The sequence below is a fragment of the Cellulomonas sp. PhB143 genome (assembly GCF_003752595.1).
Taxonomy (GTDB): Bacteria; Actinomycetota; Actinomycetes; order Actinomycetales; family Cellulomonadaceae; genus Paraoerskovia.
The window spans coordinates 56,099-112,512 of the sequence record NZ_RKIJ01000013.1 but is presented as its reverse complement, the minus strand read 5'-3'; the positions used below and the strand labels follow the sequence as shown (position 1 = coordinate 112,512).

General features: G+C 74.9%; 51 protein-coding genes, 1 tRNA gene and 1 pseudogene (2 of these 53 running past the window's edge). 13 read left to right on the top strand and 40 right to left on the bottom strand.

Going from position 1 to position 56,414, the window contains the following annotated elements; all coding sequences use genetic code 11:
• The 14 genes from EDF32_RS10670 to EDF32_RS10605 form a co-directional block, all read right to left on the bottom strand.
• Window positions 1-1,240, bottom strand: the 5' portion of a protein-coding gene (locus tag EDF32_RS10670; RefSeq protein ID WP_123308533.1) for a glutamate synthase subunit beta. Its footprint begins 227 nt before the window's first position; only the first 1,240 of its 1,467 coding nucleotides appear in the window; the start codon lies at window positions 1,238-1,240; its stop codon lies off the left edge, out of view.
• On the bottom strand, window positions 1,233-5,792 hold the full coding sequence (gltB, locus tag EDF32_RS10665) for a glutamate synthase large subunit (RefSeq protein WP_123308532.1): 4,560 nt from the start codon (window positions 5,790-5,792) through the stop codon (window positions 1,233-1,235). The genes EDF32_RS10670 and gltB overlap by 8 nt, the downstream gene beginning before the upstream one ends.
• A gap of 138 nt (window positions 5,793-5,930) precedes the next feature.
• Window positions 5,931-6,926: a prolipoprotein diacylglyceryl transferase gene (gene lgt / locus EDF32_RS10660; protein WP_123308531.1), complete on the bottom strand. Its 996-nt coding sequence runs from the start codon at window positions 6,924-6,926 to the stop codon at window positions 5,931-5,933.
• On the bottom strand, window positions 6,923-7,801 hold the full coding sequence (gene trpA / locus EDF32_RS10655; protein WP_370449967.1) for a tryptophan synthase subunit alpha: 879 nt from the start codon (window positions 7,799-7,801) through the stop codon (window positions 6,923-6,925). The genes lgt and trpA overlap by 4 nt, the downstream gene beginning before the upstream one ends.
• Window positions 7,798-9,105, bottom strand: a complete 1,308-nt coding sequence (trpB, locus tag EDF32_RS10650; protein ID WP_123308530.1) for a tryptophan synthase subunit beta — start codon at window positions 9,103-9,105, stop codon at window positions 7,798-7,800. The genes trpA and trpB overlap by 4 nt, the downstream gene beginning before the upstream one ends.
• A gap of 5 nt (window positions 9,106-9,110) precedes the next feature.
• The gene (trpC, locus tag EDF32_RS10645; protein WP_123308529.1) at window positions 9,111-9,926 is read right to left on the bottom strand and encodes an indole-3-glycerol phosphate synthase TrpC; all 816 of its coding nucleotides are present in this window, start codon (window positions 9,924-9,926) and stop codon (window positions 9,111-9,113) included.
• Window positions 9,927-10,133: 207 nt separating this feature from the next.
• On the bottom strand, window positions 10,134-10,583 hold the full coding sequence (locus tag EDF32_RS10640; RefSeq protein WP_123308528.1) for a DUF2752 domain-containing protein: 450 nt from the start codon (window positions 10,581-10,583) through the stop codon (window positions 10,134-10,136).
• Entirely contained in the window at window positions 10,580-10,843 is a 264-nt protein-coding gene (locus EDF32_RS10635; RefSeq protein ID WP_123308527.1) for an HGxxPAAW family protein, read from the bottom strand. The genes EDF32_RS10640 and EDF32_RS10635 overlap by 4 nt, the downstream gene beginning before the upstream one ends.
• A 28-nt stretch (window positions 10,844-10,871) precedes the next feature.
• On the bottom strand, window positions 10,872-11,606 hold the full coding sequence (locus EDF32_RS10630) for a Trp biosynthesis-associated membrane protein (protein WP_123308526.1): 735 nt from the start codon (window positions 11,604-11,606) through the stop codon (window positions 10,872-10,874).
• The gene (locus tag EDF32_RS10625) at window positions 11,603-13,180 is read right to left on the bottom strand and encodes an anthranilate synthase component I (protein WP_123308525.1); all 1,578 of its coding nucleotides are present in this window, start codon (window positions 13,178-13,180) and stop codon (window positions 11,603-11,605) included. Before EDF32_RS10625 ends, EDF32_RS10630 begins: the two co-directional genes overlap by 4 nt.
• Entirely contained in the window at window positions 13,177-13,572 is a 396-nt protein-coding gene (hisI, locus tag EDF32_RS10620; RefSeq protein WP_123308524.1) for a phosphoribosyl-AMP cyclohydrolase, read from the bottom strand. Before hisI ends, EDF32_RS10625 begins: the two co-directional genes overlap by 4 nt.
• A 45-nt stretch (window positions 13,573-13,617) precedes the next feature.
• Window positions 13,618-15,435 (bottom strand): ABC transporter ATP-binding protein, encoded by a 1,818-nt coding sequence (locus EDF32_RS10615; RefSeq protein WP_233565861.1) that lies wholly within the window; start codon window positions 15,433-15,435, stop codon window positions 13,618-13,620.
• The gene (locus EDF32_RS10610) at window positions 15,432-17,288 is read right to left on the bottom strand and encodes an ABC transporter ATP-binding protein (RefSeq protein WP_123308721.1); all 1,857 of its coding nucleotides are present in this window, start codon (window positions 17,286-17,288) and stop codon (window positions 15,432-15,434) included. The genes EDF32_RS10615 and EDF32_RS10610 overlap by 4 nt, the downstream gene beginning before the upstream one ends.
• Window positions 17,289-17,418: 130 nt before the next feature.
• Window positions 17,419-18,267, bottom strand: coding sequence for an alpha/beta fold hydrolase (locus EDF32_RS10605; RefSeq protein WP_123308523.1), 849 nt, complete (start codon window positions 18,265-18,267; stop codon window positions 17,419-17,421).
• A gap of 81 nt (window positions 18,268-18,348) precedes the next feature.
• Between EDF32_RS10605 and EDF32_RS10600 the strand changes: the two genes are divergently transcribed.
• On the top strand, window positions 18,349-18,960 hold the full coding sequence (locus EDF32_RS10600) for a TIGR03085 family metal-binding protein (protein WP_123308522.1): 612 nt from the start codon (window positions 18,349-18,351) through the stop codon (window positions 18,958-18,960).
• Between the two features lie 7 nt (window positions 18,961-18,967).
• On the opposite strand, the gene hisF is transcribed toward EDF32_RS10600, so the two are convergent.
• The 10 genes from hisF to EDF32_RS10545 form a co-directional block, all read right to left on the bottom strand.
• Window positions 18,968-19,738, bottom strand: coding sequence for an imidazole glycerol phosphate synthase subunit HisF (gene hisF / locus EDF32_RS10595; protein ID WP_123308521.1), 771 nt, complete (start codon window positions 19,736-19,738; stop codon window positions 18,968-18,970).
• Window positions 19,735-20,682 (bottom strand): FKBP-type peptidyl-prolyl cis-trans isomerase, encoded by a 948-nt coding sequence (locus EDF32_RS10590; RefSeq protein WP_123308520.1) that lies wholly within the window; start codon window positions 20,680-20,682, stop codon window positions 19,735-19,737. Before EDF32_RS10590 ends, hisF begins: the two co-directional genes overlap by 4 nt.
• A 44-nt stretch (window positions 20,683-20,726) precedes the next feature.
• Window positions 20,727-22,088 carry a Pup--protein ligase gene (gene pafA, locus EDF32_RS10585; protein ID WP_123308519.1) on the bottom strand — a complete coding sequence of 454 codons (1,362 nt, stop codon included), beginning with the start codon at window positions 22,086-22,088 and terminating at the stop codon, window positions 20,727-20,729.
• Window positions 22,088-22,837 (bottom strand): proteasome subunit alpha, encoded by a 750-nt coding sequence (gene prcA / locus EDF32_RS10580; protein ID WP_123308518.1) that lies wholly within the window; start codon window positions 22,835-22,837, stop codon window positions 22,088-22,090. Before prcA ends, pafA begins: the two co-directional genes overlap by 1 nt.
• Window positions 22,834-23,658, bottom strand: coding sequence for a proteasome subunit beta (prcB, locus tag EDF32_RS10575; RefSeq protein ID WP_123308517.1), 825 nt, complete (start codon window positions 23,656-23,658; stop codon window positions 22,834-22,836). The genes prcA and prcB overlap by 4 nt, the downstream gene beginning before the upstream one ends.
• A 6-nt stretch (window positions 23,659-23,664) precedes the next feature.
• Window positions 23,665-23,856 carry a ubiquitin-like protein Pup gene (locus tag EDF32_RS10570; protein ID WP_123308516.1) on the bottom strand — a complete coding sequence of 64 codons (192 nt, stop codon included), beginning with the start codon at window positions 23,854-23,856 and terminating at the stop codon, window positions 23,665-23,667.
• A gap of 64 nt (window positions 23,857-23,920) precedes the next feature.
• Window positions 23,921-25,540 carry a depupylase/deamidase Dop gene (gene dop, locus EDF32_RS10565; RefSeq protein WP_123308515.1) on the bottom strand — a complete coding sequence of 540 codons (1,620 nt, stop codon included), beginning with the start codon at window positions 25,538-25,540 and terminating at the stop codon, window positions 23,921-23,923.
• Window positions 25,541-25,696: 156 nt separating this feature from the next.
• Window positions 25,697-27,325, bottom strand: coding sequence for a proteasome ATPase (gene arc / locus EDF32_RS10555; RefSeq protein ID WP_123308514.1), 1,629 nt, complete (start codon window positions 27,323-27,325; stop codon window positions 25,697-25,699).
• Window positions 27,326-27,476: 151 nt separating this feature from the next.
• Window positions 27,477-28,487, bottom strand: coding sequence for a tRNA (adenine-N1)-methyltransferase (locus EDF32_RS10550; RefSeq protein WP_233565860.1), 1,011 nt, complete (start codon window positions 28,485-28,487; stop codon window positions 27,477-27,479).
• Window positions 28,488-28,498: 11 nt separating this feature from the next.
• Window positions 28,499-29,695, bottom strand: coding sequence for a site-2 protease family protein (locus EDF32_RS10545; RefSeq protein WP_233565859.1), 1,197 nt, complete (start codon window positions 29,693-29,695; stop codon window positions 28,499-28,501).
• Between the two features lie 95 nt (window positions 29,696-29,790).
• Here EDF32_RS10545 and EDF32_RS10540 point away from each other — a divergent pair, with 95 nt between their 5' ends.
• A complete protein-coding gene (locus EDF32_RS10540; RefSeq protein ID WP_123308512.1) occupies window positions 29,791-30,648 on the top strand; it encodes a PD-(D/E)XK nuclease family protein in 858 nt (285 codons plus the stop codon).
• 32 nt (window positions 30,649-30,680) lie between these two features.
• On the opposite strand, the gene EDF32_RS10535 is transcribed toward EDF32_RS10540, so the two are convergent.
• Window positions 30,681-31,448, bottom strand: a complete 768-nt coding sequence (locus EDF32_RS10535) for an HAD family phosphatase (protein WP_123308511.1) — start codon at window positions 31,446-31,448, stop codon at window positions 30,681-30,683.
• A gap of 115 nt (window positions 31,449-31,563) precedes the next feature.
• Between EDF32_RS10535 and EDF32_RS10530 the strand changes: the two genes are divergently transcribed.
• Complete coding sequence (locus tag EDF32_RS10530; protein ID WP_123308510.1) at window positions 31,564-32,451, top strand: PAC2 family protein; 888 nt, start codon at window positions 31,564-31,566, stop codon at window positions 32,449-32,451.
• 4 nt (window positions 32,452-32,455) lie between these two features.
• Here EDF32_RS10530 and mshC read toward each other — a convergent pair whose 3' ends face one another.
• The gene (mshC, locus tag EDF32_RS10525; protein ID WP_123308509.1) at window positions 32,456-33,730 is read right to left on the bottom strand and encodes a cysteine--1-D-myo-inosityl 2-amino-2-deoxy-alpha-D-glucopyranoside ligase; all 1,275 of its coding nucleotides are present in this window, start codon (window positions 33,728-33,730) and stop codon (window positions 32,456-32,458) included.
• Window positions 33,731-33,749: 19 nt separating this feature from the next.
• Entirely contained in the window at window positions 33,750-34,604 is an 855-nt protein-coding gene (locus EDF32_RS10520; RefSeq protein ID WP_123308508.1) for an undecaprenyl-diphosphate phosphatase, read from the bottom strand.
• 50 nt (window positions 34,605-34,654) lie between these two features.
• Here EDF32_RS10520 and EDF32_RS10515 point away from each other — a divergent pair, with 50 nt between their 5' ends.
• Window positions 34,655-35,620: an aldo/keto reductase gene (locus tag EDF32_RS10515; protein ID WP_123308507.1), complete on the top strand. Its 966-nt coding sequence runs from the start codon at window positions 34,655-34,657 to the stop codon at window positions 35,618-35,620.
• 138 nt (window positions 35,621-35,758) lie between these two features.
• Here the strand turns inward: EDF32_RS10515 and EDF32_RS10510 are convergent, their stop codons facing one another.
• Window positions 35,759-36,127, bottom strand: a complete 369-nt coding sequence (locus EDF32_RS10510) for a primosomal protein (protein ID WP_123308506.1) — start codon at window positions 36,125-36,127, stop codon at window positions 35,759-35,761.
• 105 nt (window positions 36,128-36,232) lie between these two features.
• Between EDF32_RS10510 and EDF32_RS10505 the strand changes: the two genes are divergently transcribed.
• Window positions 36,233-36,478, top strand: a complete 246-nt coding sequence (locus EDF32_RS10505) for a DUF5703 family protein (RefSeq protein ID WP_148061595.1) — start codon at window positions 36,233-36,235, stop codon at window positions 36,476-36,478.
• Between the two features lie 13 nt (window positions 36,479-36,491).
• Entirely contained in the window at window positions 36,492-37,271 is a 780-nt protein-coding gene (locus EDF32_RS10500) for a fructosamine kinase family protein (protein ID WP_123308504.1), read from the top strand.
• 20 nt (window positions 37,272-37,291) lie between these two features.
• Here the strand turns inward: EDF32_RS10500 and EDF32_RS10495 are convergent, their stop codons facing one another.
• The 4 genes and pseudogenes from EDF32_RS10495 to EDF32_RS10480 all read right to left on the bottom strand — a co-directional run bounded on the left by EDF32_RS10495 (window position 37,292) and on the right by EDF32_RS10480 (window position 41,646).
• A complete protein-coding gene (locus EDF32_RS10495; protein WP_123308503.1) occupies window positions 37,292-38,629 on the bottom strand; it encodes a M20/M25/M40 family metallo-hydrolase in 1,338 nt (445 codons plus the stop codon).
• 34 nt (window positions 38,630-38,663) lie between these two features.
• Entirely contained in the window at window positions 38,664-39,269 is a 606-nt protein-coding gene (locus EDF32_RS10490) for a GNAT family N-acetyltransferase (protein WP_123308502.1), read from the bottom strand.
• A 32-nt stretch (window positions 39,270-39,301) separates the two neighbouring features.
• A pseudogene (gene ald, locus EDF32_RS10485) lies at window positions 39,302-40,414 on the bottom strand (alanine dehydrogenase).
• Window positions 40,411-41,646, bottom strand: a complete 1,236-nt coding sequence (locus tag EDF32_RS10480; protein WP_123308501.1) for an AI-2E family transporter — start codon at window positions 41,644-41,646, stop codon at window positions 40,411-40,413. The pseudogene ald and the gene EDF32_RS10480 overlap by 4 nt, the downstream one beginning before the upstream one ends.
• Window positions 41,647-41,806: 160 nt before the next feature.
• On the opposite strand from EDF32_RS10480, the gene EDF32_RS10475 reads away from it, so the two are divergent.
• Window positions 41,807-41,891: transfer RNA gene (locus EDF32_RS10475), tRNA-Leu, on the top strand.
• Here EDF32_RS10475 and EDF32_RS10470 read toward each other — a convergent pair.
• A complete protein-coding gene (locus EDF32_RS10470) occupies window positions 41,873-42,862 on the bottom strand; it encodes a glycoside hydrolase family 88 protein (RefSeq protein ID WP_199734909.1) in 990 nt (329 codons plus the stop codon). The two genes, EDF32_RS10475 and EDF32_RS10470, sit on opposite strands and share 19 nt — an antisense overlap.
• Before the next feature lie 285 nt (window positions 42,863-43,147).
• On the opposite strand from EDF32_RS10470, the gene EDF32_RS10465 reads away from it, so the two are divergent.
• Window positions 43,148-43,951 (top strand): metal-dependent hydrolase, encoded by an 804-nt coding sequence (locus EDF32_RS10465; protein ID WP_123308500.1) that lies wholly within the window; start codon window positions 43,148-43,150, stop codon window positions 43,949-43,951.
• A 13-nt stretch (window positions 43,952-43,964) separates the two neighbouring features.
• Here EDF32_RS10465 and EDF32_RS10460 read toward each other — a convergent pair whose 3' ends face one another.
• The 4 genes from EDF32_RS10460 to EDF32_RS10445 all read right to left on the bottom strand — a co-directional run bounded on the left by EDF32_RS10460 (window position 43,965) and on the right by EDF32_RS10445 (window position 46,887).
• Window positions 43,965-44,264 carry a DUF3349 domain-containing protein gene (locus tag EDF32_RS10460; protein ID WP_123308499.1) on the bottom strand — a complete coding sequence of 100 codons (300 nt, stop codon included), beginning with the start codon at window positions 44,262-44,264 and terminating at the stop codon, window positions 43,965-43,967.
• 3 nt (window positions 44,265-44,267) lie between these two features.
• Window positions 44,268-44,537: a hypothetical protein gene (locus tag EDF32_RS10455; RefSeq protein ID WP_123308498.1), complete on the bottom strand. Its 270-nt coding sequence runs from the start codon at window positions 44,535-44,537 to the stop codon at window positions 44,268-44,270.
• A gap of 10 nt (window positions 44,538-44,547) precedes the next feature.
• Window positions 44,548-45,684: an inorganic phosphate transporter gene (locus EDF32_RS10450; protein ID WP_123308497.1), complete on the bottom strand. Its 1,137-nt coding sequence runs from the start codon at window positions 45,682-45,684 to the stop codon at window positions 44,548-44,550.
• A gap of 102 nt (window positions 45,685-45,786) precedes the next feature.
• The gene (locus tag EDF32_RS10445) at window positions 45,787-46,887 is read right to left on the bottom strand and encodes an aromatic acid exporter family protein (protein ID WP_123308496.1); all 1,101 of its coding nucleotides are present in this window, start codon (window positions 46,885-46,887) and stop codon (window positions 45,787-45,789) included.
• 156 nt (window positions 46,888-47,043) lie between these two features.
• Between EDF32_RS10445 and EDF32_RS10440 the strand changes: the two genes are divergently transcribed.
• The 4 genes from EDF32_RS10440 (at window position 47,044) to EDF32_RS10425 (ending at window position 49,183) form a co-directional block, all read left to right on the top strand.
• Entirely contained in the window at window positions 47,044-47,226 is a 183-nt protein-coding gene (locus EDF32_RS10440) for a hypothetical protein (protein WP_148061594.1), read from the top strand.
• Window positions 47,226-48,092 (top strand): SDR family oxidoreductase, encoded by an 867-nt coding sequence (locus tag EDF32_RS10435; RefSeq protein WP_123308494.1) that lies wholly within the window; start codon window positions 47,226-47,228, stop codon window positions 48,090-48,092. Before EDF32_RS10440 ends, EDF32_RS10435 begins: the two co-directional genes overlap by 1 nt.
• Before the next feature lie 44 nt (window positions 48,093-48,136).
• Window positions 48,137-48,421, top strand: a complete 285-nt coding sequence (locus EDF32_RS10430) for a DUF6480 family protein (RefSeq protein WP_123308493.1) — start codon at window positions 48,137-48,139, stop codon at window positions 48,419-48,421.
• A 129-nt stretch (window positions 48,422-48,550) separates the two neighbouring features.
• The gene (locus EDF32_RS10425; protein ID WP_123308492.1) at window positions 48,551-49,183 is read left to right on the top strand and encodes a PAS and ANTAR domain-containing protein; all 633 of its coding nucleotides are present in this window, start codon (window positions 48,551-48,553) and stop codon (window positions 49,181-49,183) included.
• A 319-nt stretch (window positions 49,184-49,502) separates the two neighbouring features.
• On the opposite strand, the gene EDF32_RS10415 is transcribed toward EDF32_RS10425, so the two are convergent.
• The 3 genes from EDF32_RS10415 to EDF32_RS10405 are packed head-to-tail and all read right to left on the bottom strand — an operon-like array spanning window position 49,503 to window position 55,550.
• Window positions 49,503-53,003 carry an error-prone DNA polymerase gene (locus EDF32_RS10415; RefSeq protein ID WP_123308491.1) on the bottom strand — a complete coding sequence of 1,167 codons (3,501 nt, stop codon included), beginning with the start codon at window positions 53,001-53,003 and terminating at the stop codon, window positions 49,503-49,505.
• Window positions 52,996-54,663, bottom strand: a complete 1,668-nt coding sequence (locus tag EDF32_RS10410; protein ID WP_123308490.1) for a DNA polymerase Y family protein — start codon at window positions 54,661-54,663, stop codon at window positions 52,996-52,998. The genes EDF32_RS10415 and EDF32_RS10410 overlap by 8 nt, the downstream gene beginning before the upstream one ends.
• Entirely contained in the window at window positions 54,660-55,550 is an 891-nt protein-coding gene (locus tag EDF32_RS10405; RefSeq protein WP_123308489.1) for a hypothetical protein, read from the bottom strand. Before EDF32_RS10405 ends, EDF32_RS10410 begins: the two co-directional genes overlap by 4 nt.
• 349 nt (window positions 55,551-55,899) lie before the next feature.
• Here EDF32_RS10405 and EDF32_RS10400 point away from each other — a divergent pair, with 349 nt between their 5' ends.
• On the top strand, window positions 55,900-56,414 hold the 5' portion of the coding sequence (locus tag EDF32_RS10400; protein ID WP_123308488.1) for a hypothetical protein. Its footprint extends 22 nt past the window's final position; the window shows 515 of its 537 coding nt (coding positions 1-515); it begins with the start codon at window positions 55,900-55,902; its stop codon lies beyond the right edge, outside the window.

The following is a 56,414-nucleotide window of genomic DNA, read 5'->3' as shown; positions in this document are numbered from 1 at the left end:
GGGCCGTGAGCGTCTCGGTCTCCGGTCCGGTGAAGCCCATCGCGACGAGCACGAGGTCCGCCGGGATGTCCCGCTCGGTGCCCGCGCGGGGCACGCGCCGCCCGCCCGGCAGGTACTCGGTCTCGGCGACCCGCAGCGCGCGCACGTGGCCCGCGTCGTCGGCGAGGAACTCGACCGTCGAGGCGAGGTACTCGCGCTCGCCGCCCTCCTGGTGCGAGCTCGAGACCTCGAACAGGATCGGGTCGGTCGGCCAGGGCTGGTTCTCCTGGCGCTCGAGCGGCGGCTGCTTGCCGATCGCCAGCGTGGTGACGCTCGTGGCGCCGTGGCGCAGGGAGGTGCCGAGGCAGTCCGACCCGGTGTCGCCGCCGCCGATGATGACGACGTCCTTGCCCGTCGCGCGGATCTGGTCCGGGACCTCGCCGCCCGCGACGACGGTGTTCGACTGGTGCAGGAACTCCATCGCGTAGTGGATCCCCGCGAGGTCGGCACCGGGCACCGGCAGGGGTCGCGGCACGGTCGCGCCCGTCGCGACCACGACCGCGTCGAACCGCGTGTGCAGCGCGTCCCAGGTGAGGTCGGCGCCGATCTCCACGCCCGTGCGGAACCGGGTCCCCTCCGCGCGCATCTGCTCCACGCGGCGGTCGATGGTCACCTTCTCCAGCTTGAAGTCGGGGATGCCGAACCGCAGGAGACCGCCGATCGCGGCGTCACGCTCGTAGACGACGACGGTGTGCCCGGCGCGCGTCAGCTGCTGCGCGGCCGCGAGGCCCGCGGGACCCGAGCCGACGACGGCCACGGTCTTGCCCGTCAGCCGCTGCGGCACCTGCGGGTGGATCTCCCCGCGCTCCCAGGCGTGCTCGACGATCTCGTACTCGAAGTTCTTGATCGTCACCGCGGGCTGGTTGATGCCCAGCACGCAGCTCGTCTCGCACGGCGCGGGGCAGACGCGCCCCGTCCACTCGGGGAAGTTGTTCGTCGCGTGCAGCCGTTCCATCGCGTCGGTCCACTGCCCCTGGCGCACCAGGTCGTTCCACTCCGGGATCAGGTTGCCGAGCGGGCAGCCCAGGTGGCAGAACGGCACGCCACAGTCCATGCAGCGCGCGGCCTGCACGCGCAGGTACGGCTCGTCCGCGACGCGGTGGTCGACGACGTCGCGCCAGTCCGTGAGCCGCACCTCCACGGGCCGGTACGGCGGGGTCTGGCGCTCGCGCGTCTTCAGGAACCCACGGGGATCAGCCACGTGCCACCTCCAGGATGTTCTGCCAGGCGCCGGGCGCCTCGAGGTCGACGCCGTCGACCTCGGCCTGCGCGAGCAGGTCTCGGACTCGGGCGAACTCGACCGGGAGGACCCGGGTGAAGCGCGCCATGGTCGCCCCCACGTCGGCGAGGAGAGACTCGGCCAGCGGCGAGCCCGTCTCCTCGAGGTGGGTGCGCAGCAGCCGCTCGACGAGGTCCCGGTCCCGCTCGTCGAGCGCGGAGAGCGAGAGCTCGCCGGCGGCGAGCGCGGCGGTGTTCATCGAGGCGCGCCGCAGGTCCAGGACGTAGGCCGTCCCGCCGGACATGCCGGCGCCGAAGTTGCGCCCCGTGCGGCCCAGGACGAGGACCGTGCCGCCGGTCATGTACTCGCAGCCGTGGTCGCCCACGCCCTCGACGACGAGCGTCGCGCCGGAGTTGCGCACGCCGAACCGCTCCCCCACGAGCCCGCGCAGGAACACCTCGCCCGACGTCGCGCCGTAGCCGATGACGTTGCCGGCGATCACGTCGTCGGCCCCCGTCAGCTGCGCGGCCCGGTCCGGGCGCGCGACGATCCGCCCGCCGGAGAGCCCCTTGCCGACGTAGTCGTTCGCGTCGCCGAACAGCCGCAGCGTGATGCCCCGCGGGAGGAAGGCGCCGAACGACTGGCCGGCGGACCCGGTCAGCGTCACGTCGATCGTCCCGTCGGGCAGCCCGGCACCGCGGTAGCGCTTGGTGACCTCGTGCCCGAGCATCGTCCCGACCGTGCGGTTGACGTTGCGCACCGGCAGGTCGATGCGCACGGGCTCGCCGCGCTCGAGCGCGTCCGCGGACAGCGCCACGAGCCGCTGGTCGAGCGCCTTGTCGAGGCCGTGGTCCTGCGTCGCGGTGTTGCGCAGCGACGAGCCCTCGACGGGCTGCGGACGCTCGAGGACCGGCCCGAGGTCGAGCCCCTGCGCCTTCCAGTGGTCCACGGCCTGGCGCGTGTCGAGGAGCTGGACCTGGCCGACGGCCTCCTCGATGCTGCGGAAGCCGAGCCCGGCGAGCAGCTCGCGGACCTCCTGGCCGATGAACTCGAAGAAGTTCACGACGTGGTCCGCCTGACCCGTGAACCGCTCGCGCAGCTCGGGGTTCTGCGTGGCCACGCCCACGGGGCAGGTGTCCAGGTGGCACTTGCGCATCATGATGCAGCCGCTGACCACCATCGGCGCCGTCGCGAAGCCGAACTCCTCGGCGCCGATGAGCGCGGCGACGACGACGTCGCGCCCCGTCTTCATCTGCCCGTCGACCTGGACGACGATCCGGTCGCGGAGGTTGTTCAGGACGAGCGTCTGCTGCGTCTCGGCGAGGCCGAGCTCCCACGGCGTGCCGGCGTGCTTGAGCGACGTCAGCGGGCTCGCGCCCGTACCGCCGTCGTGCCCGGAGATCAGGACGACGTCCGCGTGCGCCTTGGACACGCCCGTCGCGACGGTCCCCACGCCGAACTCGGAGACGAGCTTGACGTGGATCCGCGCCGAGGGGTTGGCGTTCTTCGCGTCGTGGATCAGCTGCGCGAGGTCCTCGATCGAGTAGATGTCGTGGTGCGGCGGCGGGGAGATGAGCCCGACGCCGGGGGTCGAGTGCCGCGTCCGGGCCACCCACGGGTAGACCTTGTGCCCGGGCAGCTGACCGCCCTCGCCCGGCTTGGCGCCCTGGGCGAGCTTGATCTGGATGTCGCTCGCGTTCGTCAGGTACTCGGAGGTGACCCCGAAGCGCCCGGAGGCGATCTGCTTGACCGCGGAGCGCCGCTCCGGGTCGTACAGCCGCTCCGGGTCCTCGCCGCCCTCGCCGGTGTTGGAGCGCGCGCCCAGCCGGTTCATGGCGATCGCCAGCGTCTGGTGCATCTCCATGGAGATGGACCCGTAGGACATCGCGCCCGTGTTGAACCGCTTGACGATCTCGCTGACGGGCTCGACCTCCTCGAGGGGCAGCGGCGTGCGCTCGCCCGTGCGGAGCTCGAGCAGCCCGCGCAGCGTCATCAGCCGCCGCGACTGGTCGTTCACCCGGTCCGTGTACTCGCGGAAGATGTCCATCCGCCGCTCGCGGGTCGAGTGCTGCAGCCGGAAGATCGTCTCCGGGTCGAACAGGTGCTCCTCGCCGTCGCGGCGCCACATGTACTCGCCGCCGGACGTGAGCCGCTGGTGGGCCTGGTGGTTGCCCGACGCCGGGTACGCCTCGGCGTGCCGGGCCGCGGTCTCCGCGGCGAGGACGTCGAGGCCCACGCCGCCGAGGCGGCTGGTCGTGCCCGTGAAGTAGTCGCCCACCAAATCGTGGGAGAGGCCGATCGCCTCGAAGACCTGCGCGCCCCGGTAGGAGGAGATGGTCGAGATGCCCATCTTGCTCATGACCTTCAGGACGCCCTTGCCGAGCGCCTTGATGAGGTTCTTGACCGCCTGCTCCGGCTCCACGCCGAGGAAGCCGCGGACGGCGAGGTCCTCGACCGTCTCCATCGCGAGGTAGGGGTTCACGGCTGCGGCGCCGTAGCCGACGAGCAGCGCCACGTGGTGCGTCTCGCGCACGTCACCGGCCTCGACCACCAAGGACACCTGGGTGCGGGTGTGCCGGCGAAGCAGGTGGTGGTGCACGGCGCTGGTGAGCAGCAACGACGGGATCGGCGCGAGCTCGGCGTTCGAGTCGCGGTCGGAGAGCACGATGAAGCTCGCCCCGGCCTCGACGTGCGCGTCGACCTCCGCGAAGATCTGCTGCAGCCGCTCGAGCAGGCCCTCGCCCCCGCGCCCGACCGGGTACAGCCCCTCCACCCGCACGGAGCGGAAGATGCCGTAGAGGTTCGGGTCGCGGTGGATGCGGGTGATCTTCGCGAGCTGGTCGTTGTCCAGGACGGGGAACGGCAGCACGAGCTTGCGCGCGTGCAGCGGGGTGTCCTCGAGCAGGTTCGGCTCCGGGCCGATGGCACCGCCGATCGAGGTGACCAGCTCCTCGCGGATGGCGTCCAGCGGCGGGTTGGTGACCTGGGCGAACATCTGCGTGAAGTAGTCGAACAGCAGGCGGGGACGGCTCGAGAGCACCGCGACGGGCGTGTCCGTGCCCATCGCGCCGATCGGCTCCGTGCCCGTGTCGGCCATCGGCGTGAGGATCTCCTTGAGCTCCTCCTCCGTGTAGCCGAAGGCGCGCTGGCGCCGCTCCACCGACGCCGCCGAGTGGGCGACGTGCTCGCGCTCGGGCAGCTGGTCGAGGAAGACGGAGTTCTCCTCGATCCACTGCGCGTACGGGCGCTGGGCCGCGAGCTGGGCCTTGACCTCGGCATCGGGCACGATGCGGCCGCGGCCCGTGTCGACGAGGAACATCTTGCCGGGCTCGAGGCGGCCCTTGTTGACGATCGTGGCCGGGTCGAGGTCCAGCACGCCCGCCTCGGAGGCGAGGACGACGAGCCCGTCCTGCGTGACCCAGTAGCGCCCCGGCCGCAGGCCGTTGCGGTCGAGCACGGCGCCGATGAGCGTGCCGTCGGTGAAGTTCAGGCACGCGGGCCCGTCCCACGGCTCCATGAGGTTCGCGTGGTACTCGTAGAACGCCCGGCGGGCCGGGTCCATCTCGGCGTGGTTCTCCCACGCCTCGGGGATCATCATCAGCACCGCGTGCGGCAGCGAGCGCCCGGACAGGTGCAGCAGCTCGAGCACCTCGTCGAAGCTCGCGGAGTCGCTGGAGCCCTCGGAGCACACGGGCAGCAGCGGCGCGAGGTCGCCGACGGCGTCGCTCGCGAGCGTGCCCTCGCGGGCCGCCATCCAGTTGCGGTTGCCACGGACGGTGTTGATCTCGCCGTTGTGCGCGATCATCCGGAACGGCTGGGCCAGCGGCCACGACGGGAACGTGTTGGTGGAGAAGCGCGAGTGCACGAGCGCGAGCTCGCTCGCGTAGCGCGGGTCGGACAGGTCCGGGAAGAACGGCTCGAGCTGGGCCGTCGTGAGCATGCCCTTGTAGGTCAGGGTGCGCGCCGACAGGGACGCGAAGAACAGGGAGAGCTCCTTCTCGGCCCGCTTGCGCACGCGGAACGCCCGCCGGTCGAGGTCGACGCCCTCGAGCTCGCCGGCCGGGTCCACGAGGACGGCCTGGCGGAAGGTGGGCATGGTCGCCCTCGCGGTGGGGCCGACGAGGTCGGCGGTGACCGGCACGTCGCGCCACGCGAGCACCGTCAGCTTCTCCTCGGTCGCGATGGCCTCGAAGCCCCGCGCCGCCACGTCCGCCGCGGCGGCGTCGGTGGGCAGGAAGGCGGTCCCGATGGCGTAGCGGCCGACGGGGGGCAGGTCGGCGTCGACGACGTCGCGCAGGAACGCGTCGGGGATCTGCGTGAGGATCCCCGCGCCGTCGCCGCTGTTCTCCTCGGCGCCCACGGCGCCGCGGTGGTCGAGGTTGAGCAGCGCCGTCAGCCCGGCGTCGACGATGTCGCGCCCCGGCGTCCCACGAAGCGTCGCGACGAACGCGACGCCGCAGGCGTCGTGCTCGGCGGCTGGGTCGTAGAGGCCCTGCGCTCCGGGAGCGCTCGGCCGATGCAGCGGCGTGGTCATCAACACCGTCCTTTGGACGGCGCCCGCGTGCTCCGGGCGCCGAAGTAGTTCCAGGGGGTTCGGGGCGCCATCGGCCCGGTGGACACGACCATGCGGCCGGACGGTCGTCCGGTCGCACGTCGACGTGCGGTGCGAGACTCAGCGGCCGGGGTCTGGCGCCTCGTCATCGACCTGTGGTGCGAGCGCGTCGGCACGCTCCTGGTGATCCTCGTGATCCTCGGGACCGCCGGACCCGCGGTCGTCCTCGGGACCGACCTGCCCGGCCTCGGGGCTCCGCGCCGCCGGCCGGTCACCGGGCTCGCGCGGACCGTACCGACGACCCACGAGGACGAACGCTATCAACGCGGCGAGGCCCACCAGCACCGACGTCCAGACGTTGAGCCGGACGCCGAGGATCGTCTCGGCCGTGTCGATGCGCAGCATCTCGATCCACACCCGTCCCAGCGTGTAGACCATCACGTACAGCCAGAATACCCGACCATGACCGAGCCGGAACCGTCGGTCCAGGTAGATCAAGAGGAAGGCACCGGCGACGTTCCAGATCATCTCGTACAGGAACGTGGGCTGGAAGAGCGTCCCCGGCGCGTACCCGGGCGGAAGGTGCTGCGCGTCCACCGCGAGGCCCCACGGCGCCGTGGTCGCCGCGCCGAACAGCTCCTGGTTGAACCAGTTCCCCAGCCGCCCGAGGGCCTGCGCGACCAGCAGCCCGGGCGCGAGCGCGTCCGCGAACGCGGAGAAGCTCACGCCCTGGCGGCGGCAGCCGATGTATGCGCCCAGCGCGCCGAGCGCCACCGCGCCCCAGATGCCCAGGCCGCCGTCCCAGATCCGGACGGCCTTCCAGGGGTCGCCACCCGCGCCCCAGTAGGGCTCGGGCGTCGTGATCACGTGGTAGATCCGGCCGCCGACGATGCCGAACGGCACCGCCCAGAACGCGACCTCCAGGACGTCGTCGGCCACTCCCCCGCGCGCCGCCCACCGGCGCGACGTCATCCACAGCGCGACGGCGATGCCGACGAGGATCGCGAACGCGTAGGCGCGCAGGGGCAGCGGCCCGAGGTGCCACACGCCCTGGGCGGGGCTGGGCAGGCACGACGCCCCGTCGGGGCACGGCACCCAGACGGCGGTCGCGCTCACTCGCCGCCGCCGGGGCCGGCGGCCTGCGCGGCGTGCGGGGCGGCGGCGCGCGCCGTCCGCACGCCCTCCGCGAGCTGACCGACCACGCCGCGCAGCGAGTCGAGGCGCTGCGCCCAGGGGGCGTCCCCGAGCAGGGGCCGCACGAGGGCGGAGCCCACGATCACGCCGTCGGCGAAGCGGCCCACCTGCGCAGCCTGCTCCCCGGTGGAGACCCCCAGCCCGACGCAGACGAAGCCGGCGCCGGCCGCGCGGGTGGCCTCGACCAGTCCCTGGGCCCCCGCCCCGACCCGGGTCCGCTCGCCCGTGACGCCCATCGTGGACGCCGCGTACACGAAGCCGCGCGACGCCGCTGCCGTGGTCGCCAAGCGCGCGGGGGTCGAGGACGGCGCGACGAGGAAGACCCGGTCGAGGTCGTGCGCGTCCGAGGCGGCGAGCCACGGCGCTCCCTCGTCGGGGATCAGGTCGGGAGTGATCAGTCCGGCGCCGCCCGCCGCGGCGAGGTCGCGCGCGAAGGCGTCCACGCCGTAGCGCAGCACGGGGTTCCAGTACGTCATCACCAGCGCCGGCACGCCGAGCTCCGCGACGGCCTCCACGACGCGGAGGGAGTCCCGCACCCGGGCGCCCCGCTCGAGCGAGGCCTCCACGGCCTGCTGGATCGTCGGCCCGTCCATCACCGGGTCGGAGTACGGCACTCCGATCTCGACGACGTCCGCACCCGCCTCGACGAGCGCGCGCGCCGCCTCGACCGACCTCTCGACCGACGGGAAGCCGACCGGCAGGTAGCCGACGAGCGCCGCGCGCCCCTCCTCGCGGAGCGCGGCGAGCCGCTCCCCCGTCCGGCCGGACGAGAAGCCCGGCACCGGTGCGCCGTTCACAGGCTGCTCCCCTCGGTCGTCGCGGCCTTCGCGATGTCCTGCTCGTCCACGACGTCGAACCAGCGGGCCGCCGTCGCCACGTCCTTGTCGCCGCGCCCCGAGAGGCTGACGAGCACGATCGCGTCCGTCCGACCCGCGGCCGCGAGCTCGCGGCCGACGACGAGCGCCCCGGCGAGCGCGTGCGCCGACTCGATCGCGGGGATGATCCCCTCGGTGCGGCACAGGAGCCGGAACGCCTCCATGGCCTCCGTGTCCGTCACCGGGCGGTACTCCGCCCGGCCCGTGTCGTGCAGCCACGCGTGGATCGGGCTGACGCTCGGGTAGTCGAGCCCCGCGGAGATCGAGTGGCTCGGCAGCGTCTGCCCGTCCTCGTCCTGCAGCAGGTACGAGCGCGCACCGTGCAGCACGCCCGGGGCGCCGCCACTGAACCGCGCCGCGTGCCGGCCCGACGCCACACCCTCGCCGCCGGCCTCGAGGCCGAGCAGCCGCACGTCGTCGTCCAGAAAGGCGTTGAAGATGCCCATCGCGTTCGAGCCGCCGCCCACGCAGGCCGCGACGACGTCCGGCAGGCGGCCCGTCCGCTCCAGGACCTGCGCCCGTGCCTCGGTGCCGATGACCTTGTGGAACTCCCGGACCATCTCCGGGAACGGGTGGGGGCCGGTGACGGTGCCGAGCAGGTAGTGGGTGTCCTCGACGTTCGCGACCCAGTCGCGCAGCGCCTCGTTGATCGCGTCCTTGAGCGTGCGCGAGCCCTGCGTCACCGGCACCACCGTCGCGCCGAGCAGCCGCATCCGGGCGACGTTGAGCGCCTGACGCTCCGTGTCCTCCTCGCCCATGTACACGACGCACTCGAGGTCCAGCAGCGCCGCCGCCGTCGCCGTGGCCACGCCGTGCTGCCCCGCCCCGGTCTCGGCGATCACGCGGTGCTTGCCCATGCGCTTGACGAGCAGCGCCTGGCCGAGCACGTTGTTGATCTTGTGCGAGCCCGTGTGGTTGAGGTCCTCCCGCTTGAGGAAGACGCGGATGCCGCCGGCGTGCTCGGCGAACCTCTCGACCTCTGTCAGCGGGCTCGGGCGTCCCGTGTACTCACGCTGCAGCCGCTCCAGCTCGGCGACGAAGCCCGGGTCGGCGAGGGCGGAGCGGTACTCCACCTCGAGCTCGTCCAGCGCCGCGACGAGCGCCTCGGGGACGAACCTCCCGCCGAACTCCCCGTAGTACGGGCCTCGGGTGTCCTGCAGGGACGAGGTGGCGTCGGCCACGGGCCGGTCCTCCGGTTCGCTGGGGTTCTGGTGGGGCGTGGGCATCGGCGTCACCCGTGGCGCAGCGCGCGCAGCGAGGGGTGCTGGCCCGCCGCCACGAGGTCGGCCACCGAGGCACGCGGCGCGTCGTCGGTCACGAGGGCCTCGCCCACGAGGACCGCGTCGGCGCCCGAGCGGGCGAAGTCGACGACGTCGTGCGGGCCGCGCACGCCGGACTCGGCGATGCGCACGTACTCGTCCGGGATGGCGGGGGCGAGCCGCGCGAACGTCGTGCGGTCGACCTCGAGGGTCTTGAGGTTGCGGGCGTTGACCCCGATCACGCGCGCGCCCGCGTCGATCGCCCGGGCGACCTCGTCGACGTCGTGCACCTCGACGAGGGCCGTCATGCCCAGGGAGTGCACGCGCTCGATCAGCGAGATCAGGACCGTCTGCTCGAGCGCCGCGACGATGAGCAGGACGACGTCCGCGCCGTGCGCCCGCGCCTCCCAGACCTGGTAGGACGTGACGACGAAGTCCTTGCGCAGCACCGGGACGTCGACCCTCGCCCGCACGGCGTCCAGGTCGGCCAGGCTGCCCTTGAAGCGACGCTGCTCGGTGAGCACCGAGATGACGCTCGCCCCGCCGTGCTCGTACTCGCGGGCCAGCGCGGCCGGGTCGGAGATGGTCGACAGCTCCCCGCGGCTCGGGCTCGACCGCTTGACCTCGGCGATCACCGCGACGGCGTCCTCCACCTTGAGGCGGCTGACGCACTCGATCGCGCCCGGGGCGCGCCCGGCGCGCTCCTTGAGCTCGTCGAGCGACGTCCGCTCCTGGCGCTCCGCGAGGTCCTCCCGGACTCCCGCGACGATGTCGTCGAGAACGGTCATCGTTCATCAGCTCCTTCTCGTGCGTGTCCCCCGGCCGCCGCGTCGCACCCGGGCCGCCGCCGTGACCGGGCGGCCCTCCGCCCGCGCTCACGCGTCCTGCCAGCCATGGTAGGGGCGTCCCGGAGCCCCGCGGACCACGGACCGTCCCGCGAGACGTGCGGCCCGGGGAGCCGGGGCGCCCGTTGGGCAGGCGGGCGCACGTGCCGGTCAGGGACCGAGCGTCGGCGCGAGGACCGGGACGTTGCGCAGCACCCCGAACGCGACGACCACGCCGAGCACGACCAGCGCCCGGGCGGGGACGCGCGTCCCGGCCCGGGCGCCGGGCGGCCGGGGCTGCCCGCGCAGGGCCCGGACCAGCCACGCCGCCCACGCGGCCACCAGGACGGGCGCGAGCATCACCCAGAGCGGGTTGGCCGACCATGCGGCCGCGAGGTCGAGCCGCGTCAGGTCGTGCGTGGCACGCAGGCCCCCGCACGCCGGGCAGGACCAGCCGGTCAGGGCCAGCACGGGGCAGACGAGGTAGTGCCCCGGGCGGTTCGGGTCGACGACGGCCACGTAGGCCAGGGCCGACGCCGCTGCGGCACCGACCGCGAGCGGCCCGAGCGCCGGACGCGGCGCGCACGCGGCCCGCCCGCCGGCGGCCGCCGGGACGGTCACTTCCCGTCGGCGCCGATCTCCCGCTGGCCGTAGCCCATGTTCCGCAGCAGGAGGCCGACCACGAGGGCGACGACGACGATCCCCATGCCGACCCAGAACAGCCACACGGCCGGGATCACGAACGCGACGGCGGCGACCAGCGAGCCCAGCATGATGCCGATCATCGTGGCCCAGGCGGCGGTGGTGTGGCCGTGGTTCGTGGGCGGCGCGGAGAGCGGGAGGTAGGCGACCTCGGTGGTCTCGGTCGTCGTGTCAGCCATGGTGTGTGCCTCTCGTGAAGATGTGTTCTCAGCCTACCGGGCGCTCGCCCGTGCGCCCGTCGTCCGAGGCGCCGCCGGGCGCCTCGCCGCCGGCCTCGCCCTCCCGGGACATCGAGTCCCACAGCGCCGCGAGGTCCACCTCACCGTCCTCCTCGGGGACGTCCGTCCCCGGACCCGCAGGCCCGTCCCCGGGCGCCGCCCCGGCCGAGGTCGAGGTCGGGCTCGAGGCAGGGCCCGCCGCGGCCGCCGGTGCGGACCCGGCCCTCTCGTGCCGCGACGAGCCCGCCGACCAGCGGGGGGCGGCGACGCCCGCGAGCACGGCGAGCACCGTGGCCAGGGCACCGACCAGCGCGACCACCCAGGGCAGGGGGGAGACGCTCACCGCGGAGGTCAGCGTCGTCACCCCGGTCGTCGCGGCAGCCGCCGACCGGGCGGCAGGCTCGGGGTCGAGAGCGATCGCGAGCGCGCCGGTGAGGACGACGACGCCGGCCGCCGCGGCGACGACGAGGACGACCCAGCGCCCGATGCGCCCCACCAGCCCGAGGGCGAGCGCGGCCGCGAGCAGCACCAGGGCCCCCGCGCCGACCGCGGGAGCGGCCGTGGTGCCCGTGACCGTCACGTCGACCGTGTCCTGGATCGCGGTGGTCCCGGTCGTCGTCAGCCACGTGGGCATCGCGAGCAGGAGCGCGAGCACCCCGAGCAGGAGCATCCCGAGGATCGCCCCGCGCCGCGCGGGCAGGATCCCCCGGCGCCGCGCGCTCACCGAGGGCTCCGTAGCCGGGCGGCGAGCTGGACGGCCCGCACCGCTGCAGCCGCCTTGTTGCGCGACTCGGCGTACTCGAGCGCCGGGACCGAGTCGGCGACGATCCCGCCGCCCGCCTGCACGCTCGCGCGCCCGTCCTGGATCAGCGCGGTGCGGATCGCGATCGCCATGTCCATGTCCCCGGCGAAGTCGAGGTACCCGACGGTGCCGCCGTAGACGCCCCGCGACGCCGGCTCGAGCTCGTCGACGAGGGCGATCGCCCGGGGCTTCGGGGCGCCGGAGAGCGTGCCCGCCGGGAACGTCGCCCGGAACGCGCCGAGCGCCGTCGCCCCCTCGCGCAGCCGCCCCACGACCGTGGAGCACAGGTGCATGATGTGGCTGAAGCGCTTGGTCGCCATGAACTCCACGACCTCGACGGAGGTCGGCTCGCAGACCTTGACGAGGTCGTTGCGCGAGAGGTCCACGAGCATCAGGTGCTCGGCCCGCTCCTTGGGGTCGGCGAGCAGCTCCTCGCCCAGGGCGACGTCCTCCTCCGGGGTCGCACCGCGGGGCCTCGACCCGGCGATCGGGAACGTCACGACCCGGCCGTCGGTGACCTTGACCAGGGTCTCCGGGCTCGAGCCCACCACGGCGAAGTCGTGGCCCGCGGCGTCCTGCAGCTGGAAGTAGTACATGTACGGGCTCGGGTTGATCGTCCGCAGTGCGCGGTAGACGTCGAGCGGCGAGGCCGGGCAGTCGAGGTCCAGGCGCTGGGACAGGACGACCTGGAAGACCTCGCCCTCGCGGATCGCCTCCTTGCCCGCCCGCACGGACGCCTCGAACTCCTCGCGCGTCGAGCGGAACTCGAGCTCCGGCTCGCTCGCCGACGGGTCGACGACGGCGGGCACGCTCGCCTCCCGCGCGCCCGCGACCAGCGCCTGCTGCATCGCGTCGAGCCGTGCGACGGCGTCGGCCCGCGCCTCGTCGACGCGCGCGTCCGTGTCGTCGAAGTTGATCGCGTTGGCGACGAGCCACACCGTCCCCCCGCGGTGGTCGACCACCGCGAGGTCCGTCGCGAGGCAGAGCGTCACCTCGGGCACCCCGAGCTCGTCCGGCACCGTGGCGGGCAGCGTGGGCTCCCAGTGCCGCACGACGTCCCAGCCCAGCGCGCCCGCCATGCCCCCGGTGAACGGCGGCAGCCCCGGGATCGCGGGCGCCCGCAGCAGCGCGAGGGTGCTCTCCAGGACGTCCATGACGTCGCCCGTGGTCGGCACGCCCGACGGCACGTCGCCGACCCAGCGCGCCCCGTCGTCGTCCACCGTCAGCGTGGCGCGCGACGCCACGCCGACGAACGACCAGCGCGACCAGGCGCCGTCCGCCTCCGCGGACTCCATGATGAAGGTGCCCGGGCGCCCCTGCGCGAGGGTGCGGTACAGGCCCACGGGCGTGACGTCGTCGGCGAGCAGGCGGCGGACGACGGGGATGACGCGGCGCGTGGCGGCGAGCGCGCGGAACGTCTGCTCCGGCGGCCAGGTCTCGCCCCACACGAGCCCTTCCGCGCTCACGTCGGCCGGCGCCGCCGGCGGGACGCTCACGCCGCCACCTCCGGTCCCGCGCCGGGACCGTCGCCGACGACGGCGCCCAGGTCTCCCCCGGCCTCGAAGCAGGTGCGCGTCCCGGTGTGGCACGCCGCACCGACCTGCTCCACGCGCACGAGCAGGGCGTCACCGTCGCAGTCGATCGCCGTTGAGCGCACGTACTGCGCATGGCCCGACGTGTCGCCCTTGCGCCAGTACTCCTGCCGGGACCGGGACCAGAAGGTCACCCGTCCCGTCGTCAGGGTGCGGTGCAGCGCCTCGTCGTCCATCCAGCCGAGCATGAGCACCTCTCCGGTGTCGTGCTGCTGGACGATCGCGGCGACGAGTCCGTCCGAGTCGCGCTTGAGGCGCGACGCGACGGCGGGGTCGAGGGCGGTGGTGTCAGGCACCCCAGAATCCTGCCACGGGTGGGCGGCCCGCGCGGACGCCCACCGTCAGCGGGTCTGGGTGAGCCACGACGCGTGCATCGCCGCGTACACGGCGCCGCGGGCGAGGAGCTCGCCGTGCGACCCCACCTCGACCACGCGGCCCTCGTCGACCACGACGACGAGGTCGGCCGCCTCGGCCGTCGAGAGCCGGTGCGCCACCGTCACGGTGCTGCGGCCCGCGGTGAGCTGCTCCAGCGCCCGGGCGATGCGCACCTCCGTCCCGGGGTCGACGGCGGAGGTCGCCTCGTCGAGCACGAGCAGGTCCGCGTCCGCGAGGTAGGCGCGGGCGAGGGCGACCAGCTGGCGCTCGCCTGCCGAGAGCGACTCGCCCCGCTGCCCGACCTCCGTGCCCAGGCCCGCCGGCAGGGCGTCGACCCAGCCGGCCAGGCCGAGGTCCTGGACGGCGCGCCGCACGGCGTCCGGCCCCGCCGCCGCGGTGCGGATCCCGTAGGCGATGTTCTCGCCCAGCGTCCCGTCGAAGAGGAAGCCCTCCTGCGGGACGAGCACGACGCGCTCGCGCAGCCGGGACAGCGCGACCTCGCGCAGGTCGACGCCGTCGAGCAGCACCGCCCCCGCGGTCGGGTCCATCAGCCGCACGGCCAGCTTCGCGATCGTCGTCTTGCCGGAGCCGGTGCGCCCGACCACCGCGACGCGCGTGCGGGCCGGCAGGTCCAGGTCGACGCCGTGCAGCACCTCGGGACCCCCGGGATACGCGAACCGCACCCCGCGCAACGAGACGGCCGCGGGGCCGCGCGGGCTCGCGGCGCCGTCGTCCCCGCGGTCCGGGACGTCGAGGGGCGTCTCGAGGATCGCGATCACCCGGCGCCACCCGGCGACGGCGTTCTGCAGGTCGTTGAGCACCTCGGTCGCCTGCTGGACGGGGCCGGTGAAGATCTGGACCAGGAACAGGAACGCGAGGAGCTGGCCGGTGGTCACCTCCCCCGCCACCCCGAGCCACGTCCCGACGACCACGACGACGGCCAGGACCAGGTTCGCGACGAGCACGCCCGAGGAGAAGACGACCGCGACGAGCTTCTGCGACCGGACCGTCGCGGCGCGGGTCGCCTCGACGGTCGCGTCGACGCGCCGCGCGGTGCGCCCCTGCGCCCCGTACGCCCGGATCGTCTCGGCCCCGACCACCGACTCGGAGATCGCGCCGAGCATCGCCCCCGTGCGCGCCCGTACCGCCGTGTAGGCGACCGAGACGCGCCGCTGCGCGGGGCGCAGCCCGAAGAAGAGCGGGACGAACACCGCCCACACGACGAGCGTGAGCGGCCACGAGTACACCGCCATCAGCACCGTGGCCACGGCGATCTGCAGCGTCGAGACCAGGAGCATGATCCCGCCGCGCTGGACGAACAGCGAGATCGTGTCGACGTCGCTCGTCACGCGCGAGACCAGGCCGCCGCGCCGCTCGGTGCCCTGCGCCAGGGTCGAGAGGTCGTGCACGTGCCGGAACGCCCGCGTCCGGAGCGTCGCGAGCCCCGCCTCCGTGGACCGGAAGAGCCGCACGTTGACGACGGAGGTGCACACCCCGGCCAGCACGAGCAGCACCGCCGACACCAGGACGAGCACCGTGACGCGCGACGCGTCGGGGCCGCCGGCCGCGCCGATCCCCGAGTCCACCGTCTGCTGCACCGTCACCGGCACCACGACGCGGCCCGCGGCGGCCAGGACGGCGAGCAGCAGGGTGAGCCGCAGGCCCGCGAGCATCTCGGGCGAGAGCGCCAGGCCGCGGCGCAGCGTGGCGAGCACCCCCAGGTCGCTGGTCTCCGCGATGCCCGCTCCGCCGGTCTGCGCGCGGACCTCGGGCCGGGCGCTCACGCGCGCTCCCCCGCCCGGCGCGCGGCGTCGCGCTCGTAGGCCGTGGCCAGCGCCCGGTAGCCCGGGTCCCGGTCCAGGAGCTCCGCGTGCGTCCCGACGTCGACGACGCGCCCGCGCTCGACGTGCACGACGACGTCCGCGAGCGCCACGCTCGACATCCGGTGGGCGACCATCACGACGGTCGGGCGCGGCGCGCCCGCCCCCGGACCGGCCCCGAGGCCGTGCAGGATCTCCTGCTCGACCCGCGGGTCGACGGCGGACGTCGCGTCGTCCAGGACGAGCAGCCGCGGGCGCCGGACGAGGGCGCGGGCGATCGCGACCCGCTGTCGCTGGCCGCCGGAGAGGTTGGCGCCCCGCTCCCCCAGGCGCGCGTCCAGGCCGCCGGGCAGCGCCCGCACGACGTCGTCGACCCGCGCGGCCCGCAGCGCGGCCCAGACCTCGTCGTCGGGCGTCGCACCGTCGTCGGACAGCACGACGTTGCCGCGCACGGTGTCCTCGAACACGAACGTCGACTGCGGGACGAGCGCGACCGCCCCGGTGAGCGCCGACGGCGACAGCCGGGCGGCGTCGACGCCGTCGAGGCGGACCGTGCCCCGCGTCGGGTCGCCGAGGCGTGCCAGGAGGGAGACGAGGGTCGTCTTGCCAGACCCGGTCGGGCCGACGACCGCCACCGTGCTGCCCGGGTCGACCGCCAGGTCGACCCCGTCGAGGAGCGTCAGCGTCCGGCCGCGGACGTGCACGTCCACGCCGACGCCGGACATCCGCACGGCGAGGCCGGACGGCCGCACGGCGGAGCCGGACGGCCGCACGGCGGAGCCGGACGGCCGCACGGCGGAGCCGGGGCCGGGGCCGGGGGCGGGGCCGTCGTCGGGGCCGGGCAGCGGCAGCGTGCCGGGGACCATCGCGCCCTGGGCGTCCAGCACCCGCGCGATCCGTTCCTGACCGACGTCGGCGCGGGGCAGCTCCCCGAGGACCCAGCCGAAGGCGCGCACGGGGACGGCCATGACGGTCAGCAGGTACGCCGCGGTGACGACGTCGCCGGTGTCCACCGCGCCCGCCGCGACACGCGCCGCGCCGACCGCGAGGACGAGCAGGGTGCCCAGGGACGGCAGCAGCTCGATCACCGGGTCGAAGACCGCCCGGACCGTGCCGGCCTGCACGTTGGCGTCCCGCAGCGCGTCGGTGCGCTCCGCGAACCGGCGCTCCTCGCGGTCCGCGGTGCCGAGGGACTTCACGAGGACGGCGCCGTCGAAGCTCTCGTGCGCGACGTCCGCGACCGCGCCGCGCAGCTGCTGGGCACGGGTCGCGGCCGGCGCCATGCGGCGCTGGAAGACGACGTTCGCGACGACGGCCAGCGGCAGGACCACCAGGGCGGCGAGCGCGAGCCACACGTCCACGGCCAGCAGCATCGCGACCGCGACCGCGACCATGACCACCACGCCCAGGGCGAACGGCAAGGGGTTGAAGACGCCGGTCGCCGCCTCCACGTCGGCGCTGGCCGTGGCCAGCAGCTGGCCCGTGGGGTGCGCGCGGTGCCAGGAGACCGGCAGGCGCAGATACTGGCGCGTCACCGACGCCCGGTGCCCGGCCTGGAGGTCCGAGACCCCGACGCCGGCCCAGACCCGGCGCCCGGCGACGCTCGCGGCGAGCGTCACCGCCACCGCCGCCAGCACCGCGCCGGCGAGCCACACGCGCCCCTGCGCGACGTCGTCGCCCGCGACCGCCGGCACCACGACCGTGTCCGTGGCCCAGCCGACGGCCTTGCTCACCGCGACCGTGACCGCGCCGAACACGGCCGACGACCCGATCGCGAGCGTGTAGACCCACGGTTCCGAACGGATGCCGCGCGCCATCACCTGCACCGACCGCCGCGTGCGCGACCCGGTCAGCGCGTAGCCGGCGTGCGGCCGGTACGTCGCGCGCGGGGGCGCGGGCACGCCGTAGGCGTCGGGCGGACCGTCGGTCCCCGGGGCGGTCACCGGCTCAGAACCGCACGCGCAGCCAGCGCACGAGGTCGCCGACGACCTCGTCGGCGTTGGTCTCGTTGTAGACCTCGTGCCGGGCCTGCGGGTACACGAGGCAGGTGACGTCGCTCAGCCGGGACCAGCGCCGGTACGCGGCGGCGAGCAGCCGCAGCCCGCGCTCGCCGCCGACCGGGTCGAGCGAGCCGCCCTGGACCAGGACCGGCAGGTCGTGCAGCCGGCGCGACGGCAGGCCCGACAGCGCCACGGACTCGCGCAGGGTGAAGGCCGGCCGCGCGCCGACGTCGAAGCACCAGGGGTCCGCCGCGAAGGCCCGCGCCACCTCGGGGTCCCGGCTGAGCCACTCGAGCCCGGACGAGCCGGGGCCGGCCCAGCGGGCGTTGAACCGCGCGTTGCGGGTCAGGCCGGGCAGCGGGAGGGAGGACCCGCTGAGCACCAGGCCCGCGTAGTGCGCGCTCGATCGGTCGACGATCCGCTGCGCCAGGAACGAGCCCCAGCTGTGCCCGAGGAGGACGATCGGCAGGTCCGGCGCGTCGGCGTGCACGGCGCGGCTGACGGTCTCCGCCGCGTCGATCGCGGCGCGGTTGACCCCGGGGCCGAGGACGCCGACCCCGAGGTGGCCCTCGCCGGTGCGCCCGTGACCGCGGTGGTCGTCGGCCACGACGGTGTACCCCGCTGCGGTCAACGACGCCGCCAGCCTCGCGTAGCGCCCGGAGTGCTCCCCGACCCCGTGCAGCACGTGCACCACCGCGCGGGGCTCGGGCGCGTCCCAGGTGGCGGTGTGGATCGCCACGCCGTCCGCGTCGCGCACCACGCGCCGGCGCGGCGTCGTCCCCGTCGTCCCGGTCATGCGCGCCAGCCTAGACGGCGCCGCGCCGGGGACGGGACGGGTGTCCTTTGCGTGCCCTGCGTGCCGCTGCGAGCATGTGGCATGCCTTGGCACCCGTGGCTGCGCGAGCAGCTCGCCCAGACCCTGCGCGAGAGCGCCCCGACGTCCCCGACGGCCTGCGAGGGCTGGGAGGCCCGCCACCTGGTCGCGCACCTGGTGCTGCGCGAGCACGCGCCGTGGCGGGTCCTGGGCGGTGCGACCGACCGGCTCGCCGACGAGGCGCTGGACCCGGCGGCCTACGCCCGGCTGGTGGACCGGTTCGCGACGCCCCCGCCCCGCTGGAGCCCGTACTCGTGGGCGGGCGAGGCCATGAACCGCACCGAGCTCGTCATCCACACGGAGGACCTGCGCCGCGGCGCGGGCGACCTCACGCCGCGCGAGCTGCCGCCGGGCCTCGTGGCCACGCTCGACGGTTCGGTCGCCATGACGGCGCTGGCGGGCTACCGCGCCAGCCCCGTGGGCGTCGAGCTGGTCGAGCCGGACGGCACCGCGCACCGCGGCCGCAGGGCGCGCCGCGGGCGCGGCAGCGTCCGGGTCGAGGGACCGCCGCTCGAGCTGCTGCTGCACGCCTCGGGCCGCCGCCGCTTCGCCGCCGTCGAGCTCACGGGCGACCCGGACGACGTCGCGGCCTTCCGCGCCGCGCTGCCCGCCTGAGCGCCGCTCATCGGACCTGGAGCCCGGCGGCCCGCATCGCGTCCTTGACGTCGCCGACGCTCAGCGCGCCGAAGTGGAAGACGCTGGCGGCCAGGACGGCGTCCGCCCCGGCGCGGGCGGCCTCGACGAAGTGCCCGGTGGTGCCCGCGCCGCCGCTCGCGATCAGCGGTACCCGGACGCGGTCGCGCACGGCGCGGAGCATCTCGAGGTCGAACCCCCCGGTCGTGCCGTCCGCGTCCATCGAGTTCAGCAGGATCTCGCCGGCGCCGAGCCCGGCGGCGCGCTCGGCCCAGGCGACGGCGTCGATCCCCGTGCCCCGCCGTCCGCCGTGCGTCGTGACCTCGTAGCCGGACTCGGTCCGGGTCTCGCCGGTCACCCGGCGCGCGTCGACGGACAGCACGAGCACCTGGCTGCCGAAGCGGTCGGCGATCTCCGCGACGACGTCGGGCCGGGCGACCGCGGCCGTGTTCACGCCGACCTTGTCGGCGCCGGCGCGCAGGAGCCGGTCCACGTCGTCGGCGGAGCGGACCCCGCCCCCGACGGTCAGCGGGACGAAGACCTCCTCGGCCGTGCGGCGCACCACGTCGAACGTCGTCTCCCGGTCGTCCGAGGACGCCGAGACGTCGAGGAAGGTCACCTCGTCGGCGCCCTCCCCGTCGTACCGCGACGCGAGCTCGACGGGGTCGCCCGCGTCGCGCAGGTTCTCGAACCTGACGCCCTTGACGACCCGCCCGGCGTTCACGTCCAGGCACGGGATCACGCGCACCGCCACGGTCACTTCTGCGTCTCCTGAGGTTCGGGGGCGGCTCCGTCGCCCGTGTCGTCGTCGTGCGGGGTCGTGTGCGTGTCGAGGATGTCGACCACGTACACGAGCGTGTCGTCGGCGAGCGGCGAGTCGGTCCCGCCGTACGCCGCCGACGGTGGTGCGACGATCATCACACGGCTGCCGACCGACTGTTCGAGGAGGCCCTGCTCCCACGCGTCGACCATCGTCCCGAGACCGAACACGGTGGTGAACACCGAGCCCGTGTCCCAGTTCGAGTCGACAACCTTCCCGTCCTTCCACCGCACGCCCACGTACCGGACGGTGATCGTGCTGCCGGGCTCGACCTGGCGCCCGTCCCCGCGCACGAGGGTCCGCACCACCAGGTCGTCGGGCGGGTCGGCGGCCGGGACCGTGACCTTCGGCGCGCGGCCCGGGGGCACCGTGACCTTCGGCACCCCCGGCCCGGGCGCGACGTCGTCGCCCGAGGCCGTCACGGGCAGGACGTCCACCACGAGCACGAGCGGGATCCGGTCCCCCTCGGCCCGGTCGTCCTCGTCGCTGACGAGCAGCACGCGCGCACCGGCGCGCTGACCCTGCAGCGCGTCGTACAGCCGGCGCCCCAGGTCCGCCGGGTCCATGCGGAGCATGCGCGGGCTGCCGCCGTAGGTGTCCTGCACGACGGCGTGGGTGCGCCCGTCCTCCGCGTACATGTTGAGCAGGACGTCGCCCCCGTCGGCGAGCCGGTCGCCCGTGCCGACGAGCACCGTGCGGCTCCAGGGCTCCGACGCCTTCACCGGGGAGCGGTAGGCGAGCGTCGGGCGGTCGTCGCTGCTGCCCGAGACGGACACGTCGGTGTCCTTCGCGGCCGCCGGGCCCTGGTCGCGGAAGTCGAGGCCGCACCCGCCGAGCACCGCCGCCAGGACGAGGGTGAGGAGCAGGACGAGAAGGCGGCGCACAGGCGGACACCCTACCCGCGCGGCGCGGCGCGCCCCGCCGGCGTTCACATGGCCGCGATGAGCCGTTCCACCCGCTCGTCCACGCTGGCGAAGGGGTCCTTGCACAGCACGGTCCGCTGCGCCTGGTCGTTGAGCTTGAGGTGCACCCAGTCGACCGTGTAGTCGCGCCGGGCCTCCTGGGCCGCCCGCACGAAGTCTCCCCGCAGCCGCGCGCGCGTGGTCTGCGGCGGCACCGCCGTCGACTCGAAGATCTCCAGGTCCGTGGTCACCCGGTCGACCATCCCCCGGGCGGCGAGGAGGTTGTACAGCCCCTCCGTGCGGGAGATGTCGTGGTAGGCGAGGTCGAGGCGCGCGATCCGCGGGTCGTCGAGCTCCAGGCCGTGCTTCTCCTGGTAGCGCCGGATGAGCTTGAGCTTGATCACCCAGTCGAGCTCGCGGTCGACCAGCGACAGGTCGTCGGTGCGCAGCGCCGTCAGCCCGCGCTCCCACAGGTCGAGCACCCGCTTGACCATGGGGGTCGCGTCGCCCTGGGCGTCGACGTGGTCGCGCACCCGCTGCAGGTACTCGCCCTGCAGGTCGACGGCGGTCACCGTCCGGCCGCTGGCCAGGCGGACCGGGTGCAGGCCGGTCGCGTCGTGGCTGATCTCGCGGATCGAGCGGATGGGGTTCTCGAGCGCCAGGTCGCGCACCGGGACGCCGGCCTCGACGGTGCGCAGCACGAGGTCGGTCATCCCGGTCTTGAGCATCGTCGTGGTCTCGGCCATCGACGAGTCCCCGACGATGACGTGCAGGCGGCGGTACCGCTCGGCGTCCGCGTGGGGCTCGTCGCGCGTGTTGATGATGGGCCGCGAGCGCGTGGTCGCGCTGGAGACCGCCTCCCAGATGTGGTCGGCGCGCTGCGAGAGGCAGTACGCGGCACCGCGCGGCGTCGCGAGCACCTTGCCCGCGCCCGTCAGCACCTGACGCGTGATGAAGAACGGCACGAGCACGTCCGAGAGCCGGGCGAAGTCGCCCTGGCGTCGCACGAGGTAGTTCTCGTGGCAGCCGTAGGAGTTCCCGGCCGAGTCGGTGTTGTTCTTGAACAGGTGGATCCGGCCCGACAGCCCCTCGTGCTCGAGGCGCTGCTGCGCGTCGGCCACCAGGCCCTCGAGGATGCGCTCGCCGCCGCGGTCGTAGGCGACCAGCTGGGCGATGTCGTCGCACTCCGCGGTCGCGTACTCCGGGTGCGAGCCGACGTCGAGGTACAGCCGCGACCCGTTGCGCAGGAACACGTTGGACGAGCGCCCCCACGCGACGACCTTGCGGAACAGGTACCGGGCGACCTCGTCCGCCGAGAGGCCCGGGCCGTCGTCGGAGGCGCACGTGACGCCGTACTCGGTCTCCAGCCCGAAGATCCTGCGGTCCATCAGATCCCCTCCTCGCCGTCCGCCGGGACCTCGCCCAGCAGGCGGGCCAGCGTCGGGCCCGCCAGGCGCCGGAACGCCCGGCGCTCGCGCGTGCGGTCCAGCACCGCGACCTCGAGCTCGGCCGCGGGGATCGGCGGGCCGTCGGGCGCCGTCCCGCCCGGCGGCTCCGTCTCCCCGGGGGCCGGCGTGCCGAGCGCGGCGACCGCCAGGCGCAGCACCTGCGCGAGCGTCATGCCGGGCGACCAGCCGTCGGCGACGACGCCGCCGAGCTGCTCGGCGCGCCCGCCCATGACCACGAACCCGTGCTCGTCGGCCACCGTCCCGTCGTAGGAGAGCCGGTAGACCTGGTCCTCCGCGGCGCTCGCCCCGACCTCCGCGACGACGAGCTCCACCTCGAGCGGCTTCGACTCGGTCGTGAACACCGTGCCCAGCGTCTGCGCGTAAGCGTTGGCCAGCCCGCGCGCGTTCACGTCCGAGCGGTCGTAGGAGTAGCCGCGCAGGTCCGCGTAGCGCACGCCCGCGACCCGCAGGTTCTCGAACTCGTTGTACTTGCCGACCGCGGCGAAGGCGATCCGGTCGTAGATCTCCGAGATCTTGTGCAGCGCCCGCGACCGGTTCTGGGTCGCGAACGCGATCCCGTCGTCGTACGCGACGACGACGACGGAGCGCCCCCGCGCGATGCCCTTGCGGGCGTAGTCGGCCCGGTCGCGCATCAGCTGCTCGGGCGAGACGTAGAACGGCATGCTCACGGGCGGTGCCCTCCCTCGGTCGTGCGCTGGGCGACGATCCGCTCGACGACCGGCCCGAGCACGTCGTCCGCGACCCGCGCGTACCCGCCGCCGCCCACCGTGGCGACCACCGGCCAGATCTTGCGCACCGTGTCCGGCCCCGCGGTCGCGGAGTCGTCGTCGGCGGCGTCGAACAGGACCTCGACGGCGACCTCGACGCCCTGCGCGGGGGTGAGCCCCGGGCGCCAGAGCTTCTTCAGCGCGCCGCGCGCGAACACCGAGCCGGAGCCGACGCTGTGGTGGTCGCGCTCCTCGTAGCGCCCGCCCGTGACGTCGTAGGAGAAGATCCGTCCCCGCCCGCGCCCCAGGTCGTGGCCCGCGAACAGCGGCACGACGGCCAGCCCCTGCAGCGCGAGGCCGAGGTTGGCCCGGATCATCGTCGAGAGCCGGTTAGCCTTGCCGTCGAGCGAGAGCAGCGTCCCCTCGATCTTCTCGTAGTGCTCGAGCTCGAGCTGGAACAGCCGCACCAGGTCGATGGCGATCCCCGCCGTGCCCGCGATGCCGATCGCCGAGTACTCGTCCGCCGGGAAGACCTTCTCGATCTCCCGGTGGGCGATCATCGAGCCCGCCGTCGCCCGGCGGTCGCCCGCCATGACGATCCCCCCATCGACGACGAGGGCCACGATGGTGGTCGCGTGCGGGACCACGGGCGCGGTCGACCCGTCCGTGTCCCGGCGGCCGGGCAGCAGGTGCGGTGCGTGGTCCGAGACGAAGTCGAGGAACGACGAGGACCCCGGCGTCGTGAAGGCGCTCGGCAGCCGCCCGCTGTGCTCACCTGCCATGGAGGCCTACTGCCCGCCCTTCTGGACGAACCCGCGCACGAACGACTCCGCGTTCGACTCCAGCACCTCGTCGATCTCCTCGAGCAGCGAGTCGATCTCCGCGTCCTGGGCCTGGCCCGCAGGGACCGCCGGGGGTGCGGCGGGGACGTCGCCGTCGTCGGGACGGTCCTCGGGTCTGATCTGTTCCTGACCGGCCATGTCGTCTCCTCAGGTGTCCTCGCCGCGTGCGGCGTGCGTGCTCGTCCAGCCTAGGCCCTCACGCTCACCCCGGGCCGGACAGACCCGCCAGGAGCGCGGCCGCGTCCGGGCTCGCGTCCAGCAGCGCGCCGATGTGCGCGCGCGTCCCGCGCAGCGGGTCGAGCATGGGCACGCGCTGCAGCGACCGCGCCCCCGCGACGTCGAAGATCACCGAGTCCCAGCTGGCCGCCGAGACCTGGTCCCCGAACCGGGCCATCACCTCGCCCCGGAAGTAGGCACGCGTGTCAGCCGGCGCGTGCTCGACGGCGTGCGCGACCTCCCGCTCGTCGACCAGCCGCTCGACCGCGCCCGCGGCGAGCAGCCGGTGGTAGACGCCCCGCTCGGGCCGCACGTCGGACCACTGCAGGTCGAGCGCGGCGAGGCGCGGGTGGTCCCAGCCGAGCGCGTCCCGGCGGCGCATGGCCTCGAGCACCCGCAGCTTGGCGACCCACTCGACCTCGCGCGCGCACAGGTCCCGGTCCGTCCCGAGCCGCTCCAGGACCGAGTCCCAGCGGTCGAGGACCTCGGCCGTCTCGGCGTCCGGCGTCCCGTCGAGGGCGACGACGGCGGAGCGCACGAGCCGCGCGTACTCCCGCTGGATCTCCAGCGCCGTCATCCGGCGCCCGTCCGCGAGGTCGAGCGGGGCGCGCAGGTCCAGGTCGCGGCTGACGCGGCGCACGTCCTCGACCGGGTCGGCCAGGCGCAGCGCCGCCAGCTCGGCACGCACGCCGTGCCCCGCGTCGGCCAGGCGCCCGAGGTTCTCGGTCAGCCACAGCACCAGGGACGTCGTGCCGAGCTTGAGGTACGTGGCGACCTCGAGGTGGTTGGCGTCCCCGACGATCAGGTGCAGCCGCCGCCACCGCGACCGGTCGGCGTGCGGCTCGTCGCGGGTGTTGACGATCGGCCGGCGGAGGGTGGTCTCCAGCCCGACCTCGGCCTCGATGTAGTCGGCGCGCTGGGACACCTGGAAGCCGGCGTCCTCGCCCGCCTGCCCGAGCCCCACCCGCCCGGAGCCGGTGAACACCTGCCGGGTCACGAGGAACGGCGTCACGACGTCCACCAGGGTCGCGAACGGCACCTCCCGCTCGACGAGGTAGTTCTCGTGCGTGCCGTAGCTGGCGCCCTTGCCGTCCACGTTGTTCTTGTAGAGGACGACCTCGGCGCCGGGCACGCGGGCGAGCTCGCGGCACGCCGCGAGCATGATCCGCTCGCCGGCGACGTCCCAGCGGACGCCGTCGCGGGGCCCGGTCACCTCGGGCGAGGAGTACTCGGGGTGGGCGTGGTCGACGTAGAGCCGCGCGCCGTTCGTGAGGATCACGTTCGCGGCGCTGGGGTCGTCGTACTCCTCGACCGACGGGCGGTCGATCTCCTGGAGCGTGACGTCCACGGCCGCGTCGCCCGACGGCGCCGGGCGCGTCGGGTCGTCGGTGAGCAGGGACGGGTGCGCCGAGGCCCGGTGCAGTCGGAAGCCCCGGGCGTCCGACAGCGGGTCCTCGTCGTCGTAGTCCCACCGGGCGGGCCCGCGGGCCGCGCCCTGGCTCGCGACGAGGGCGCGGTACGTGGTCACGACCTGGCTGGACATGAGCATCGGGTTCGCGAGCGGGCGCCCCGGCTGCAGGACGCCGTACTCGGTCTCGATGCCCATCACGCGTCGCACGGTCACGTCGTCACCCTAGGCGCACCCGGCCGGTGGTCGCCGTGGGCGTCCGCCCGTCGGGCGGCGCGGTCAGGGGTACAGCGGTCAGGGGTACAGCGGTCAGGGGTACAGCGGTCAGGGGTACAGCGGTCAGGGGTACAGCGGTCAGAGATACTGCCCCGTGTTGGTGACCGTGTCGATGGTCCGCGGCGCCGCGCCCTCACCCTCCTTCTGCACGATGGTGCGGATGAACACGATGCGCTCGCCCTTCTTGCCGGAGATCCTCGCCCAGTCGTCCGGGTTCGTCGTGTTCGGCAGGTCCTCGTTCTCCCGGAACTCGTCGACGCACGCGGCGAGCAGGTGGTCGACGCGGATGCCCCGCCCGCCCGTCGCCAGGAGGTCCTTGATCGCGGACTTCTTCGCCCGGTCGACGACGTTCTGGATCATCGCGCCGGAGTTGAAGTCCTTGAAGTACAGGACCTCCTTGTCGCCGCTCGCGTAGGTCACCTCGAGGAAACGGTTCTCGTCGGCCTCGGAGTACATCCGCTCGACGACGGCGCGGATCATGCCCTCGACCGCCGCCGCCCCGTCCTCGCCGTGCTCGGCGAGGTCGTCCGCGTGGATCGGCAGGTCCGAGGTCAGGTACTTGGCGAAGATCTCGCGGGCGCCCTCGGCGTCGGGCCGCTCGATCTTGATCTTCACGTCGAGCCGCCCGGGACGCAGGATCGCGGGGTCGATCATGTCCTCGCGGTTCGAGGCGCCGATGACGATGACGTTGTCGAGGCGTTCGACGCCGTCGATCTCGCTGAGCAGCTGCGGCACGATCGTCGTCTCCACGTCGGAGGACAGGCCCGTCCCCCGGGTCCGGAAGAGCGACTCCATCTCGTCGAAGAAGACGACGACGGGGGTCCCCTGCGAGGCCTTCTCCCGCGCTCGGGAGAAGATCAGCCGGATGTGCCGCTCGGTCTCGCCGACGTACTTGTTGAGCAGTTCCGGGCCCTTGACGTTGAGGAAGTAGCTGCGGGCGCCCTCGGTGGACTCCTCGCCGCGCGCCCTCGCCACCGTGTGCGCGAGGGAGTTCGCCACGGCCTTCGCGATGAGCGTCTTGCCGCACCCGGGCGGGCCGTAGAGCAGGATGCCCTTGGGCGGGCGCAGCCCGTGCTCGCGGTAGAGGTCGGGGTGCACGAACGGCAGCTCGACGGCGTCGCGGATCTGCTCGATCTGGGGGCCGAGCCCGCCGATGTCGGAGTAGTCGATGTCCGGGACCTCCTCGAGGACCAGCTCCTCGACCTCCGACTTGGGGACGACCTCGAAGACGAACCCGCTGCGCGTGTCGACCGTCAGGCTGTCCCCCGCGCGCAACGACCGCGCCGGGACGGAGCCCGCGAGGCGGACCACCCGCTCCTCGTCGGCGCGCCCCACGACCAGGACGCGCTCGGCGTCCAGGACCTCCTTGACGGCGACGATCTCGCCCGTGCGCTCGAACCCTCCGGCGGCCACGACCGTCATCGCCTCGTTGAGCGCGACCTCCTGGCCCGGCCGCAGGGCTCGGACGTCGACCTCCGGGCTGGCGCCGACGTGCATCTTGCGACCGGAGGAGGAGACGTCCACCGAGCCGTCCGGATGGGCGGAGAGGAAGACGGCGTAGGTGCCCGGCGGCTTGGCGAGCTCCTCGATCTGGCGCCGCTGGTCGACGAGCTGGTCCCGCGCGGCGCGCAGGGCCTCCGCGAGGCGCTCGTTCTTCGCGGAGAGCAGCGCCAGCTGGCGCTCGTGCTCCCGGTCCGGCTCGGTCATCGCAGCCTCCATCCGTTCCGACGCCTGGCGGCGGCCGCCGTGCCGACGTCCGCCGTGAGCACGACTCTAGGCGGAACCTCCCCCGTCGTGGGTCAGGCGGCCGAAGGACGGACACGCGTCGGCGGCCGCCCGCCGCACGCCGCCGCTGGGCTCACTCGGGCGCCTGCCCGACGTCGCGGCGGACCCGACGGATCTTCTTGTCCGAGATCGGCCGCTCGCCGACGTCCTCCGCCGTCCACTCGGCGTCGGCGGCGGGGTAGGCGCCCTTCGCGGGGCGGCGCCGGCGCTCGGGGACGACGACGCCGTCGGCCATGCGCCGCGCGGTGATCAGGAAGCCGGTGTGACCGATCATCCGGTGCTCCGGACGCACCGCGAGCCCCTCGAGGTGCCAGCCCCGGACCATGGACTCCCAGGCGCTGGGCTCGGTGAACCGGCCGTCGGCGCGCAGCCCCTCGGCGACGCGGGAGAGCTGGGTCGTCGTGGCCACGTAGCAGACCAGCACCCCGCCGGACGCCAGCGCGTCGGCGACCGCGTCGACGTTCTCCCAGGGCGCCAGCATGTCGAGGACGACCCGGTCGACGGTGCCCGGGCCCGCGATCTGCGGCAGCACGTCGGCGAGGTCACCGACGGTCAGGTCCCAGGCGGGATGAGGCCCGCCGAAGAACGTCTCGACGTTGCCGCGGGCGATCGCCGCGAAGTCCTCGCGGCGCTCGATCGAGTGCACGCTGCCGCCGTCGCCGACGGCGCGCAGCAGCGACATGGTCAGCGCGCCGGAGCCGACGCCGGCCTCCACGACCCGGGCGCCGGGGTAGATGTCGGCCATCCCGACGATCTGCCCCGCGTCCTTCGGGTACACGACGGCCGCGCCGCGCGGCATCGACAGGACGTAGTCGGCGAGCAGCGGGCGCAGGGCGACGTAGTCGATGCCCGCCGTGTTGGTGACCACCGAGCCCTCGGGCTGCCCGACGAGCTGGGCGTGCGTGAAGTAGCCCTTGTGCGTGTGGAACGTCGCACCCTCGGCGAGCGTGATCGTGTGCAGGCGCCCGCGCGGGTCGGTGAGCTGGACCTTGTCGCCCAGGCGCAGGGGCCCGCGACGCTGGTCGGCCCCCGTCGGCGGGGTCGCGGGCTCGGGCGTCGCCGGGGCGGGTGCGTCGTGGGTCACGACGCACCATCCTAGGTGCCGGGCGTCCGCCCGGCGGCACGCGCGTGCTGCACGGCGCCGACGACGTCGGCCACCATCACCACGCCCACGACACGCCCCTGGCCCACCACGGGCAGCACGGTCGCCGAGCGCGCCAGGCCGGCGACCTGGTCGACGAGCTCGACGCCCCGGGCAGAGACGTCGACGGCTGCGCCCGCCGGGAGCGCCACGGCGACGGCACCCACGGGGGTCGAGGCGAGCCGCTCGGGGGGCACGGCGGCGACCGTCGGCGCCTCGACGACGGCGACCGGCGAGCCCGCCGGGTCGACGACGACGACCGCCCAGGCGCCCGTCGAGCGCGCACCGTGCGCGACGTCCGCCGCGCTCGCCCCGGTGCCGACGACCGCCGTCGGGCGGACCAGGCCGCGCAGGTCGACGTGCGCCACCGCCTGGCGCACGCGGCCCACGCGCACCGCTGTGCTGGCACCCGACCACAGGAACGAGCCGATCACGGCGGCCCAGACCACGGTCACGAGGTCCGGCTGGCGCCCCTGGGCCAGCGGGACGAGCAGCGCCACGACGAGGAAGCCCACCGCGACCACGCGGCCGGTCCACCCGGCCGCCACAGTGCCGCGGTCGCGCGAGCCGGTCGCCGCCCACACCGCGGACTCGAGCACCTGCCCGCCGTCGAGCGGGAGACCCGGGATGAGGTTGAAGAACCCGACGAACGCGTTGGAGAACGCCGCCGCGTAGCACAGGAGCCACACGATGTCGCTGCCCGCGCGGGCCTCGAAGAGCAGCCAGAAGCCACCGGCGAGGACCAGGTTGGTCAGGGGACCGACGACGGCGATCCAGACGCCGTCGCGCGGGCGCAGGGTGGTGCCCGTGTACGCGGTGTGCCCGCCCCAGACGGTCAGCGCGAGCTCGGTCACGCGGTGGCCGAGGCGCCGGGCGACGAGCGCGTGGGCGACCTCGTGCAGGAACACGGAGCCGAAGAGCAGCAGCACGAACGCGAACGCGACCAGGTAGATGCCGGCGCCGAGGTGGGGCTGGTACCAGCGCACCGTCGGTGCGAACAGGACGGTGAGGACCACCGCGGCGATGCCCCAGGAGGGGGTCACGACGACGGGCGCCCCGGCGACGCGGCCCAGCACCCAGCCGCGGCTGCGCGGGGCCCGGCGGTCGGGAGGGCCGGCCGGTCCGGCCGGGGCGGGAGGGGGCTGCGTCACGCCGGTCAGACTATCCGCTCGCGCCGGCGCGCCCGCCGCCCGGACCGGGAGGCCGGGGGCGCCGGTCTGTCGGGGGCAGCGCCTAACCTCGAGCCATGACCACGACGGACGTCAGCACCCCGACCCGGCTGCCGGGACTCTCGCCGTCGCGCGCGAACGACTACATGCAGTGCCCGCTGCTGTACCGGCTGCGGGTCGTCGACCGGCTCCCGGAGCCGCCGAGCGAGGCCGCGGCGCGCGGCACCCTGGTGCACGCGGTGCTGGAGCACCTGTACGACGCCCCGCTCGGGGAACGCACCCTCGCGGCGGCGCAGGGGATGCTGCCCGCGCAGTGGGCCGCCCTGCAGGAGACGGACACCCGGTGCGGGGAGCTCTTCACGGACGACACCGCGGAGGAGGCCTGGCTGCGCAGCGCGGCGGCCCTGCTCGCGACCTACTTCACGCTGGAGGACCCGAACCGGCTCGAGCCGCAGGCGCGCGAGCTGCGCGTCGAGACGGCGCTCGCGGACGGGCCGGTGCTGCGCGGCATCGTGGACCGGCTCGACGTTCGCCCGGACGGCGCGGTCCGGGTCGTGGACTACAAGTCCGGGCGCTCTCCCCGGCCGGGGTTCGAGAGCGGCGCGCTGTTCCAGATGCGCTTCTACGGGCTCGTCCTGTGGCGCGAGTCCGGGAAGGTCCCGGCGATGCTCCAGCTCGTCTACCTCGGCGACGGTCAGGTGCTGCGCACCGAGCCCACGGAGCGCGAGCTCGAGATCACCGAGCAGCGCGTGCGTTCCGTGTGGTCCTCGGTGCAGGAGTCGGCACGCACCGGGAGCTGGGAGCCCCGCCCGAGCCGCCTGTGCGACTGGTGCGCGCACCGGAGCCTGTGCCCCGCCTTCGGCGGCACGCCGCCCCCCGTCCCCGACGGCCGGGTAGAGGTCGCGATCGGGGTCCGCCCGGAGAGCGGTGTCTGACCCGGGGCGGTCCCGGCGGGTGCCGGTCCCGCTCAGGGCATCCGGTCGACGAGCTCGCCTCCGTGCATGCGCCGCAGCAGCTCGACGTCGACGCCCGCGAGCGTCGCGACCCGGTTGAGCCCCGGTGCCGGCCGGACCGGGACCACGGCCTCGACGCCGAGCGTCGTGGCGCCCGCAGCGAGCGCCGAGGCGATCCCCGGCGGGGAGTCCTCGACGGCGACGCAGTCGCGGGCGTCCACCCCGAGGAGCTGCGCCGCGCGGAGGTAGGGCTCGGGATCGGGCTTGCCGCGACGGACGTCGTCCCCGCACACCAGCTGGTCGAACGCCCCGGCGGGTGCCGCCGCGACGAGCGGCACCGCGAGCTCTCGGTAGGACATGGTCACCAGCGCGCAGGGGATCCCGGCCTCGCGCACGGCGACGAGCAGCTCGAGCGCCCCGGGCCGCCACGGCACGTGCTCGCTGATCCGCCGCGCGACGGTCGTGACCAGGAAGGTGAGGATCTGCGGCACCTCGAGGCGGACCCCGGCCTCGAGCAGCACCGCCGCGGAGACCTCCAGGGGGTTGCCGACCAGGCCGAGCGCGTCCTCGTGGGTCCAGGTGCCGCCGTGCCGGGCGACCAGCTCCGCCTCGGCCTCCATCCAGTACGGCTCGGAGTCCACGAGCGTGCCGTCCATGTCCCACAGCACCGCCGCCGGCGTCCGGGGACCCGTGGCTCCCGCGGTGCCCCGCACGCCGCTCGCGCCCGCCGTCCCGGCGCCCGCCTCCGTCCGGAGGGCGGAGCCCTCCTCCACTTCTGCCATCGGGTGCTGCTCCTCTTCGTCTGCGGTGTCCTCTCCCACGGTACGTGCGCCGCGGCCACGGACCGTCCGCCCGCGGGGCGGCGTGCCGGGTGCCGGGCACGTCTAGGCTGGACCGATGAGCGACACGTGGGACGACATCCCGGGCTCGCCGGGCGCGGCGGGGCAGGGCGACGAGCTGCGCACCGTGCTGATCGCCGCCTTCGAGGGCTGGAACGACGCAGGCAGCGCGGCGACGGCCGCGGTGCAGCACCTGCACGACGTGTGGGACGCCGTCGACGTCGCGGAGATCGACCCGGAGGAGTACCACGACTTCCAGGTGAACCGGCCGGTCGTGGCCACCGACGACGAGGGCCGGCGCACCATCACGTGGCCCACCACGACGGTCTCCACGACGCGCACGCCCGTCACGGGCCGGCGCATCGTCCTGGTCGACGGCATCGAGCCGAGCATGCGCTGGCGCACGTACTGCCGCGAGCTCCTCGACCTCGCCGAGAGCTACCACGTGAGCACGGTCGTGACCCTCGGCGCGCTGCTCGCGGACGTCCCGCACACCCGTCCGATCCCGCTGACCGCCACGTCGGAGAGCGTGGGGCTGCAGTCCGTCCTGGACGTGTCGCCGAACACCTACGAGGGTCCCACCGGCATCGTCGGCGTGCTCCAGCACGCGGCCGGCGAGCGCGGCATGCAGTCCGTCTCGCTGTGGGCGGCGGTGCCGCACTACGTGGCGCACCCGCCGTCGCCCAAGGCCACGCTCGCGATGCTCACGCGGCTCGAGGAGCTCGTCGGCGAGCCCGTGCCGCTCGGGGAGCTCCCCGAGGACGCCGAGGCGTGGCAGCACGGGGTGGACGAGCTCGCGCAGGAGGACTCGGAGATCGCCGAGTACGTGCAGCAGCTGGAGGAGGCGAAGGACACGGCCGAGCTGCCCGAGGCGTCGGGCGAGGCCATCGCCCGCGAGTTCGAGCGCTACCTCAAGCGCCGCGACGGCGGGGGCCGCGAGGCCTAGGCGCTCACAGGCGCACGCCCAGCAGCGCGTTCACCGTCCGGGCGACCACGCCGGGCGCGCCGACCTCGTCGGCGGAGGTGTCCCGTCCCGGGGCGAGCGCCGCGTCGGCCCAGGCGTCCACGGCCGCGAGCGCGCGCGGGGCGTCGAGGTCGGCCGCGAGCGCGTCGCGGACCGCGTCCAGCGTCGCGTCGGGCGACGGCCCGCCGTTGCCCGAGACCGCCGCGACCCATCGCGCGTGGCGCGCGAGGCCCCCGGCGAGGACCGCGTCCGACCACTCCCACTCGCTGCGGTAGTGCTGGGCGAGGATGGCGAGCCGGATGGCCATCGGGTCCACGCCGTCGGCCCGCAGCCGCGAGACGAGGACGAGGTTGCCCCGGGACTTGCTCATCTTGTGGCCGTCGTAGGAGATGAGGCCGGCGTGCACGTGGGTGCGTGCGCCGTGGCCGTCGTCGATGAGCCGCGCGTGCGAGGTCGACATCTCGTGGTGGGGGAAGAGCAGGTCCGCTCCCCCGCCCTGGACGTCGAACGGCAGGCCGAGCCCGTCGCGCGCGATGACGGCGCACTCGACGTGCCAGCCGGGCCGCCCGCTGCCGAGCGTCGCGCAGTCCCACGCCGGCTCGCCCGGGCGCTCGCGGCGCCACAGCAGCGGGTCGAGCGGATGACGCTTGCCGGGCCGCTCCGGGTCCCCGCCGCGCTCGGCGAAGAGCGTCGCCATCTCCTGCGGGGACAGGCGCGCGACGTCACCGAACGACGGGTCGGCCGAGAGGTCGGCGTACACGTCGCCGAGGCCGGGCTCCGTGCCGCCCGCCCCCGCCTCGAGCGGCACCCGGTAGGCCGCACCCGTCTCGAGCAGGCGGGCGACGGCGTCCTGCACGCGCGGGATGGTCTCGACGACACCCTCGTAGACGTCGGGCGGCACGACGCCGAGCGCCGTCATGTCCTCCGCGAAGAGCGCGATCTGCTCGGTGGCCAGGTCCCGCCACCCGACACCGGTCGCGGTCGCCCGCTCGAGGAGCGGGTCGTCGACGTCCGTGACGTTCGAGGCCATGACCACCTCGTGGCCGGCGTCGAGCCAGGCCCGGTAGAGCAGGTCGAACGCGACGTACGTGGCCGCGTGGCCGAGGTGGGTGGCGTCGTAGGGGGTGATGCCGCAGACGTACATCGTGGCGCGGCGACCGTGCGCGGCGACGACCTGCGCACCGGTCGAGCTGTCGTGGACGCGGACCTGGCGGCCCTCTCCGGGCAGCGCGGGAATCTGTGGGGCGGGCCAGGTGAGCACCCGGCCACCCTATCGGCCGTCAGGCGGTCAGCACGCCCGTGACCAGCATGACGGAGACCACGGCGGCCAGACCCAGGCGGTACCAGACGAACGGCCGGTAGCTGTAGGTCGAGATGATCTTGAGGAAGACGATGATCACCAGGTAGCCGACGACGAACGCGATCAGCGTGGCCACCAGCGTCGCCCCCGCGCCGGGCGAGCCGGGCTCGGGCCCGTCGGCGACGGACTTCGCGAGCTGGAAGAACCCGGAGCCGAGCACGGCAGGGATCGCGAGGAGGAACGAGTAGCGGGCAGCCGCCTCGCGGGTGAACCCCATGAGCAGGCCCGCCGTGATGGTCCCGCCGGACCGCGAGACCCCCGGGATGAGCGCGAGCGCCTGCGCGAACCCGTAGCCGACCGCGCTGGCGGGGGTCAGGTCGTCCAACGGGCGCACCTTGCGCCCGACGCGGTCGGCGACGCCCAGGAGCACGCCGAACAGCGCGAGCATCGCCACGGTGATCCAGAGGTTGCGCAGGTTCGTCTCGATGGCGTCCTGGAACAGGAGCCCGAGGATCACGATCGGCACGGAGCCGAGGGCGATGAACCACGCCATCCGGGCGTGCAGGTCGTGGGCGCCCATGCGCGAGCGCCAGTCCGTGCCCGCGTCGCCGCGCACCGCCTTCCACCAGGCGACGCAGATCTGCCTGATGTCGCGGCGGAAGTACAGCAGCACCGCGGTCTCCGTGCCGATCTGCGTGATCGCGGTGAACGCGGCGCCCGGGTCCACGTCCCCGAGGAGCTGGCCGACGATGCTCAGGTGCGCGCTGGAGGAGATCGGGAGGAACTCGGTCAGGCCCTGCACCAGGCCGAGGACGACTGCTTCCCATGAGTTCACGAGCGGTCACGATACACACCGGGCGCACGACGTCCCGGTAGCCTGCGGCCATGGAACTTCGCCAGCTCGGGCGCACCGGCCTGCACGTCTCCTCGCTCGGGCTCGGCACCATGACGTGGGGGCGGGACACGGACGAGATCGACGCAGCCGAGCAGCTGCGCCTCTTCGTGGACGCGGGCGGCACGCTCGTCGACACGGCAGCCTCCTACGGCGACGGCGCCGCCGAGTCGGTGCTCGGGTCGTTGCTGGCCGCCGAGGTGGACCGGTCCGAGGTGCTGCTGTGCACCAAGGCGGGCGTCCGCCGCGAGCGGGACGCCGCGATCGTCGACGCGTCCCGCGGGGCGCTGCTCGACTCGCTGGACCGCTCGCTCGCGCGGCTGGGCACGGACCACGTCGACCTGTTCCTCGTGCAGGCGCCGGACGGGCGCACCCCGCTCGCCGAGACGGTGTCGGCCCTGCGCCAGGCCGTCACGAGCGGGCGGGCACGCTACGTCGGGCTCTCGAACCACGCGGGCTGGCAGACGGCGCGGGCCGCGACGCTGCTCGAGGCGGGCGGGGACTGCGAGCTCGCGGCGGTCGAGCTGGAGTACTCGCTGCTCGAGCGCGGGCTCGAGCGCGAGGTCGCCCCCGCGGCGCAGGCGCTCGGGATCGGCGTGCTCGCGTGGTCCCCGCTCGGACGCGGCGTCCTGACAGGCAAGTACCGCCGGGCCATGCCCGCGGACTCCCGGGGTGCGAGCAGCCACCTGGCGTCCTTCGTCGAGCCGTACCTCGGGCGCGACTCGTCCGGCGTCGTCGAGGCGGTGGCCACGGCGGCGGACGGCCTGGGGCGCGCGCCGCTCGAGGTCGCGCTGGCGTGGCTGCTCGCCCGCGACGTCGGCTCCGCGATCGTCGGGGCGCGGACCCCCGCCCAGCTGCGGGCGACGCTCGGGGCGACGGACGTCGTGCTGCCAGCCGCCGTGCTGAGCGCGCTCGACGACGTGAGCGCCCCGGGTCGCGGGTACCCCGAGACCCGCTGACCCCGCTGACCCCGAGACCCTCGAGACGCGCCGAGCGAGCCCGCTGGGCGCCCGCCCGCCGAGATGTCGAATTCGGCCCCTGATCCAGTCGGATCAGGGGCCGAATTCGACGTCTCGGCGGGCGGTTGGGCGCCGCGGTCAGCTCAGGGAGCCGTGGATCTGGTCGTCGTCGTCGATGTGGTCGTCGATGTCCGACGAGGTCAGCCCGCGGCCGCCACGAGGCACCTGCGGCTCGTCGCCGGACCCACCGTGGTCGTGACGCTCGTCGTCGTCCTCGTCGTCCTGGTCGTCGTCATCGTCGTCGTCCGAGTCGTCGACGACGAGGGGCGTCGCCTCGCCGTGCACCTCACCGAGCGCCTCGTCGTAGACGTCGAACGCGTCCGCCAGCACGTAGTAGGTGTCGTCGACACGCGGGTCGTCGTCGCCGCGTCGCGTGACGACGGCGTCGTAGTGGGCTTCGAGCGCGGCGATGAAGCGGTCGAGCGCGGCACGCGGGTCATCGGTCATGTGCTGACGGTATCGCCGCGCGGTGCACAATGGCATCCAGAATGCGCGGCCGGCCCGTTCGGCGCCGGACGCGCCCGAGACGGCGACGACGAGCGAGGGATGCGCATGGCACCTACGGCACGGACGACGTCGGACCGGCCCGCGTACCGGTCCGCCTGGTCCACCCACGGCCACTACGAGTACCGGGTGCTCACCTTCGACCGGAGCACCAGCCCCCTGGCCGCGCGCCAGGTGCTCACCGAGGAGGCCGAGTACGGCCGCTGGGAGCTCGCCCGCACCCGCCTGTACCTCGGAGGCATGCGCAAGGTCTGGCTCCGCCGCAAGATCATCCGCGCGCGCAGCACGCTCTGAGCCGGCGCGTTCGATGACGACGCCGACGTTCCGCAAGCAGCGCCCCGGCGCGCCGCACGGCTTCTTCGCGACCGAGGCCGCGGGGCTGCGGTGGCTCGCGGTCGACGACGGCCCGCGGGTCGTGCGCGTGATCGACGTCACGGACGACCGGCTCGACCTCGAGCGCGTCGAGCCGGCCCCCGCCACTCCCGACGCCGCCGCGCGGTTCGGCCGGGACCTCGCCCGGATGCACCGCGCGGGCGCCGCGGCCCACGGGGCGCTGCCGCCGGGCGCCGAGCACGCCTGGTTCGGCCCGCTCGAGGACCCGCTGCCGCTGCCCGCCGGCCGGTGGGACGACTGGCCGACGTTCTACGCGCAGGCGCGGCTCCTGCCGGTCGCCGAGCAGGGCAGGGAGCGCGGCGCGCTCGGGCCGGACGACGTCGCGGCCCTGCAGCGGCTCGCGTCCCGCGTCGCCCGGGTGGCCGGGCCCACGGCCGCGGCGGAGCCCGCGGCCCGCCTGCACGGGGACCTGTGGTCGGGCAACGTGCTGTGGTCGAGCGAGGGGGCCGTCCTCATCGACCCGGCGGCGCACGGCGGTCACCGGGAGGCCGACCTGGCGATGCTCGTCCTGTTCGGCGCACCGCACCTGGACACGATCGTGGCCGCCTACGACGAGGCGGACCCGCTCGCCCCGGGCTGGCAGCGGCGTCGGGCCCTGCACCAGGTCTACCCGCTCGCCGTGCACGCGGTGCTCTTCGGTGGCGGCTACCGGGCACGGCTGCGCCGGTCGATCGACGCGCTGCTCGACTCCTGACGCGCCGGGCGGGCGCCCGCTCAGCAGGTACGCAGCAGCCGGTCCAGGACCCGGCACCCGAAGCGCAGCGCGTCGGTCGGCACCCGCTCGTCGACGCCGTGGAACATCCCCGAGAAGTCGAGGTCCGGCGGCAGCCGCAGCGGCGCGAACCCGTAGCCCGTGATGCCGAGGCGGGCCAGGGACTTGTTGTCGGTGCCGCCGGAGAGCGTGTAGGGCAGCACGCTCGCGCCCGGGTCCTCGGCGTGCAGGGCGTCGACCATCGCGTCGACGAGGTCGCCGGAGAACGGCACCTCGAGCGCGACGTCCTGGTGCACCGGCTCGATGCGCACGTGCTCGCCGGCGAGCTCGCGCAGGGTGGCCATGCCGTCGTCCTCGAGGCCGGGCAGGAGGCGGACGTCGATCGTCGCCTCGGCCGTGCCCGGGATGACGTTCGCCTTGTAGCCGGCGCCGAGCTGGGTGGGGTTCGCGGTGTGCCGGACGGTCGCTCCGACGAACTTCTTGGCCGGCCCGAGCGCGTCGACCAGCGCGTCGACCGCCCCGGGGTCCTGTGCGTCGAACGGCAGCCCCGTCAGGTCGGCCACGCCGCGCAGCAGCGCGTCGACGGTCGGCGTGAGCCGGTAGGGCCACGGGTGCGACCCGATCCGTGCGACCGCCTCCGCCAGGCGCGTCACCGCGTTGTCGAGGTTGACCTGGGAGCCGTGCCCGGCGGTGCCGTCGGCGACGAGCCGCAACCAGGCCAGGCTCTTCTCGGCGGTCTGCAGCAGATAGGTGCGCCGGCCGTCGATCTCGACGGAGAAGCCGCCCACCTCGCTGATCGCCTCGGTCGCGCCCTCGAACAGCTCGGGCCGGTGGTCGACGGCGTAGCGCGCCCCGTAGGCGCCGCCGGCCTCCTCGTCGGCGAAGAAGGCGACGACGACGTCCCGCGCTGGCCTGCGCCCCTCGCGCGCCATCTGCCGCACGACCGCGAGGATCATCGCGTCCATGTCCTTCATGTCGACGGCGCCGCGCCCCCACAGCAGCCCGTCGATCTCCTCGCCCGCGAACGGGTCCACGGACCAGTCGCCGGCCTGGGCCGGCACGACGTCGAGGTGACCGTGCAGCACGAGCGCGGGACGCGAGCGGTCCTCGCCGGCCAGGCGGACGACGACGCTCGCGCGCCCGGGCGCCGACTCGAAGAGCTCCGGCTCCAGGCCGACCTCCTCGAGGCAGGCCATCACGTACTCGGCGGCCTTGCGCTCCCCCGGGCCGGAGCCGTCGCCGAAGTTGGAGGTGTCGATCCGCAGGAGGTCCTGGCAGATGCGCACGACCTCCGACTCGGCGGTCTCGGGTGTGCCGGCGGGTCGGGAGGAGGCGCTCATGCCGCAACGCTACCCGGCGGGCGCAACCAGCCCGTCAGCCCGCGCGCACCCCGGGAGTGACGGTCGGGACGCCGTCGGGCCACGGCTCGGCGGGGGTGCGCGCGTCGCCGGCCAGGAGGGTCCCGATCCAGCCGTCCACGCGGACCCCGCGCTTCGTGAGGAACCCGCGGACCTGGCCCTCGACGCGGAACCCGAGCCGCCACGCGACCCGGCGCGAGGACCAGTTGCCGACCTCCGCCCGCCACACGAGCCGCTCGGCGTCCAGGCCCTCCGGGTCGAGCGCCCAGTCGACGACGAGGGTCGCGGCCTCGCCCATCAGCCCGCGCCCGCGCGCCTGCGGCGCGAGCCAGTACCCGATCTCGGCGGACACGCGCGGCACCGCCGGGTCGAGGTTCAGCCCGACCATCCCGACCAGCCGCCCGCGCTCGCGCAGCGCCCAGGTGTGCTCGGTCCCGCGCGCCCACCCCGGCCCGACGACGTTCTCGACGAACCCGACGGCGTCGTCGCGCGTGTAGGGCGAGGGGACCGTCGTCCACTCCTGGACCGCCGCGTCGCTGCAGACCTCGGCGATCCGGTCGACGTCGTCGTGCGTCGGGACGCTCAGCTCGACCCGCTCGCCGCGGATCACGAATGGCTCCATGGCGCTCATGCTGCCACGCGGGGAGCCGGCCCTCAGTCCGCCAGCGCGTCGTCGACGGGCGTGGACGCCATGCCGTGCGCGTCGGCGACCGCCTGGCTCGTCAGGGCGCCGCGGTGGGCCGTGAGGCCGGCGCGCAGGCCACGGTCGTCGAGTGCGTCCCGCCCGCGGTCCGCAAGGCGCGCGAGGTAGGGCAGGGTCGCGCTGGTCAGCGCGTGCGTGCTGGTCACGGGGACCACGCCGGGCATGTTGGCCACGCAGTAGAAGGTCGATCCCGCGACCCGGAACACCGGGTCGTCGTGGGTCGTGGGCCGCGTCGCCTCGAAGCACCCGCCCTGGTCGACGGCGACGTCCACCAGAACGGACCCGGGCCGCATGCGGCCCACGAGCTCGGTGCTCACGAGCCGTGGGGCCCGGGCGCCGGCGACCAGGACGGCGCCCACCACCAGGTCGGCGGCCAGCACCGCCTGCTCCACGGCGTACGGCGTCGAGGCCACGGTGCGCACCCGGCCGTCGAACCGGCGGTCGAGGTCGTCGAGGACGTCGAGGCTCAGGTCCAGCACGGTCACGTCGGCACGCAGGCCGACGGCGATCTCGGCCGCGTGGCGCCCGACGGTCCCGCCGCCCAGGACCACCACGCGTCCGGGCAGGGTGCCCGGCACCCCGCCGAGCAGGACGCCGGCGCCGCCCGCGCTGCGCAGGAGGTAGTGCGCGCCGACCTGCGTCGCCAGCCGTCCGGCGACCTGCGACATGGGGGCCAGCAGCGGGAGGCCGCCGTCGCGCCCGCGCACGGTCTCGTAGGCGATCGCCGTCGTGCCCGCGCCGAGCAGCGCCCGCGTGCCCGCGGGGTCCGCCGCCAGGTGCAGGTAGGCGAAGAGGATCTGCCCCTGGCGCAGCAGCGGGTACTCGTCGGCCACCGGCTCCTTGACCTTGCACACCAGGTCGGCGGCGCCCCAGACCTCTTCGGCGGACGCCACGATCCGGGCGCCCGCGGCGACGTAGTCCGCGTCGGCGACCGCCGAGCCGAGGCCCGCGCCGGCCTACACCAGGACCACGTGGCCAGCACCGGCCAGGCGGTGCGCGCCCGCCGGCGTCAGCGCTACCCGGTACTCGTTGTTCTTCACCTCGGTGGGGATCCCGACCTTCATGCCGGTGTCTCCGCGGCCGTGCCCGATCCCGGGTCGGGCGGCTCGTCACCCGGCGACCGGTCGCCGGTGCGGGCCTCGTCGGCGTCGCCCGCGCCCGCCCGGGCGACCGTACCGGCGGTCCCCCGCGAGCGCAGCACGCCGAAGACCGCCCACGCGACCGCGAGGAGCGGGACGGCGACGACCGCGCCGAGGATGCCGCCGAGGATCGTGCCCGTCGTCACCCCGAGGCCGACGACGAGCGGGTGCAGGGAGACCTGCTTACCCATGATGAGCGGCTGCAGGACATGACCCTCGAGCTGCCCGATGAGGGCGATCCCGATCCCCACGACCGCGGCGATCACGACTCCGTCGGCCGCGAGCGCCACGACCATCGCGACCACCATCGCCAGCGGCGCGCCGATGAGCGGGATGAACGCGCCGATGAACACCAGCACCGCCAGCGGTGCGGCCAGCGGGACGCCGAGGATCGCGAGGAAGATCCCCGCGAGGATCCCGTCGGACAGCGCCACGAGCACCGTGCCGCGCGCATAGCCGGAGAACGTGTACCAGCCCGCGCCGCCGGCGGTGCGCCAGCTCTCCCGGCCGTCCTCCGGCAGCTGCCCGAGGAACCAGTCCCAGATCTTCGACCCGGACGCGAGGAAGAAGACGGTGCAGAAGATCGCGAGGGCGAGCACGGCGAGGCCCTCGGCGATCGACCCGGCGCTCGCCGCCGCCTGGCTCGCGATGTCGCCGCTGTGCGACGTGAGCCACTCGCGCCCGTTGTCGACCCACTGGTTCACCTGGTCGGCCGTCAGGTTCACCGGCAACGGACCGTTCTCCAGGTAGTCGAGGATCTTGTCGACCCCCGCGCCGAACTCCTGGCTGAGGTCCTGCCACTGGCCGGCCACGGACGTGATGACGTAGGCGAGCAGGCCGGCGAAGACCGCGAAGCCCGTGAGCAGGGACAGCGCCGTGGCGAGCGGCCGCGGCATCCCCCGCGCGTACAGGTTGGTCAGCGGCCGGGTCACCGCGGTGAACACCAGCGCCAGGAACACGGCGGTGAAGACGATCGCGATCCGGCTGGTCGCGACGAACACGAGGCCGATGCCGACCGCGACGACGAGCAGCCGCCACGTCCACCCGGCGGAGACCCGCAGCCAGCGCGGCGGGAGGTCGCTGCGCGCCGCCCCGGGCGGAGCCGGCCGGATCCCCGCGACCCTCCGCGGTGGCGTGCTCGGTTCGACGCTGCCCATCCGACCTCCCGTCGACGTGACGCGCTGCGGCGGTCCGGGGACCACCGCAGCGCCCGGTGTGACCCCAGTCTCCCCCACCGCAGGGATGCACGCGCCACCCAGAACCCGTGCTAGATTTCTACCCGCACCGCGAGGGCCGGAAGGCTCCCGAGGTCCACTCGTCCGGGTGGCGGAATGGCAGACGCGCTAGCTTGAGGTGCTAGTGCCCTTTAACGGGCGTGGGGGTTCAAGTCCCCCTCCGGACACTCGTTGAGACAGCGACGACGAAGGCCCCCGATCCCGCCGATCGGGGGCCTTCGTCGTGCCCGCGACAGGACGGAGGACTCAACCGCCGTCCAGGCGCCGTGCCGCTGCGAGGGCCAGAAGGTGGAACGACTGGGCCTCCACGGATCGGCCCGGGCCGGTCGAACCGCGGCGCGCCGCAGACGCCCTCGACGAAGCCGAGCGGACCCACCTGCGCTCGCGCGGTATCGAGGAGCGAGGTCCCCACGTCGGCGTAGCCGGCGGGGAGCCACCCGTCGGCCACGCCGGTGAGCACGGTGTACGCGAGCATCTGCGCGACGTTCGTCTCGGTGAAGCTGGTCGGGTCGTCCAAGACGTCGTGGAACAGGCCGTCGGGCCGTCGGTGCTCCAGGCAGGCGTCGACCAGCTCTCGCGCCTGCTCCCGCGCCCGGCGGGCGAAGCCGCCGTCGTCGATGCCCTCCTCGGCGAGCAGGTGCAGCGCGCGGGCCAGGCCCGCGGCGACCCAGCCGTTGCCGGTCCCCCACCGCGCAGCCCTGCTGAGCGTCCGGGAGTCCTCGTCCCAGCGGTGCGCGTAGAGGCCCGTCGCGGGGTCCCGCAATCGCCGCTCGTGCCCGTCGAGCTGGCGCCGGGCCTCGTCGACCCGGCCAGCCAGCACGAGCAGCGGGACGACCATGTAGACGGTGTCGACCCAGACCTCGCGCATCCCCGCGAGGTGGAAGACCGTGCCGTCGGCGGCACGCGGCGCACCGCTGCAGATCCAGGCCACCTGCCGGTCGAACGCTTCGGCCAGGGCGTCGTCGTCGTGCCGGCAGCTCGCCCGGCGCACCACCTCGCCGACGGACGCGGAGTTGACCAGCCCGTCCCCGTCGATCTCGGCGAGCCGGCCGTCCGAGGCCTGCCGTGCTACGGCGTCGTAGGCGACCACGTCGGCCAGGTCGTCCAGCCCGAGGTCGAGGAACGCGTGGCTCGCCACGCCCTGCTCCCAGGACTGTCGCTGCATCGCCAGCAACGCGCACAGCACCCGATGTCCGGCACCGACCGATGCACCCCGCCGTTCCTGAGCCATCCTGGACCACGCCTCTCCACGGACCTCCAGCAGGGCGGACTCTATCGGGGCGTGTCGGTCGAGGCTTCCGTGGGGGGTGGTGTTTGGCGCGCTTGGCACACTTTTTTTAACGCGGTTCCGGGATAGAGTGCGGCGACATCCGGGACGAACCGGCACAGCCGCCACCACCGACGAGCGAGGTCCTGCACGAACATGATGGGCGGTCACCACGCGGCGAGCGGCGCCGCGGCCTGGGTCGCGGTCACCTCGACCGCCCCCTACACCCTGGGCATCCACCCGGTCTCCGACGTCGGGGTCGTCACCGGTGCGGTCGTCTGCGCCGGCGCCGCCCTCCTGCCCGACGCCGACCACCGCTCGGGGACGATCGCGCGCTCGCTGCCGCCCGTGTCGAACGTCGTCGCGCGCGCCGTGGCCGCCGTCTCGGGAGGGCACCGCAACGGCACCCACTCGATCCTCGGCATCGCGGTCTTCACCGGCCTCGCGTGGCTCCTCGGGCGCTGGCACGTCGAGACGGCGGCCCTCGGGACGGTGGACGTCGGAGCCGGCGTCGTCGCGGTGCTGCTCGTCGCGTACGCGATGGACGCGCTCGACCTCCTGGGCACCGGCAAGCTCGCGCCGTGGGCGATGTCGGTCGTCGTCGCGGGCCTCGTGGCCGTCCTCGCGCCCGAGGAGTGGAACTGGCTCCCCCTCGCCGTGGGCCTGGGCGCCACCGTGCACGTGCTCGGCGACCTGCTCACCACCGGCGGCTGCCCGCTCCTGTGGCCCGTCGAGATCCCCTCGCCCCGCTGGGTGCGGCGCAGCTTGCTGCTCAGGCAGCTGTGGCACTCCGGCGGGAACGTGGCGCTCCCCCTGCTCGGCGACGCCGGCTCCGCGCGAGAGTGGGTCGTGATGACACCGGTGAGCTGCTACGCCGTCGCGGGCGTGCTCTGGTCGTTGCTCACCCAGATGGGGTTCGACACGTCCGGGATGGTCGGCGAGATCCGCGCGGCGCTCTGAGGTGCCGCGCGGCTCACGCGTCGAGGGGGGCCAGCGGCCACCCACCCGCGGCGAGGACCGCCCGCACCCGGGCGACGTCGTCCTCGAGCGGCGGCTCGAGCGTGGCCCGCTCGATCGCCGCCTCGACCGACCGGACGTCGATCGGTCCGCCGTCGTGCCAGCGGACCACCTCGAGCGCCACGTCGCGCGTCTCGTCGTGGGTGAGGGTGCGTCCCAGCAGCGCGAACAGGGGCACGTAGTCGTGCTCGGGCACGCCCCCGGGATACCCGGTGCGCAGCCAGCCCACGACGCGGGCGACGGCTCCGGCGGCCATCCCTCAGCCCGCCACGATCAGCCAGATGCCGCCCGTGACGGCGACCGCCACCAGGGCGAAGCACACGACGGCGGCGGCGAGGTGGGCGGGCGTCCGGTGCCACGGCGCGTCGTCCTGGCCGCCGTCGCCCGGGCGCGCGCCGCCCGCCGCCGGGACGGGCCGGCCGGCGAGCGCCCGGATGCCCAGGGCGAAGAGCAACGGCAGCCCGGCCCCGAAGAGCAGGCTCGCGACGGCGACCTTGCCGAGCGCCTCGAGATCGATCCACTGGTCCATGACGTCCTCCTCAGGCGGTGGCGGGGGCGGACGCTTGGTCCGCCTCCCACGGGTCGTTGACGTTGTGGTGGCCCACCGGCGTCCTGCGGGCGGCGTACCAGAACCCGGCCGCCGCTGCGACCAGCAGCGCGAGCACCACGACGTCCCCGAGCCCCCCGCCGACGACGTGCTGGACCGCGAAGGTCGCGGCGCCGACGAGCCCGGCGGCGGGCAGCGTCACGACCCACGCCGTCGCCATCCGCCGTGCTACCGACCACCGCACCTGCGTGCCGCGGCCGAGCCCGGAGCCGAGGACCGAACCACTCGCCACGTGCGTCGTCGAGAGCGGGTAGCCGAGCTGGCTCGAGAGCAGGATCACGGCGGCGGACGACGTCTCGGCGGCCATGCCCTGCGGCGGCTCGATGTCGACGATGCCCTTGCCGAGGGTGCGGATCACGCGCCAGCCGCCGATCCAGGTGCCGAGCGCCATCGCCAGGGCGCAGGCGAAGACGACCCACAGGGGCACGTCGGCGCCCTCGCTCAGCGTCCCGTGCGCGATCAGCGCCAGCAGGATCACGCCCATCGTCTTCTGCGCGTCGTTCGTGCCGTGCGCGAGGGAGACGAGCGAGGCCGAGCCGATCTGGCCCCAGCGGAACTCCCGGGTGCGGCTCTTCTCAGGCACCGTCCGGGTCGTGCGGTAGACCAGCCACGTGCCCACGGACGCGACGAGCGCGGCGAACACGGGCGCGAGGACCGCCGGGATGACGACGCTCGAGACGAGGCCCTGCCACTCGACGCCCGACAGGCCGACGGCGGCGAGCGCGGCCCCGACCAGCCCCCCGATCAGGGCGTGCGACGAGCTCGAGGGGATCCCGAGGTACCAGGTCGTCAGGTTCCAGACGATCCCGCCCGTGAGACCGGCGAAGACCATCGGGAGGGTGACCACGCTCTGGTCGACGACGCCGTGCGCGATCGTCGCGGCGACGGACAGCGAGAGGAAGGCGCCCACCAGGTTCAGGCAGGCGGACAGGAGGACCGCGGTGCGCGGCCCCAGCGCCCCGGTCGCGATGGACGTGGCCATCGCGTTGCCGGTGTCGTGGAACCCGTTCGTGAAGTCGAACCCGAGCGCGGTCACGACCACGACGACGAGCAGGATGGTTTCCGTCACCCGCCCAGCGTCGGCACGCCGGCGGGCCACGGCAATCCCTGGCGAGCGAGTTCACCGAGTGTTCATCCTGCCCGCGGCCCGCCGCGGGCGTGCTGCCCCCGGTCAGGCACCGGCGACGGCCGACGCCCCGCGGCGCAGCGCCAGGACGAGCGCGCCGGCCACGAAGAAGTCCTTGTCGAGCTCGCGGCGCGCGTCCCGGACCGCCCGTCTCAGCGACTCCGCGGCCTCGTCGAGGCGCGCGAGGGCGTCGTCGTCCTCCGCGTCCTCGCCGACGGTGCGCAGCGCGTCCGCGTAGGCGTGCAGGGCGGCGGCAGCCGCGGGACGGAGCCGGCTCCCGAACGCGAGGTCGTCGCGCCCGCTCTGCTCCCACTCGACGAGGAGGCGGACGAGGTCCGTCACCACGTCGGCCGACGTCTCGAGCGCCCCCGCCCGGTCGACCTGCGCGGCGGCCCAGTCCCGGTGCCAGCGCAGCCGGGGGTTCGCGCGCGAGGCCTCCCGCGTCAGACCGACCGCCTCCCGGGCCTCGGCGAGGGTCGGGCTCACCGCGCGGCGCCGCTCGCCCCACTCGTCCTCGGACGGCGCGCGGTCGCCCTCGAGCCCGCCGGCGAGCGCCTCGAGCTGCTCGACGAGCACGTCCCGCAGGCGGTCGAGCGCGGCCTCGGTCGGGGTGAGGGGCAACGGCGGCACCAGGAGGTTGACCGCGATTCCGACGAGGGAGCCGACCACGACGAGGCCCGAGTACGCTCCCACGAACTCCACCTTCTCCGCGTTCCCGAGGATGAGCACGAACAGCGCGGAGGTCACCGCCCAGCTGCCCATCTCCCCCAGCGGCCGCCAGCCCGAGACCAGCAGCGCCAGGCCCACGACCAGCGCCACTGACACCTCGTCCGGGGCCAGGACCAGGTCGACACCCCGCGCGATCGCCGCCCCGACGAGGATGGCCGCGAGCGCCTGCAGCGACTCCCGCACGGACCGCACGAGGGTGCTCGTGGTGGCGACCACGGCGCCGAGCGGCGCGTAGTAGGCGTAGTCCGAGAGGGGCGCGGGCGCGAGCACGCCGACGAGATAGGCGAGGGCCGCGGAGACGGCGCCCTTGAGGGCGAGCGACCACCGGGGGTGGAGCACCCACTGCCGGTGCGCGGCGTCCAGGAAGCGCCTCGGACGTCGACCGTGCGCGCTCGTGTCGCGTCCCGTGTTGTGCACCGCCCGATTCTCCACCGTCCGAGGGTGGCGTCCGGACACGCGCCTCGCACACCGCGGGCCCGGACGCCACCGGTGCTGCGAGCGCCGGTGGCGCGTGTGACCGTGGTCGCACCGGCACCTTTCCGGCGCGCGGTCACCGAGACCGAGGAGAGCGACATGAGCGAGAACGACGAGCGCGGCTACGACCCCGCCGAGGATCCCGACGCCGACCCGGCGTCGCTCAACCCGCGCACGGGCACCGGCGCACCGGCAGACTCCCCTGGCGACGGCGACCCCGACGGGGACCCGGACAGCCTCAACCCGCGCAGCGGCGAGGCGGCGTCCGACGGGGAAAGCTGATGCCGCCCGGCACGGACCGCGGCCTCGATCCGCGCACCGGCGGGGAGACGGCCGGCTACTCGTCCCCGGACGCCGCGGCGCGGCCCGTCGCCCTGGTGACGGGGTCGGAGTCGGGGATCGGCCGCGCGAGCGCAGTCGCCCTCGCAGCCGCGGGGTTCGACCTGGCCCTGTGCTGGTATGCCGACGAGCACGAGGCCGAGCGGACCGCCGGTCAGGTGCGCGAGCACGGCGCCGCCGCCCGGACCCGCCGCCTCGATGTGACGGACCTCGACGCCCTGGCCCCCGCGGTGGACGGTCTCGCAGCCTCGCTGGGCAGGCTCGACGCGCTCGTGAACGTCGCGGGCACCGGCGCAGCGACGGCGTTCCTGGAGACGAGCCTGGGCACCTGGCGCGAGGTCATGGCCACGGACCTCGACGGCCCGTTCCTGCTCATGCAGGCCGCCGCACGCCAGATGGTCTCCGCGGGCCGGGGCGGGCGCATCGTCAACGTCACGAGCGTCCACGAGCACGCGCCCCGCGTCGGCGCCGCGCCCTACTGCGCGGCCAAGGGCGGGCTCGGGCTCCTGACGCAGGTCGCCGCCCTGGAGCTGGCCGAGCACGGCATCACCGTCAACGCGGTGGCGCCCGGGGAGATCGCGACGCCGATGACCGGTCAGGAGGACCAGGACCCGCACGCGGCGCAGCGCCCGGGCGTCCCCCTCGGGCGGCCCGGCGACGCGCGGGAGGTCGCGGCGGTCGTCGCGTTCCTCTGTGGGCCGTCGGCCACCTACGTCACCGGCGCGTCGTGGCCCGTCGACGGCGGGATGCTCCGCATGGGACCGATGGCGGGCTCGCACCTGACGTCCGACGACTGGCGGCGCCCGTAGCCCACCCCGGGCACCATCCGCACGGCCACCGAAGGAGGACGACCATGCCGGATCCCACCTCACGGGAACCCCCCTCACCCGACCCCGCCTCGCCCGACCCCGACCCGCACCGTTCGACCGCCCGCTCGCCGGCCGCCGACTTCTCCGCGAGCGGCGACGTCCAGCCCGGCGAGACGCCGCCCGCCGAGGACCAGGTGAGCGCCCCGCAGGGCCACGAGGAGCATGGCCCCGCGCGAGCGGTGCCGTGGCTGTGGATCGGTGTGATCGGCGGCGTGGTCGCCCTCACGGCGCTAGCCTTCCTCGGTTACGCGGTCGGCCTGCTCGACTGAGGGCCCCGCGGCCGGGACCCGAGGCGATCGGCGAACGAAGGATGCCGAGCGGCGCCCGTCCCGCTACGGTGACGAGAACGAGTCAGGCCACGGCTCGGACCTCACCAGCACAGCACGGGAAGCAGGGTCGTGTCGATCGATCCCATCGCCGTCGAGAGCGCCCTCGCGCTCGGGACGCACCAGCTCACCGGGCAGTACCGCCTGGACCTGCGCACCGGTTCGTGGTGGTGGTCCGACGAGTCCTACCTCATCCACGGCTTCGCACCGGGCGAGGTCGTCCCCACCACCGAGCTCGTCCTCGCGCACAAGCACCCGGAGGACCGCGAGCGCGTCCGTCGCATCCTCGACGCCGGCGGCAGGACCGGAGCCCCGTTCACGAGCATCCACCGCATCATGGACGCGCGCGGACGAGAGCGGACCCTCGCCATCGTGGGCCACGGCGAGCTGGACGACGCCGGCGAGCTGGTGGCGCTGTCGGGTTTTTTCGTCGACATCACGACGACGGTCACCGAGCTGAGCGACGACCGCGCGACGCGGCAGATCGCGGCCGCTGCCGCCGGCCGCAGCACCATCGAGCAGGCCAAGGGCGTCCTGGCGGCGGTCTGCGGCGTCGACCCCGAGGCCGCCTTCGGGCTGCTCCGGACCGTGTCCAACAACCGCAACGTCCGCCTGCGCGAGCTAGCGGCGGACGTCGTGGAGGCCGCAGCGGCCGGACGCCTGCACGCGAGCGACTTCCTCGGGGCTGCCGCCGCGGGCGGCTGAGGCGGAGAGCGGCCGGAACGCCGTCAGGACAGGTCGGTGAGGAAGGTGTGGCACTGCTTCGCACGCTCGGAGTCCTCCGCCATGACCTTCTCGAAGAAGCCGGCGATGTCCTCCTTGCCGGCGTTGCGGGCGTCGCGCACGTACTGGCCGTAGTCGGGCCCGGCCTTGAGCGAGTGGTACTGGAGCGAGATGAGGTCGAAGCTCCCAGCCGCGGGCTGGGCCGCCGGGTCGGAGCCGGCGTGGGGAAACGGCCTGCTGCTGGACCACCTCCACCGTCGCAGACGCCCGCGTGCTCGCAAGCGGCGCGGGCGCCCGCCGGTCAGCGGAAGTTGCGCGACGTCGTCGCCACCTGCAGCGAGAGCGGGGCGAGGTGCTCCGCGACGAGGTTCGTCGCGCCGTCGGCCCGCTCGAGCCGGCCCCGGACCACCATCGCGGCCGACCGGCGGGCGACGCCCCGGAACCGCTGCCACAGGCCCGGCGAGCAGACGACGTTGAGGATGCCGGTCTCGTCCTCCAGCGACAGGAACGTCACTCCCCCGGCCGTCCCGGGTCGCTGGCGGTGCGTGACCACGCCGCCCACCGCGACGCGCCGGCCCGGCTCGTGGGCGAAGGCCTGCGCCACCGTGACCACCCCGGCGGCCGCCAGCCCCTCGCGCACGAACTGCGTGGGGTAGGACTCGGTGGACACCCCGGTCGCCCACACGTCCGCGACCGCCTCCTCGACCTCGGACATCCCCGGCAGCGTCGGGGCCTCGACCCCGACGCTCACCCCCGCCAGGGTGTCCGGCCCCTCCTGGGCGAGCGCCCCCGCGGCCCACAGTGCCTCGCGCCGGTCCACGCCGAGCGGCGCGAGCACGCCGCCGGTCGCGAGCGCCTCGAGCTGGGCGGTGCTCAGGTCGACGCGGCGGACGAGGTCGCGCAGGTCTGCGAACGGGCGGTCCGGCGCCCCGGCCGGCAGCGGGGCGCCCTCCGCGTCGCGCCGCCGCGCCGCCAGGACGCGCTCGGCGACCGGCTCCCCCACCCCGCGCACGCTCGCCAGCCCGAGGCGCACGGCGAGGCCGCGGTCCGGGTGGGGTACGCCGTCGGGCGCCGCCGGCTCCCGCGAGCCCCGCGGCGGGTCCACGGAGCCCGGGAGCCGCTCGACGGCGGCGAGCACCGCGGACGCGTTCACGTCCGGGCGCAGCACCGTGAGCCCGTGCCGGCGCGCGTCGGCGACGAGCGACTGCGGCGAGTAGAAGCCCATGGGCTGCGCCGCGAGCAGGCCGGCGTAGAACGCGGCCGGGTGGTGGACCTTGAGCCACGAGCTCGCGTAGACGAGGTAGGCGAACGAGTACGCGTGGGACTCCGGGAACCCGAAGTCGGCGAACGCCTTGAGCTTGTCGAAGATCTGCTCGCCCACCTCGGGCGGGATCCCGTTGTCCGCCATGCCCGCCATGAGCCGGGCGTGCAGGGCGTCCATGCGCTCGACCGACCGCTTGGACCCCATCGCACGGCGCAGCCGGTCGGCCTCGGACGGCGTGAAGTCGGCGACGTCGATCGCCATCTGCATGAGCTGCTCCTGGAACAGCGGCACGCCCAGGGTCTTGGCGAGCGAGCGCTCGAGCAGCGGGTGCAGGTAGGTGACCGGCTCGCGCCCGGCGTGCCGGTCGATGTACGGGTGGACGGAGCCGCCCTGGATCGGGCCGGGGCGGATGAGCGCGACCTCGATGACGATGTCGTAGAAGCAGCGCGGCCGCAGACGCGGCAGGGTCGACATCTGGGCGCGCGACTCGACCTGGAACACCCCCACCGTGTCCGCCGCGCACAGCAGGTCGTAGACCGCGGGGTCGTCGTCGGGCAGGCCGTGCAGCGTAAGCTCCACGCCCTCGTGCTCCGCGGCCGCCTCGAACGCGAGGCGGATCGCGGTGAGCATGCCGAGGCCCAGCAGGTCGAACTTCACGAGGCCCGCGTCGGCGCAGTCCTCCTTGTCCCACTGCAGGACCGTGCGGCCCTCCATGCGCGCCCACTCGACCGGGCACACCTCGATCACCGGGCGGTCGCACATCACCATGCCGCCGGAGTGGATGCCCAGGTGCCGGGGCAGGCGCAGGAACCGCTCGGCGAGGTCGAGGACCGGCTCGGGGATCTCGCCGTCCTCGGCGGCCGACGGCGGGGCGTGGGCGGGGACGACGTCGTGGCCGTCCGCCGTGGGCACCGGTGGCCCCCACAGCGCCGCCACCTCCTCGTCCTTGACCGCCGTCCTCGAGCGGATCGCGGTCTGCTTCGCCGCGCGGTCGGCGGCCGGGCTCGTCGGGTCCGGTCCCCGCAGCGAGCCCCAGCGCTCGATCGACCCGGCCCAGGCGTCCTGCTGGCCGACGTCGTGGCCCAGCGCCCGCGCGGCGTCGCGGACCGCGGAGCGCGGGCGGTAGGAGATGACGTTCGCGACCTGTGCGGCGTGCGTGCGACCGAACCGCTCGTAGACGTGCTGGATGACCTCCTCGCGGCGCGCGGACTCGATGTCGACGTCGATGTCCGGCGGGCCGTCCCGCTCGGGCGCGAGGAACCGCTCGAACAGGAGGCCGTGGCGCACGGCGTCAACGGCGGTGATCCCGAGGGCGTAGCAGACCGCGGAGTTCGCGGCCGAGCCGCGGCCCTGGGCGAGGATCCCGCGCACGCGGCAGAACTCGACGAGGTCGTAGACGATGAGGAAGTAGCCCGGGAAGTGCAGGTCGGTGATGACCTTCAGCTCGTGGTCGATCTGCGCCCACGCGTCCCGGCGGCCCCCCGTTCCGGGAGCGGTCGTTCCCGGACCGCTCCCGTCCGGCCGGGGTCCGTACCGCTCGGTGGCGCCCCGGGAGGTGAGCTCGCGCAGCCATGACGCCTCGTCGTGGCCGGCCGGCACGGGGTACGGCGGCAGGTCCGGCGCGACGAGCGCGAGGTCGAACGCGCACTCGTCCGCCAGCGCGGCTGCCGTCGCCACGGCCTGCGGGTGGCGGCGGTGCCGCGCGAGCATCTCCTCGGCCGAGCGCAGGTGCGCCGTCGGGGCCCCCGGCAGCCACCCGTCCATGGCGTCGAGCGAGGACCGGGCGCGCACCGCCGCGAGCGCACCCGCGAGGTCGGCGTCCCGCGGGCGGGCGTAGTGCACGTTGCCGGTCGCGACCAGCGCCAGCCCCGCCTCGCGGGCAAGCTCCGCCAGGGCGTCGCAGAGGTCGGCGTCGCGCGGGTCGCCGCCGTCGGTGATCTCCACCGCGACGTTGTCGCTGCCGAACGCGTCGACGAGCCGGTCGACCTCGCGCCGGGCGGCGTCGAGGTCGAGGCGCGGCGCCGGGCCACCGCCGGGGACGACCGGGCCGCCGACGAGCGCCTGGCGCACCGCCCCCTTGCGGCAGCCGGTGAGCACGAGCCACTGGCCGTCGGCCTGCTCCCCGAGGGTCTCGAGCCGGTAGTCCGCGGCGCCCTTGGTGCCCGTCGCCAGGTGCGCCGTCCCGATGGCCGACGCGAGGTTGCGGTACCCCTGGGGGCCGCGGGCGAGGACCAGCAGGTGCGTGGACCGGGGGTCCGGGACGCCGGTGGGCGGGTCGAGCACCGGGGGCCCGGGCCGCCCGGGGGCCGCCGGCGCGGGCAGGTGCAGCTCGGCGCCGAACACCGTGGGCAGCCCGACGGCGCGGGCGGCCTCGGCGAACCGCACCACCCCGTAGAGCCCGTCGTGGTCCGTCACCGCGAGCGCCGACAGGCCGAGCCGGGCGGCCTCCGCCGCGAGCTCCTCGGGGTGGGACGCGCCGTCGAGGAAGCTGAAGGCCGAGTGCGCGTGCAGCTCGGCGTACCGGGCGCGCTCAGTCATAGAGCGCCTCCACGACCCACTCCCCCTGGGTCCCGGCGAGCAGCAGCCCGGACCCGTCGTCGAGCACGACCTGCAGGTACACGCGCCGGCGCGGGGAGGGCGTCCACCACCGTTCGGCGACGGGCCACGGCCCGGCCCAGCCCCGCACCGCGCGCAGCCCCGTCCACCGCACCCGGTCCGGCGGCCCGCTCATCGCCAGGCGGGCGTCGACGACGACGGGCCGGCCCGCGCCGTCCAGGACCGTCGTGCTCTCCGGCACGGGCAGCACGGTCGCGGGCGCCGGGCTGGGGAGGCCGCCCGGCCACGGCAGGGCGGGGTCCCGCTCCGGCGGCGCGTGCTCGCCGAACGGCACGAGATGCACGCGGTCGCGGGCGTCCCGGCCGCCCTGGATCTGCACGGCGAGCACCGCGTCGCCGCCGAGCAGGCCCTGGACCCGGCCCAGCGCGCGACGCGCCCGCTCGCCCTCCCCGCTGGAGGCACCCCACAGCCGGGGCTGGTGCGTGCCGGCGAGGACGACCTCCTCGGCCGTGATCGCGAGGTGCACGAGCCGCCCGACCCCGCCGTCCTCGTCGGGTGCGGGCTCGTGGGCGTGCTCGTCCGTCCCCGCGCCGGCGCCGGGTCCACGCCCAGTCGTGCGCCCGGCGCGGACCGCGGAGGCGGTGAGCCACCCCTCGAGCTGCCAGCGCACCCGTTCGGTGATGCGGGTCGCGTCGAGGCCGCCCATCGCGTCGTCGCCGCACCGCCACACGCGCTCGAGGTCCGCGCCCGCCTCGGTGCGGGCGGCGATCCGCAGGCGCCCCGCAGAGAGCGAGCGCCGCACGAGCCGCTCGTGCAGGTCCTGCGCCAGGCGGCGGGCGGCGAACGCCGCGACGTCGACCCGTTCCGCCGGCGGGTCGAGCTCGGCCGCGACGGCGACGTCGGGCTCGATCCGCCGGCGGGCCGGGGGGCGCAGGTCGGCTCCGGCGGCGAGGCGACGGGCCCAGACGCCGAGGTCGCCGAAGCGGGAGCGCACGCTCGTGGCGGGCAGCGCGACGAGCGCGCCCAGGCTGCGGACCCCGAGGCGGCCCAGGAGGTCCGCCAGGTCCTGCACGGCGCGGACCTCGACGTCCCCGCCCGCGGCGGCGTGCACGAGGTCGACGACCGGCCGGGGCGCGAGGTAGGCCGCCGACCCGCCGGGGGCGACGACCCGGTCGCCGCGGGCGGCGAGGACCGCCGCGAGGATCCCGTCGGCGACGCCGACCTGGGACTCGTAGCCGGTGCGGTCCGCGACCCGCGAGACGAGCGCCTCGGCGAGGGCGCCCTCCGAGCCGTGGTAGCGGCTCGCGCCGCCCGAGGGCAGCAGGACGAGTCCGGGGCGGGCGATCTCGAGCCCCGCGACCACCGTCTCTGCGGCGGCGACGACCGGCTCGAACTCGCGCGCGTCGCGCAGGTCGTCGGCGGCGAGCACCTCGAGGTCGGGGCTGAGCTCCTGGGCCCGTCGCCGGAGCATCCCCCGTCGCACGCCCTGCGCTCGGGCGGTCGCGGAGGCGACGAGGACGCGGCCGCCCGTCCCGCCGAGCACGGCGGCGGGCGTGTGGGCGGGGACGCCCGCGACCGTCATCGCGGCGACCACCGGCCAGTCGGGCACCCACAGGACGGCGGTGCGGGTCGCGTCGCTCATCCGACCAGCCGCAGGCCGGGGGCGCGCCCGTCCTGGGCACCGCCCTCGTGGGCACCGCCCTCGGGCAGGCTGCCGGGTGCCCGGCCCGGCGCGAGGGGGCCCAGCGGCAGCCGCACCTCGAACCGTGCGGGGCGGGCGGCCTCCCCGCGCCCGACCCGCTCGACGGGCAGCGTCCGGCTGCGCAGCCATCCGGCCCCGTGGTCGAGACCGGTCCAGCGCCCGGCGCCCGCGGTGAGCACCACGTGCGCCCCGGGCCACGGCGCGACGGAGACCAGCAGACTCCCCCGCTCCCGGGCGCGTGCGCTCAGGCGCCGCCGGTCGGCGTCGGCGAGGGCGGCCTGCGGCCCGAGGACGACGACGTCCATCCCGTCGATCAGCGCGGCGGCGGCCGCCGCCGCGTCGGGGCCCGGGGCGGGCACGAGCGCGGTGCGCTCGAGCACCACCCCGGCGTCGGACGCCGCGACCATCCCGACCCGCTCGTGCCCGAGCAGCGTCGTCCACGCCCCCGCCGTAGAGGCCTGCGCCACGAGGGAGAGCAGCAGCGTCGTGGACCCCTGGACGACGACGGTGGTCCCCCGCTGCAGGGCCCCCTGCGGCAGGAGGGGCACGAGCTCGGGGTGGACGGGCCAGAAGCGCTCGGAGACCGGGGCGGCCTCGCTCGGGCGGATCTCGACGGCGCGCCGGGTACCGGCGTCCTGCCGCAGCATCAGCGGGAGGGCCGGCTCCGGAGGCACCGCTGGCCTCGGCAGCGCGGGGCCAGGAACCGCCCGCACCCCGGTGCGTCGCTCGACGGCATGCAGTGCGGCGCGGGCCAGTGCGGCCCTGTCCGGGGCGCGCCCGCCGGCCTCCGGCGTGCGCTGCACCACGGGCATGTCGACCACGGTCATCGCGTGCCTCCCAGCGATCGTGCGTGCCGGTGCGACCGGTCCAGCTCGTCATGTTCGAACACCTGTTCGAACCTCTAGTACACGCGTCCGGTCCGCCCCTGTCAACCGGGCCGGGCGCCGTCGCCGGGCGCGCCAATGGACGCCCGGGCAGGCGCTGTCTGTGGCGATGCTGGCCCGAGTCGTGCAGGTCGCACTGCTGACCGACGGCGTCACTGTTCGAGCCCGGAACCAGCGCGAGCAGAGGCGCGAAGCGTGCGACCCGGATCGCGGCCGAGCCCGACGCCGAACATCAGGGGTGAAGTTCATCCCCCGGGCAATTGAGCGCCGAGTTGCGGGCTAATCTGACCGGATGAGGACGGCGACCGCCCCCCCGACGACACGCTGGTTCGCGCTGATCGCCGTGGGGATGGTTGCCGCGGGCGTCTGGGCGTGGACCGTGCACGGTGCTAGCGAGGCCCGTCACGAGGCCGATGACCTCATCTCGACCGTGGAGAGCACCGAGGCGCGGTTAAACTCCGAACTAGAGGACGTCGCCGACCTCACCGACGAGCAGTTCCTCCAGCGCTCAGGTGAGATGTCCAGCGACTTCACAGTGGCTGCCCATGAGACTGGGTCGCTCGAGGCCCCGGACACCTCTGTTAGCGGAGCGCGGGCCGCCTACGTCGATCATCTCGAGGCGTGGTCGGAATTACTGGCGGCGGCGGCCGACGGGGATGAGACCGCTGGCGCAAGGCGGTCGGTCCAATCAACGTGGGCCATCGCGCATTCTGAGTTCGAGGCATTGGACCTGACCGACGAGCAGGATGCGCGCATCGCCGCAATCTTCACCGCCACCGACGGCACCCCGGATCCTTCGTCGACCCT

Excerpts from the sequence above, each read along its gene's own strand:
- gltB (WP_123308532.1), bottom strand. The coding sequence starts at position 5,792 with ATGACCACGCCGCTGCATCGGCCGAGCGCTCCCGGAGCGCAGGGCCTC.
- trpB (WP_123308530.1), bottom strand. The coding sequence starts at position 9,105 with ATGCCCACGCCCCACCAGAACCCCAGCGAACCGGAGGACCGGCCCGTG.
- trpC (WP_123308529.1), bottom strand. The coding sequence starts at position 9,926 with ATGACCGTTCTCGACGACATCGTCGCGGGAGTCCGGGAGGACCTCGCG.
- EDF32_RS10635 (WP_123308527.1), bottom strand. The coding sequence starts at position 10,843 with ATGGCTGACACGACGACCGAGACCACCGAGGTCGCCTACCTCCCGCTC.
- EDF32_RS10610 (WP_123308721.1), bottom strand. The coding sequence starts at position 17,288 with ATGGCGCGCGGCATCCGTTCGGAACCGTGGGTCTACACGCTCGCGATC.
- EDF32_RS10605 (WP_123308523.1), bottom strand. The coding sequence starts at position 18,267 with ATGACCGGGACGACGGGGACGACGCCGCGCCGGCGCGTGGTGCGCGAC.
- EDF32_RS10600 (WP_123308522.1), top strand. The coding sequence starts at position 18,349 with ATGCCTTGGCACCCGTGGCTGCGCGAGCAGCTCGCCCAGACCCTGCGC.
- pafA (WP_123308519.1), bottom strand. The coding sequence starts at position 22,088 with ATGGACCGCAGGATCTTCGGGCTGGAGACCGAGTACGGCGTCACGTGC.
- prcB (WP_123308517.1), bottom strand. The coding sequence starts at position 23,658 with ATGGCAGGTGAGCACAGCGGGCGGCTGCCGAGCGCCTTCACGACGCCG.
- EDF32_RS10570 (WP_123308516.1), bottom strand. The coding sequence starts at position 23,856 with ATGGCCGGTCAGGAACAGATCAGACCCGAGGACCGTCCCGACGACGGC.
- dop (WP_123308515.1), bottom strand. The coding sequence starts at position 25,540 with ATGGGCATCGAGACCGAGTACGGCGTCCTGCAGCCGGGGCGCCCGCTC.
- arc (WP_123308514.1), bottom strand. The coding sequence starts at position 27,325 with ATGACCGAGCCGGACCGGGAGCACGAGCGCCAGCTGGCGCTGCTCTCC.
- EDF32_RS10540 (WP_123308512.1), top strand. The coding sequence starts at position 29,791 with ATGACCACGACGGACGTCAGCACCCCGACCCGGCTGCCGGGACTCTCG.
- EDF32_RS10535 (WP_123308511.1), bottom strand. The coding sequence starts at position 31,448 with ATGGCAGAAGTGGAGGAGGGCTCCGCCCTCCGGACGGAGGCGGGCGCC.
- EDF32_RS10530 (WP_123308510.1), top strand. The coding sequence starts at position 31,564 with ATGAGCGACACGTGGGACGACATCCCGGGCTCGCCGGGCGCGGCGGGG.
- EDF32_RS10515 (WP_123308507.1), top strand. The coding sequence starts at position 34,655 with ATGGAACTTCGCCAGCTCGGGCGCACCGGCCTGCACGTCTCCTCGCTC.
- EDF32_RS10510 (WP_123308506.1), bottom strand. The coding sequence starts at position 36,127 with ATGACCGATGACCCGCGTGCCGCGCTCGACCGCTTCATCGCCGCGCTC.
- EDF32_RS10505 (WP_148061595.1), top strand. The coding sequence starts at position 36,233 with ATGGCACCTACGGCACGGACGACGTCGGACCGGCCCGCGTACCGGTCC.
- EDF32_RS10500 (WP_123308504.1), top strand. The coding sequence starts at position 36,492 with ATGACGACGCCGACGTTCCGCAAGCAGCGCCCCGGCGCGCCGCACGGC.
- EDF32_RS10495 (WP_123308503.1), bottom strand. The coding sequence starts at position 38,629 with ATGAGCGCCTCCTCCCGACCCGCCGGCACACCCGAGACCGCCGAGTCG.
- EDF32_RS10490 (WP_123308502.1), bottom strand. The coding sequence starts at position 39,269 with ATGGAGCCATTCGTGATCCGCGGCGAGCGGGTCGAGCTGAGCGTCCCG.
- EDF32_RS10480 (WP_123308501.1), bottom strand. The coding sequence starts at position 41,646 with ATGGGCAGCGTCGAACCGAGCACGCCACCGCGGAGGGTCGCGGGGATC.
- EDF32_RS10465 (WP_123308500.1), top strand. The coding sequence starts at position 43,148 with ATGATGGGCGGTCACCACGCGGCGAGCGGCGCCGCGGCCTGGGTCGCG.
- EDF32_RS10460 (WP_123308499.1), bottom strand. The coding sequence starts at position 44,264 with ATGGCCGCCGGAGCCGTCGCCCGCGTCGTGGGCTGGCTGCGCACCGGG.
- EDF32_RS10455 (WP_123308498.1), bottom strand. The coding sequence starts at position 44,537 with ATGGACCAGTGGATCGATCTCGAGGCGCTCGGCAAGGTCGCCGTCGCG.
- EDF32_RS10440 (WP_148061594.1), top strand. The coding sequence starts at position 47,044 with ATGAGCGAGAACGACGAGCGCGGCTACGACCCCGCCGAGGATCCCGAC.
- EDF32_RS10435 (WP_123308494.1), top strand. The coding sequence starts at position 47,226 with ATGCCGCCCGGCACGGACCGCGGCCTCGATCCGCGCACCGGCGGGGAG.
- EDF32_RS10430 (WP_123308493.1), top strand. The coding sequence starts at position 48,137 with ATGCCGGATCCCACCTCACGGGAACCCCCCTCACCCGACCCCGCCTCG.
- EDF32_RS10415 (WP_123308491.1), bottom strand. The coding sequence starts at position 53,003 with ATGACTGAGCGCGCCCGGTACGCCGAGCTGCACGCGCACTCGGCCTTC.
- EDF32_RS10410 (WP_123308490.1), bottom strand. The coding sequence starts at position 54,663 with ATGAGCGACGCGACCCGCACCGCCGTCCTGTGGGTGCCCGACTGGCCG.
- EDF32_RS10405 (WP_123308489.1), bottom strand. The coding sequence starts at position 55,550 with ATGACCGTGGTCGACATGCCCGTGGTGCAGCGCACGCCGGAGGCCGGC.